Raw genomic sequence first — 54,362 nt, forward strand, 5'->3', positions numbered from 1 at the left:
CGGCGTGACGGCCGAGAGCAGGTTCGGTGCCCGGTCCGTCGGCCGATAGGCGCGGCCGTCCGGCCAGGCCGTCTTCCCACCGGCTTCTTCGAGAAACAGCGCCCCCGCGGCGTGATCGTACGGCATGGTCCGCGCAAACAGGCTGATGTCGTTCGTACCAAGGGCGATTCGCGGATATTGCTCGCCCGCACAACGTGGAATGGTCGCGATCTGCAGTTTTCCATCGGCGCGCATTTCGATGTCGCGGCGCTGTTCTTCCTCCATGAAATAGACTCCGATCGCGGCACTCGGCAGGCTGCGCAGGCTCGTCTGCGTCACGATCCGGTCGCCGTTGATATAGGCGCCGCGGTCGCGTGCCGCGTAGCAGGTACGCGATTGGATCGGGTCGAAGATCCAGCCTGCCTGCACCTCGCCACCGTCTATCAACGCAATCATGATCGCAAAGGGCGAGATTCCTTCGCTGAAGTTCTTCGTCCCGTCGAGCGGATCGATCAGCCAGACCATGCCGTCTCCCAGCGTATCGAGCAGCCGTGGATCGTCCGCGGCGCCTTCTTCGCCGACGATGCGAGCTTCCGGCAACAGCTGCGTCAGCCCTTCGGCCAGCACCGCTTCGCTTTCGCGATCGACGATCGTGACGATGTCTCCCGGCGCCTTTTCGGCGATCTGATGATCGGCAAGCTTGCGAAATCGCGGAAGGATGATCTCGCTCGCCACCTTGCGCATCAACATCGCGACCTGCTCGCTCAGGATCGGGCTCATGAACGATAATCGGCGTTGATCGAGATATAGCCGTGCGTCAGATCGCAGGTCCAGACGGTCGCCCGGCCCTCGCCGAGCCCGAGATCGATCTGAATGGCGACCTCTTCGCCCTTCAGGTGCGCGGCGACGGGCGCTTCGTCATAATCGGCAAGCGGCTGACCGTTGCGCGCGGCCCAGATGCCGCCGAAGCCGATCGAGAGCCGGTCGCGATCCGCTGGCTCGCCAGCCTTGCCGACGGCCATCACGACCCGGCCCCAATTGGCGTCCTCACCTGCGATCGCGGTTTTCACGAGCGGCGAGTTGGCGACTGCGAGGCCGATGCGGCGCGCGCTTACATCGTCGACCGCGCCGGATATTTCGACGGAGATGAATTTCGTGGCGCCTTCGCCGTCGCGAACGACAAGTTGCGCCAGTTCGCGGCATAGCTCGCCAAGCGCGGCGGCGAAGGCGTCGGCACCCGGATCGTCAAAGGACGAGAGAGGCGCATTCCCTGCTCGTCCGGTTGCGAATGCCAGGACGGTGTCGCTCGTCGAAGTGTCGGAATCGACAGTAATGCAGGAGAAACTCTCCTCATTCGCCGCCGATAGCATTTGTTGCAGAAAGCCCGGCTCGATCGCCGCATCGGTGAAGATATAGCCGAGCATCGTCGCCATGTCGGGGGCGATCATGCCGGACCCCTTGATAATCGCCGCGAGCGTGACCGTTTTGTCGCCCACGACCGCCTGTGCCGTTGCTCCCTTGGCGAAGGTGTCGGTCGTGCCGATGGTCTGGGCGGCCTCCTCCCACGAACAGGGATCGCTGCCCAGAACGGCCTCGATACCTGCCCTGGCACGACCCTTCGGCAGCGGCACGCCGATGACGCCGGTCGAGGATACGAACACCTGTTCGCGTGGGCATCCGAGATGAGCGGCGACCTGATCCATGATCGCCTCAACGGCCTCGCGGCCGCGATAGCCGGTAAAGGCGTTCGAATTGCCCGCGTTGACGATGAGCGCGCGAGCCCGTCCCTGCACGATGTTTTCACGGCCCAGCTCGACCTCGAACGAGCAGCAGACGTTGCGCGTGAAAACGCCCGCGACGGCGGTTCCCTCGGCCAGTTCGACATAGGTCAGGTCGCATCGATCCCAGTCCTTGTAGTGCGCGCGCGCGATGCGCGGCGTTGCGCCTCCGATTTCGGGCATGTCGGGAAAGGGCCGGGCCAGAGGCGAAGGTTCAAGCTCCATGCGGTGCGATTAGCCCATCGCCCGGCGAGTGCAAGGGACGGCCGGTGCTTCCAGGCCGTACAATTGGCAAGCGCCACGCATGGCGATAAAGTCCGTGCACGGGTCGGCAAGGATTGGGGGAACGACATGATTCTCACATCGACCGCGCTTGCCGCGATCCTGTTCGCACAGCAGCGCATGAGCGATCCGTCGACATGGTGGAGCGCGGACGCCTATCCGGCGGCGGCCGTCGCGGCTGGCGAAAGCGGCAGCGTGACAGTCGTTTTCGACATCGGCCATGACGGCCGGGCGCGCGATTGCGAGGTCGTCATGTCGCCGAGTGATCGCTTGGGCGATGCGACGTGCGACCTGGTCGAGGAACATGCGCGCTATGCGCCGATTGCGCTGGGCGAGGTCCCGGGCGATAGGCCTGGCCGGGGTAGGGGGCGCGGCCGTGGACGGGGCCAGGACCGTCAAGGCCCCGTTTCACAATCTACCGCAATCCTACGTGACCGGATCACCGCCGACTGGACGCTCGACAGCACAAGGCCGGATGTATCCTTCGATACCGATTATGGCGGGGCGATGCCGGTCAATTCGCCGCGCGGCTGGGTCGTTGCCGGCGAATTGCCGCCCGACGAGGTCGACAGAACGTCGCCGGGCCGCGTTGCCGTGGCGTTCCGCATCGGCAGCGACGGCAGGGCTTTCGCGTGCCGTGCCAGCACCCCCAGCGGCAGCAGGACGATCGATCGGCAAATCTGCTCGCAGATCGAGCAAAGGGCGCGGTTTCAGGCACCGGTGGACAGGACCGGCCAGCGCTTCGGCACAGAAGGGCGAACGACGGTGACCTGGTGTTCGACGCAGGGCGATAGCTGTTGATCCGTCGCCCGCGCGATAATTGACTATTCCCATCGCCGCACCTACATCGCGCGCCTAGGATTTTCGGGGCTTTTCGCGCCGCATACGGCAGGGCCGCCCCACCCATATTACGTCAGGAAAGCGCATGTTCGGCGGTGTCGCCAAGGCCATATTCGGATCGAGCAACGACCGGTATCTGAAGAAACTCGACAAGATCGTGGCGCAGGTCAATGCGCTGGAGCCGGACATCCAGGCATTGTCGGATGACGCGCTCAGCGATCAGACCGCGAAACTGAAGGGCCGGCTGACCGAAGGCGAGACGCTCGACGACATTCTGCCCGAAGCCTTTGCGACCGTGCGCGAAGCCGCCGTTCGCACGCTCGGGATGCGCCATTTCGATGTGCAGATCATCGGCGGTATCGTCCTGCATCGCGGCGAGATCGCGGAAATGCGGACCGGCGAGGGCAAGACGCTCGTCGCGACGCTGGCGGTCTATCTGAATGCGCTCGACGAAAAGGGCGTCCACGTCATCACCGTGAACGACTATCTCGCCCGGCGCGACGCGGAATGGATGGGGCAGGTTTACGAATTTCTGGGTCTCGACGTCGGCGTAATCGTGCCGAACCTGCCCGAGGCCGACCGGCGTGCCGCCTATGCCGCCGATATCACCTATGGCACCAACAACGAATTCGGCTTCGATTATCTTCGCGACAATATGAAATATTCGCGCGAGCAGATGGTCCAGCGGCCGTTCAATTTCGCGATCGTCGACGAGGTCGACTCGATCCTGATCGACGAAGCGCGCACGCCGCTCATTATTTCCGGCCCGACCGAGGACAAGTCCGAGCTCTATATCGGCGTCGATGCGGTCGTGAAGCAGTTCGAAGAGGACGATTACGAGCTCGACGAGAAGCAGCGTTCGGTGACGCTGACCGAGGACGGCACCGAAAAGGCCGAACGGATGCTCGAGGCTGCCGGGCTACTCGAGGGTGAGAATCTCTACGATTTCGAGAACACGCAGGTCGTTCACCATCTGCAGCAGGCGCTGCGCGCGAACATCCTGCAGAAGCGCGACAAGGATTATCTCGTCAAGAATGACGAGGTCGTGATCATCGACGAATTTACCGGGCGCATGATGGAGGGCCGCCGCTGGTCCGACGGCCTGCACCAGGCGGTCGAGGCCAAGGAAGGCGTGCCTATCAAGCCGGAGAACCAGACGCTCGCGTCGATCACCTTCCAGAACTATTTCCGCATGTATCCGAAGCTGTCGGGCATGACGGGCACGGCGCTCACCGAAGCGCCCGAATTTTTCGACATCTACAAGATGAACGTGACGACGATCCCGACCAACGTGCCGGTGCAACGGATCGACGAGGTCGATCAGTTCTACAAGAACGAACAGGACAAGTTCGGCGCCATCACAACCGCGATTCGCGAGGCGCGCGACAAGGGGCAGCCTGTGCTTGTCGGCACGGTTTCGATCGAGAAATCGGAGATGCTGTCCGAATTCCTGAAAAAGGAGAAAGTCGCGCACGAGGTTCTGAACGCGCGGCATCACGAACGCGAGGCCGGGATCGTGGCCCAGGCCGGGCGGCTCGGTGCCGTCACCATCGCAACGAACATGGCGGGCCGCGGCACGGACATTCAGCTGGGCGGCAATGTCGACTTTCGCGTCGCGGACGAGTTGGCCGACATGGCCGAAGGGCCCGAGCGCGATGCCGCCGTTCAGAAGATCAAGGACGAGGTCGCATCCGAGCGCGAAAAGGTTCTCGAGGCAGGTGGCCTTTTCGTGCTGGCTACCGAACGGCATGAAAGCCGCCGCATCGACAACCAGTTGCGCGGCCGTTCGGGCCGTCAGGGCGATCCGGGGCTCTCCCGTTTCTACCTCTCGCTCGACGACGATCTGCTCCGCATTTTCGGACCGCAGACCATGTTCGCGAAGATGGTCCGCAGCAATCTCGAAGAGGGCGAGGCGATCGTCAGCCCCTGGGTCGCGAAGGCCATCGAAACGGCTCAGAAAAAGGTCGAAGCGCGCAACTACGACATCCGCAAACAGGTCGTCGAATATGACGACGTCATGAATGATCAGCGGAAGGTGATCTACGAACAGCGCGGCGACATCATGGATGCCGAGGATATCGGTGACGTCGTGATCGACATGCGCGAGGAAACGGTGAACGGGATCGTCGCCGATCATTGTCCGCACGGCACCTTCCCCGAGCAATGGGATATCGAGGGGCTCAAGGAGCGTGTCGACGAGATATTGGGGCAGAATCCTGATCTCGATGCCTGGCTTCAGGAAGAGGAAATCAGCCCCGAAATCATCGAGGAACGACTGCTCGAGCGCGCCAACGCGCAGGTCGCGGAAAAATCGAAGGACATCCCGGAAAAAGACTGGAAATCCATCGAAAAGAGCATTTTGCTGCAAGTTCTTGATGTGCAGTGGAAAGAGCATCTCTCGACGCTCGATTCGCTGCGATCGATCATTCACCTTCGCTCCTACGCGCAGAAAAAGCCGATCGACGAATATAAGCGCGAAGCCTTTGCGATGTTCCAGCGGCTGCTGACGACCGTGCGCGAGGAAGTGACGCGAACGCTCGCCTTTGCACGCTTCCAGCAGACACAGGCCCCGCCGCCGCTGCCCGAACTGCCCGATTTCATCACCACGCATATCGATCCGCTGACCGGCGAGGACGATACGAACGATCTCGATGCCGGGCAGCTCGGTGTGCTGGCCGACACATTGCCGAAGCGCCAATCGATCGGCGCGGCCGAACTGGGCGACAATCCGGAAGATTGGCAGGGTAAGGTCAGCCGGAACGCGCCATGCCCGTGCGGCTCCGGACGCAAGTTCAAGCATTGCCACGGTGCGTTGGGCTGAGGCGTGATCCCGGGGGAAGGCCTTGAGTGAGCAGTCCCCCGAAGACGCCCTGACGCGCGCAAACGACGCGCTGCAACGCGGCGATTTTCTTGCCGCCTATGATGCGGCGATGTCGGCGCGCGGCGAAGGAATCACCGATCGGCGACTCGATTATGCGGCGGTCCTGGCGCTCGCGCGGATGGGTGATGCCGAACTTGCACTCGAACTCTATGAGAAAACCGGGCTGGCCGTTGCCGACGATGTCGACATGCTCTCGCTTGAAGGCCGGCTGAAGAAGGACCTTGCCGAACAGGCGGCCGAAGCAGAACGGCCGCGGCTATTTGCCGAAGCCAGCGAGGCCTATCTCGGTGTCTACACGATCAAGGGCGGCTACTTCCCGGCGATCAACGCGGCGACTACCGCGATGCTGGCGGGCAAGACCGAGCAGGCGCATCGTCTGGCCCGGGAAATCCTGAACGATCCGGAAATTGTCGATCCGATCGGCTATTACGCGACCGCGACCAAGGCCGAGGCCCATCTGCTGCTCGGCGATGCCGACGCGTCGTTCGATACCATGAAGCAGGCGGCGGCTTGTGCCGATGCCGGGGTGGGGCCCAAGGCTTCCACCTGTAACCAGATGATTCTGATTGCCAGCATCCTACCCGACCGCGCCGAAGCCGTGGCGCCGCTGGTTGAGTTGCTGCGCCCCGCGCCGGTTGTCTTTTACACCGGCCATATGTTCGCGGAGGATACAGCGAGCGAAGCGGTCTTGCGCGAGCGTATCGATGCAGAACTCGACGATATCGAGCCGTCCGCCGGCTATGGCGCGCTCGCTTGCGGCTCGGATATCCTTGTGGCCGAAGCATTGATCGAGCGGGGCTGCGAGCTTCACGTCGTGCTGCCTTTCGACCAAGGCGATTTCGTCGCGCAATCGGTCGAGCCGGGCGGGCCAGGCTGGGTCAAGCGCTTCACCTACTGTCTCGACGCGGCACATACGGTGAGCTTCGCGACCGACATGACCTTTATCGGCGATCCGCAGCTGTTCACCTATGGTTCGAGCGTGGCCATGGGGCTGGCCCTTATGCGCGCACGGCACTTGCACACCCATGCAATCCAGCTTGCGATCCTCGAGAGCGAAGACGGTATCAAGCCGGCCGGGACCGCGAAGGATGTGGCGCTCTGGAGAGAACTCGACAACGAGACCCGCCTCATCGATCCGGGCGCGATTGATCGCAATTTCAAGCGGCCGCCGTCCATCGCCATGCCGAAGGGCGTGAGCCGCGTTGCCCATTCCATGATATTCGCCGATTTCGAAGGCTTCTCGAAACTCGACGAGCCCGTGCTCCCGGTCTTCGTATCGGAAATCCTGGGGACGATCGGCACCGTGCTCGATCGCCATGACCACAATGTCCTGTATCGCAACAGCTGGGGCGATGCGCTTTACGCCGTGGTCAGCGATCCTGTCGATGCCGCCGAAATTGTGCTCGAACTTCAGGCTGCGCTGAGCGACATTCCGCAACAGCTGAGCGATTGCGCGGGCGAATGCGGGATGCGGATCAGCGTGCATCACGGCCCGATCTATACGGCGCATGACGGGGTGATGGGGCGGATGTCCTTCTTCGGCACCGAAGTGACGCGGACGGCGCGGATCGAGCCGGTCACGCCCAAGGGGGAAGTCTACACGACCGAAGCCTTCGCCGCGATGCTGGCGCTGCAGAATGAGCGGCGCTACGGCACCCACTATGTCGGGCGGATCGATCTGGCGAAGAACTACGGCCAGCTCGCGATGTACAAGCTGAGCCGACAGGGCGATTGAATCGCGCTCAGGCGCCTAGATCTATTGGGATTTTCAAGGAGAAGATGGCTCCCCGGGTCTGATTCGAACAGACGACCGAGCGGTTAACAGCCGCTTGCTCTACCACTGAGCTACCGGGGAACGCCGCCTTGCGGAAGCGGGCCTATAGCAACGGCTTTACCGCCCCGCAAGCGCCTCAGACCATGAATTGTTCCATCGCGATCCGCTCGTCGAGGGCGTGCTCCGGATCGAACATCAGCGTCAGGGTGAGCGAGGTATCGAGACACACTTCGACCGTCGCAACGTCGCGCACTTCGCGCTGGTCGGCCACCGCACTGACCGGCCTTTTGACCGGTTCCAGCACGCGAAAACCGATGCGGGTCTGATCGGGCAGAATCGCACCGCCCCACCGCCTAGGCCGGAACGGACTGATCGGTGTCAGCGCAAGCATTTGCGAATCGAGCGGCAGGATCGGCCCATTTGCCGACAGATTATAGGCCGTCGATCCCGCGGGTGTGGCAACGAGGACGCCGTCGCAAAACAGTTCCTCGATAACGACATTGCCGCCCGCCGACACTTCGAGCTTTGCCGTCTGCCGCGTTTCGCGCAGCAGCGAGACTTCGTTGATCGCAGGGCTCGAAATAACCTCGCCCTCGACGGTCGTTGCATCCATGCGGATCGGCGTCACGTCGAAGCTCTTCGCCCGGTTCAGCCGCTCGCGTAGCCCGTCCGGGCGCCATTCGTTCATGAGGAAGCCGACAGTGCCGCGGTTCATGCCGAACACCGGGCAGATCCGGTTGACCTCGAGCATGTGATGCAGCGTCTGCAGCATGAAGCCGTCGCCGCCAAGCGCGATGACGCGATCGGCTTCCTCCAACGGCACGAAACTGTATTTTTCGCGCAGCTCCGCCTCGGCCTCCTGCGCGGCTTCTGCCGGCGAGGCCAGCAGCGCGTAATTCTCGTCGGCAATCATCCGCCCGTGACACTCATATGGCGTTCGACAGCAGGCTCGCCCGCACCGGGAGCGATCCTGAAATCATGGGCTTCGGGCTTCTGGAACATCGCCTTGTTCAGAAGGACGCTCGCGGCATCGACACCGCCCTCCCGCAGCGCGGATTTGAGGTCGAGATGATCGTCATGGCCAAGGCACATATAGATCCTGCCGGTCGCGGTCAGCCGGACACGATTGCAGCCTGCACAGAAATTGTTCGTGAGCGGCGTGATCATGCCGAGCTTCAATCCGAGTTCGGCGACCTGCCAATAGCGGGCCGGACCGCCGGTGCGCTCGGCCATGGGAAGAAGCGTGAAATCGCGCTCCAGTCTTTCGCGCACGCCGTCCAGGGGAAGGTAGCGGTCGGTCCGATCCTCGTCGATATGCCCGAGCGGCATGGTTTCGATCAATGTGAGGTCATGGCCCTGTTCCGCGCACCATCGCATCATCGGAACGATCTCGTCGTCGTTCAAGCCCTTGAGCGCGACCATGTTGATCTTGATCGCCAGTCCGGCGCGCTTTCCCGCTTCGATACCGCGCAGGGTCCGGTCGATATCGCCCCATCGGGTAATGTAGCGGAAGCAATCGGGATCGCGCGTATCCAGACTGACATTGATCCGCTCTATCCCCGCATCTTTCAGTTCGCGGGCGGAATCGGCGAGGCGGGTGGCATTGGTCGTCATCGTCAATTCGTCGAGGCCATCGTCCAGGCGCCGGCCCAGTCTCTTGGCGAGATCGGGAACGCCGGAGCGCACCAATGGCTCGCCCCCGGTCAGACGGATCTTGCGAACGCCCCGGGCGATGAAGAGATCGCAAAGCGCCTCGATCTCCTCGAAGCTCAGCACGTCGCGGCGCGGCACGAACTGCATCTTCTCCGCCATGCAATAGCGGCAGCGCAGATCGCAGCGATCGGTAACCGAAAGACGCAGATATTCGATCCGGCGGCCGAACCGGTCCGCCAGCAAGCGATCTCCGGCATGTGCGTTCATCGTCATGACGCTTCGGTAGAGGTGCGTCCGGTGCGCGGCAAGCCTGTGCACGCGCCGATTGGCGGGGCGGTGCGCGCTGGTTAAGAGGATCGCTTCATTGGGAAGACGAGAGCATGTCGGCCGAAACCGAAGATCAACATCGCCGCCCGCCGCTGTTCCTCGTCTCGTTTCGCCAGCGCGACGAACTCGCTTTGCTGGTCGAACGGGCAGGCTGGGCCGCTGTCTCCGCGCGCCGGATCGAGAAACTCGAACACCGATTTCTGCTGTCCGAAGCCCGCATCGCGCTGGTCGATGCACGGGGTGCTTTCGACGAGGGGATCGAAGCGCTACGAATTCTCTCCCAACCGGCAGAGGCCAATCTGGCCGCGCTTCTGGTCCTCGTCTCGCGCACCGATGCGGATCGGATCGGCGAATGCATGTCCGTCGGCGCGACGCATTTTCTCGCCAGTCCGTTCGGCGATGCTGAACTGGTTCAGGCGTTGCGCTTCGCCGATCGCTATGTGACGCGGCTCAGCGGTCATGGGCGGGAGCGCATCGGCAGCCATCGGCCGAAACAGCTTGGATGGACGCTCGGACCGGATGATCGCGTAACACTGTCCGCCGATTTGGCTGAAATGCTCCAGCCCAGTGGCGACACCCTTTCGCTAAGGGAATTCCTGGAATTGATCGGCGATGAGGACGATGCCGGCCAGGCGGCTGTTGCCAAGATGCGCCGCGGGGCTGAACTGGCTGTGTTCGCACACGCATTGCCGGAAAATAAGCGCGAACGTCTCATCCATACATTGACGGCTGACGGGGACGACATCGTCGCACGGATCGAGCGGCCGGATCGCCCGTTCGTCGCACGGGATCGCGTCCGCCGGGACGGTCTGACGGGACTGGCGGATTCCCACGGCGCGCTGGATTGGCTCGGCTCGGAAGCAGCCGGTGAGAACAGTGCCGCCTTGATCGTCATGGCCATCGAACGGTTCGAGCTCATCAACAAGGGCTTCGGGGAGCGCGCCGGCGACACGGTATTACGCACCATAGCGCGGCGGATAGAGAGGTTTGTCGGCGAAACAGGCCGCCGGAACCGGCTCATCGCCCGCATTGCCGGGGCCGAGTTCGCGATCGGCCTCGCGTCTTCCTCGAAACTGGACGAGGCGGCGGCGGTAGCGCGCGAATTGGTCGGCGTCCTTGAGAAACCCATCATCGTCGACGAACAGACCATCCGCGTGCGCGTGCGTGCAGGCGTCAGCCGGGCGGATGCGGCGATCGGGAACGCGGCGGCGATTCTGCGGCGTGCCCATACAGCGCTGGCCGAAGCCCGCGAAGCCGAAAACGGTGCAATCTATGTCATGGACGACGATGCCGTCGATCGCGCGTCGGACAGCACACGGCTGGAGGCCGATCTGTTGCCGGCGATGGAGGGCGACGAGATCGAAATCCTCTTCCAGCCTCAGGTCTCGGTCACGACCGGAGCGATCATCGGCGTCGAGGCGCTGTCGCGCTGGCGGCATCCGGTTTTCGGCGAAATGGGCGCGATGGCCCTGTTCGCCGCGGCCGACCGCGCGGATCGTGTGACCGATCTTTCGCGGCATGTGCTTGCAAAGGCTTTGGAACAGGCATCGAAATGGCCGGAGGAACTCGATGGCCTGCGGATCGCAGTCAACATTACCGCGGATGACATGGCGCAACCCGATTTTCTAACGGCGATCGAATCGCTGGTAGGAAAAGGCCGGATCACGCCGGACCGAATGACGCTGGAAATCACCGAAGGCGAATTGATTCGCGATCTTTCGGGCGCAGCGGCCGAGCTGGCCGAACTGCGCCAAGCCGGGTTCCGGATCGCGATCGACGATTTCGGCACGGGCTATTCGAGCCTCGCCTATCTCAAATCCCTCCCTCTCGACTATCTCAAGATCGATAGTGCACTGAGCCGCGACATCATGGGGGAGCGCCGGGACCGCATCGTTGTGCGCGGGATCATCGAAATGGCATTGTCGCTGGGTATGACGGTGATCGCGGAAGGCGTCGAATCCGAAGAGCAACTGGCCGCGCTCGCGCGAGAGGGATGTACGATCTATCAGGGTTTTCTGTGCGCGCCGCCCTTGCCATCGGATCGCCTGGCCGAGCTGATTGCAGCGCAGCCACACCGGCGCAAATAGCTTCGACCCTATAATCCCATTGCCGCAAATTGGCGGCGACGGGGATCGCTTCGGGACGGAATCTCGAGGCGGAGTGCGCGGTTACCGAAGTCGATGGATACGCGATCAAAGGCGCGCAACGCGTTCATGCCCAAGAGCATTGCCGGACGGTCGTCCAGTTCCAGTTGGTGGAAAAGTTCGGAATCGGCGAAGGCGATCGGCAATGCGTTGAGAACAACGCGCCCGATCCGAACGCGCTCGGCTATCGTATATTCCACGTCCATCGAAGTCCCGGTCACCGCTGTAACGTTTACGCGCTGATCCGCTTCCATCCTGCCGCGACGAACCAGGCGGTCGCGCAAGGCATAGTTGCCGATTGAGAAACTCGACCCGGTGTCGACGATGGCGGTGATGTTCGTGCCATCGATCTGCACATCGGCGAGAACAAGACGACCGAGACGCGTTCGGGCGCGAACGATGATGATATTCTGGCCGGAGGGATTCCGGTCACGAAAGCGCGAGGGCGTCAGCGTCATTTCGCGACGATCGAAATCGAGCACGACCTGATGGTCTTCCAGCGCATCGATCCCCAGCATGCCCGCAGCGCCGATATTGCGCCTCTCGAGCGCGGGCGCCTGAACGCCCTCCATTGTACGTTCGCCAAAGCCCATTTCGGGAATCAGAACCGTCGGCACACGCTGCACGTCCAGGACGGTCGAAAGGACGACATCGTCGCTCGCGTCCAGAAAAAGCATTTCGGCCAGCTCGCGCGATATGACCGTCCGCTCCGACCCGGTATCGATGATGAAGCGATAAGCGCCGATACCGCCGATACTGACGGGTACGGTCATGCGATCGTCATGCAATCGATCATAGTCGAGCGAATGGGATTCAGACTGATCCTGCGCGGCTTCGTCCCGCGCCTGCTCCGGCACGCCGCCCGACATGGTGAGCGACGCAATCGTTCCGATGATCCATCCGATGTCCATTGTGCCTCTCCAGCAATGGTGCCCGGGAGTTTACATCATTCGGCCTTTTGCGGGAGAATTTTCGACCAAGGTCAGCCTGCGGCCTTCGAAAGGCCTTTGGAAAGCTGCAAAATGCCGTTCAACCGCGCCTGTGGATCGCCCCAGTTTCGCGTGATGACCAGCTTGTGATCTGGCCGCAGGCGCGCGGTTTTTCCTATTCGCTCGACATAGGCGATCAGACCGGCGGGATCGGGAACGCGATCCTGGAAGAATGTCACGAGCGCACCGCGCGGGCCGGCATCGATCTTCGCCACATTCGCTTTTTTGGCGTTGAGTTTCGCCTCGATCACGCGAAGCAGGTTCTCGGTCGGCAGCGGCAACTTGCCGAACCGGTCGATCAGCTCGGCGGCGAACGCCTCGACCTCCTGACGATCCTCAAGGCCATTCATGCGGCGGTAAAGAGCCATGCGGAGGTCGAGATCGGGGACATAGTCTTCGGGGATCAGGATCGGCGCATCGACCGAAATCTGCGGCGACAGGTCGCGACTGCTTGCCTCAATCCCCGCATCCCCCGCCTTGGCGGCGACGATCGCGTCCTCGAGCATGGACTGATAGAGCTCGAAACCGACCTCCTTGATATGGCCCGACTGTTCATCGCCGAGCAGATTGCCGGCGCCGCGCTGATCGAGATCGTGGCTCGCGAGCTGAAAGCCCGCGCCCAGTGTTTCGAGATCGGAGAGGACGGACAGGCGCTTCTGCGCCGCCTCAGTCACCACGCGGTTGGCCGGCGTCGTCATATAGGCATAGGCGCGTTCCTTGGAGCGCCCGACGCGTCCGCGCAACTGGTAGAGCTGGGCGAGACCGAACATGTCGGCGCGGTGGATGATCAGCGTGTTGGCCGACGGAATATCGAGTCCGCTCTCGACGATCGTCGTTGACAGCAGCACATCGTATTTTCTGTCGTAAAAGGCGCTCATCCGCTCTTCGACCTGCGTCGGCGGCATCTGGCCATGGGCGATGACGAAGCTGATCTCGGGAACGTGTTCACGCAGGAACTCCTCGATCTCGGGCAGGTCGGCAATGCGCGGCGCGACGAAGAAGCTCTGGCCGCCGCGATAATGTTCGCGCAGCAGCGCCTCGCGCAGCACGACCGGGTCCCAGGGCATGACGTAGGTGCGCACCGCGAGCCGGTCGATCGGCGGCGTCTGGATGACGGAGAGTTCGCGCAGTCCGCTCATCGCCATTTGCAGCGTGCGCGGGATCGGCGTGGCGGTCAGCGTCAGCACATGCACGTCCGCCTTGAGCGCCTTGAGACGCTCCTTGTGGGTGACGCCGAAATGCTGCTCCTCGTCGACAATCACGAGGCCGAGCCGCTTGAAGTCGACCGACTTGGCAAGGATCGCATGTGTGCCGATGACGATATCGACATTGCCGCTGGCGAGTCCTTCGCGCGTCGCCTTGGCCTCGGCGGCAGGTACGAGGCGCGACAGGCGGCCGATCTCGACCGGGAAGCCCGCGAAGCGCTCGGTGACATTGGTGTACTGCTGGCGCGCGAGCAGGGTGGTCGGACACACGATGGCGACCTGCATCCCGCTCATCGCCGCGACATAGGCGGCACGCAACGCGACCTCGGTCTTGCCGAAGCCCACATCGCCGCACACCAACCGGTCCATCGGCTTGCCCTTGCCGAGATCGGCAACGACATCGCCGATCGCGCGTTCCTGATCGTCGGTTTCGGCATAGGGGAAGCGGTCGACGAACTGGGCGTAGTCGGAGTCGGGGAGTGCGCTCTCGGCTTCGCGCAGCGCACGCTTGGCGGCGGTGGCGATGAGTTCGCCCGCAATCTCGTGGATGCGATCCTTCATCTTCGCCTTGCGCCGTTGCCAGCCTTCGCCGCCCAGCCTGTCGAGCGACACCATACCTTCCGACGCGCCATAGCGTGACAGCACATCGAGATTTTCGACAGGAACGTAGAGCTTGTCGCCGCCCGCATATTCGAGCGCGACGCAATCGTGCGGTGCATCGCCGACGGGAATTGAAATCAGTCCCTCATAGCGGCCGATACCGTGCTCGGTGTGAACGACGAAATCGCCGGGCGAGAGCGTCGCCAGTTCGTTGAGGAAGGCGTCGGCATCCTTTTTTCGGCGCGTCCGGCGCCGCAGGCGATCGCCGAGCATGTCCTGTTCGGTGAGGACGGCGATGTCCCCGGCGGTGAAACCGTGATCGAGTGGAACGATGGCGTGGCTGAGATCGTGCGATTGCGCGTCGGACCAGCTGTCGGCGCTGTGCTCCACCTGCAGGCCGTGCTCGGCCATCAGTCCCGAAAAGCGGTTGCGCGCGCCTTCGGAATAGCTGCCCAGGACGACCTTCTTGCCCGATTGGCGGAGTTCGGCGACGTGATCGGCAATGGCGCGATAGACATTGGCGTCGCCCTTGCGCTCGGGCGCGAAGTCTCGCGCCGCCTGAGCGCCGAAATCGACGACGTGGTCGTTGTCAGGCTCGCGAAAGGGGCTGGCGATGTGGAGAGGGCGCCGTTCGATCCGCGTCGCCCAGTCATCGGCCGGGAGGTAGAGCGTTTCGGGATCGATCGGGCGATAACTTCCAGGATCGCCGCCAAGCGCCGCCTTGCGATTGCCGAAATAGTCCTCGATCGCGCCGAACCGCGCTTCCGCAGCCGCGGGCGTGCCATGGTCGCGCACGGTGACGGCGTCGTCGCCGAGATGATCGAACAGCGTGTCGAGCCGTTCCTCGAACAAAGGCAGCCAGTGTTCCATGCCTGCCAAGCGGCGGCCTTCGCTGATCGCCTGATAAAGCGGGTCGCCGGTTGCCGTGGCGCCGAACAACTCGCGATAGCCGGTCCGGAAACGGCGGATCGTGTCTTCCTCGAGTAGCGCTTCGGACGCCGGGAGCAGATCGAATCGCTCGACATTGCCGGTCGTGCGCTGATCGGTCGGATCGAACCGCCGCACTGTTTCGATCTCGTCACCGAAGAAATCGAGGCGGAGACCTTCTTCTTCGCCCGAAGGGAAAAGGTCGATGATGCTGCCTCGCACCGCAAATTCGCCCGCATCGGCGACGGTGTTGGTGCGGACATAGCCCTGACCCTGCAGCAGCATGATCAGCTTGTCGAATTCGATCCGTTCGCCGGGCGCAAGCGTGGCGGCGAGTTGGCGCAGCCTGAAGGGCGTAAGCGTGCGCTGGGTTGCGGCATTGACCGTGGTGACCAGCAGTTGCGGCCGTTCCGGCTCCGTGCCGAGGGCATGGAGCGCGGCGAGCCGTTCGGCCATGATGCGTAGGCTGGGGCTGGCGCGGTCATAGGGGAGGCAGTCCCAGGCCGGAAAGGCAACGATATCGATGTCGGGCGCGAACCAGCGCGCGGCATCGGCGAGCGCACGCATCGCATTGTCATCGGACGCGACATAGACTGCGCGCGCACCTCTTCCGGCAGCCAGCCGGGCGAGGTCGCTCATCAACAGCGGCAGGAAGCCCTGCGGCGCGCTCGCCAGCGTCATCGGCGCGGCGGCGGAAAGAAGAGGGGAGAGATCGGTCACAATGCCCTCCCCCTAGATGGGGGAGGGTTGGGTGGGGGTGACATCTCCGCAAGCGCCATCGCCCGAAGGTGCCTCACCCCACCCCAACCCCTCCCCATCAAGGGGAGGGGCTTTCCATCGCTGGACCAGCTTAAACGCGTCACTTCGACACCGGCACGAAATCCAGCCGCTGCATCCGCTCCATCATGTCGCCAGCAAATCTATCGGGCACCGGCTCGGTCTGCATCGCCCAGGCCATGATGTGCACATCGTCGAGATCGAGCAGCGATTCGAACCAGGCGATCTCTTCCTCGCTCCATCCGGCGGCATAATGGTCGTAATAGCCACCGATCAGCAGGTCGGCTTCCTTGGTGCCGCGGTGCCAGGCGCGGAACTTCAATCGTTTCAATCGGGTCTCGCGATCCATGCCGGCTCCACAACAAAAGGCCGGCAGGCGCTTTGAGGCCTGTCGGCGAACGGCTATCCATGTAGCCATGCGGCCCGACATTCTCAATCCGCTCTTCGCCGAGGTGCAGACGCTGAAAGGCGTGGGCAGCAAGCTTGCCAAGCCTTTGGCGCGGCTGAAGATCGAAACGGTGGGCGACCTGCTGTTCCACCTGCCGACCGGCTGGATCGACCGCAAACGCGTCGAAACGCTCGATATGGAGGATGCGGGCGGAACGATCGCGACAGTGGTGACGCCGGTCGATTATCGTCAGTCAGGCCCGCGCAGCCCCATGAAGGTGCACGCGACCGACAAGGACGGCAACTATGTCAGCCTCGTCTATTTCAACAATCCGGGCTGGGCGAAAAAGCAACTGCCGCTGGGTGAGCCCAAGGCCGTGTCGGGGCGGCTCGATCTTTACGGGCAGGAATTGCAGATCGTCCATCCCGAGATCGTCCTGCCGCCAGAGGAGCTGGACACGATCCCGAAGCGCGAGCCGGTCTATCCGCTCGCCGAGGGACTGACGAACAACCGGCTGCGGCAGCTGATCGAACAGGCCGAGGAGCGGGTGCCCGACCTCTCCGAATGGATCGAACCGAGCGTTCTCACGCGGGAAGGCTGGCCGGCATGGAAGGCGGCGCTCGAGACGGTCCACCGCGAACCGGCGAACGAGGCCGTGCAGCGACGGCTTGCCTATGATGAAATCTTCGCCAACCAGCTGGCGCTGAGCCTCGTGCGCGCGGCCTCTCGGCGGCGGCGCGGCACGCCGCTGATCGGCGACGGGCGGCTGCGCGACAGTCTCGACCTTCCCTATACGCCGACCGGCGCGCAGCGGCGTTCGGTTCAGGAAGTGTCAGACGACATGGCACAGGATCGGCCGATGCTGCGGCTCCTTCAGGGCGATGTCGGCGCGGGCAAGACGCTGGTCGCAGTGATGGCGTTGCTGATCGCGGTCGAAGCAGGGGCGCAGGGAGCGCTTCTTGCGCCGACCGAGATCCTCGCGCGCCAGCATTATGAAAGCGTGCGCGAAATGCTGCGGGGCTTGCCGGTCGAGGTCGCAATTCTCACGGGCCGCGACAAGGGCAAGGCGCGCGAAGCGACGCTGATGGGGCTCGCCGACGGGTCGATCGACATCCTGATCGGTACGCACGCCATCTTTCAGGAGGCGGTGAAATACCGCAATCTTGGCCTGGCCGTGATTGACGAACAGCATCGCTTCGGTGTCGCCCAGCGGATGATGCTCGCGGAAAAGGCAGAACGGCCGCCGCATCTTCTGGTGATGACCGCAACGCCGATTCCGCGCACGCTGACGCTCACCCATTATGGCGAGATGGACGTGTCGCGGCTCGACGAGATGCCGCCGGGGCGCCAGCCGATCGAAACGCGGGTGATGAATGCGAACCGGCTCGACGAGATCGTCGACGCGCTCGGTCGCCATGTCTCGGGCGGGGGGCAGGCCTATTGGGTCTGTCCGCTGGTCGAGGAAAGCGAGAAGGTCGACCAGGCGGCGGCCGAGGATCGGGCGAAGGTGCTTCAGGCGCGCTTCGGCCAGGAGCGGGTCGGTCTCGTCCATGGCCGGTTGAAGGGCGAGGAGAAGGACGCCATCATGGCACGTTTCCAGTCGGGCGAGCTGGCGGTCCTTGTAGCGACGACGGTGATCGAGGTTGGCGTCGATGTTCCCAATGCGACTTTGATGATCGTCGAGGGGGCCGATCGGTTCGGACTGGCGCAGCTCCATCAGCTGCGGGGCAGGGTCGGTCGCGGCGATCAGCGGTCGGTGTGCCTTTTGTTGCGCGGAGATGCGCTGAGCGAGACGGCAAGGGCCCGGCTCGCTTTGCTCCGCGAAACCAATGACGGCTTCCGGATTGCGGAGGAGGATCTCCGGCTACGCGGCGCCGGCGAAATCCTTGGCACGCGGCAATCGGGTGACGTCGGCTTCCGGATCGCGACGCCCGAACAGGTCGCCGATCTCGCGCCGATGGCAACGGACGATGCACGGCTGCTGATCGAGCGCGAAGGGGGGCTCGAAAGCGAACGCGGACAGGCTGCCCGCACCGCCCTTTATCTGTTCAAGCGCGATGCGGCGGTGCCTCTCCTGCGATCCGGCTAATCTGCGGCGCGCTAACCGTTGGCCCGGCGCGGCGCGGCGTCGAGCAATTCGCGATAGCCGCGCACGTCGAAAGGCCGGATGAACTCGGCGCCGATCCGATCGCTGAGCGACCAGACGATGCGGGCGTTCACTTCGCCGATCATTGGCAGTTGCAGGCGGACCAGCGTGCCTTCGCGATAACCTACGGGAGAGATCGCCATGAAGCCGAAAGGCGAGAGATTGCCGATCAGGACTTCATGCGCTTCTTCATTCGGCTCGTGCAGTTCCGCCTTGATCGAAACGGCATCGCGTTCGGCACGACGCTTTTCGACGTCGAAAATGTGCTGGGCGAGGGGCTGTGCTCCCATGGCGAAAACTCCAATATGCGACTCTTGGAGCATCATCATGCACAACCACACTTAAGCGGTTGGAAAACGGCGGCGTTAACACCGTATTGAGCATGGCCGTTCACGCCGTTCCGGCCCGGAATTTCGCGGCGGAGAGCGGTTTTACGCCGAAACGATTACACCATGTTTTTTCTTGCCTGCGGAAAGGCGAACGGGCTCATTTCCCGCAGAAACCGTAGCGTTTTCATCTCCGACCTTCTCGCCGTCTATGCGCGCGCCGCCGCCGCGGATCAGCCGCCGTGCTTCGCCCTTTGAAGCCACGAGCCCGAGTTCGACCATCGCGTCCAGCACGCCGATTTCGCCTGCCACCGCAAGCGTCGGCAGGTCATCGCCTGTTCCGCCCTGTTCGAAGGTTTCGCGCGCCGTGGCCTCCGCATCGCGCGCGGCCTGTTCGCCGCGGCACATGGCGGTGACTTCGTTCGCCAGACGCACCTTGGCGTCATTGATTTCGGCGCCCTCGAGCGCTTCGAGCCGGCGCACCTCGTCCAGTGGCATATCGGTAAACAGCCGCAGAAAGCGGCCAACATCGCGATCGTCGGTGTTTCGCCAATATTGCCAGAAGTCATAGGCGGGCAGTTGCTCCTCGTTGAGCCACACGGCGCCCGAGACCGACTTGCCCATCTTCTTCCCGTCCGCCGTCGTGATCAGCGGCGCGGTGACGCCGTAAAGCTCTGCGCCGTCGATCCGGCGGGCAAGCTCGATGCCGTTGACGATATTGCCCCATTGATCGCTGCCGCCGAGCTGCAGCTTGCAGCCGTAATCGCGCGAAAGTTTCAGAAAGTCGTAGGCCTGCAGGATCATGTAATTGAATTCGAGGAAGGTCAGCGGCTGTTCGCGGTCGAGGCGGAGCTTGACCGAATCGAAGGTCAGCATCCGGTTGATCGTGAAATGCTTCCCGACATCGCGGAGGAGATCGATATAGCTGAGCTCCGACAGCCACTCGTCATTGTTGATGAGAATGGCCCCGGTCTTGCTGTCGTTGAAGCGAAGAATGCGGGCAAAGCTGTCGTGAATCGAGGCGATATTGGCTTTGAGCACCTCGTCGGTCAGTAGCTTGCGGACATCGTCCTTGCCCGAGGGATCACCCACCTTTGCCGTGCCGCCACCCATGATGACGATCGGCCGATGGCCGGCCTGCTGAACGCGGCGGAGAAGCATGATCGAGGCAAGGTTGCCGACATGGAGCGAGGGCGCCGTCGGATCGAAGCCGACATAACCCGTAATCGTCTCCTTTGTGGCCAATGCGTCCAGCGCCCCGGCGTCCGTAAGCTGGTGGATGTGGCCGCGTTCCTCCAGGAGGCGCAGGAGATCGGATTGGAAATCGCTCATGATGCGCGGGCGGTTAGCATGGGGAAACCTGCATCGCTACCATTACCGATCGCCCTGAGCTTGTCGAAGGGCCGTCCTATCTTCTAGGTCGAAACAGTAAGTGCAACCCTTCGACAAGCTCAGGGTAATCGGGTTCTATGCGGTTTAATCTCTCACCCCATCCCACGACGCCCAGCGAAATCGTGAAGGGTATCGAAGTTCAGCACGAATGGAAGGAGCGCGACACGCTCTGGCTGCGCTATGTCGTCGATTGCCCGGTCGACAACCTGACTCTGCCCGATCCCGCAAATCGCGAACGGTGCGACAATCTCTGGCAAGCGACCTGTTTCGAACTGTTCCTGCGCGAACCCGGGGCTGTGCCCTATGACGAGTATAACTTTTCACCATCGAGCCAATGGGCGGCATACGCGTTCAACGATTTCCGCGAAGGCGCCCGCGATCTGAATCTCCCTGAACCGCCGCAGATCGAGCTTGACGCCGGGGACAGTTTCTTTGCGCTTGAAGTCGATCTGACGTTGCCGCCCGATCGCATATATCAGATCATTCGCGCCGCGATCTCGGCGATTATTGTCGATACGGACGGCAACAAAACCTATTGGGGCTACCATCATCCGCCTGGCGATCCCGAATTCCATCATGCCGATTGCTTTGCTGCCGAATTGACGCCACCGGGTGCCGCATGAAATTCGGTATCGATCATCTTCTCGCCGACCCTGAGCTGCGTAAGCCGCTGGAGGGTCGACGCGTTGCCTTGCTGGCCCATCCGGCCTCGGTGACGGAAGACCTGACCCACAGCCTCGACGCGCTGATCGCGGCGGGCGTCAACGTCACCGCCGCCTTCGGCCCGCAGCACGGGATCAAGGGCGACAAGCAGGACAATATGGTCGAGACCGAGGATGCGACCGATCCGGTCTATGGCATCCCGGTGTTCAGCCTTTACGGCGAGGTGCGGCGGCCGACCGGCCAGTCTATGCATACCTTCGATACCGTGCTGATCGACCTGCAGGACCTGGGTTGCCGAATCTACACCTTCATCACGACGCTGCTTTATATGGTCGAAGCCGCCGCCGGGAGCGGCAAGGCGGTTTGGGTGCTCGACCGGCCCAATCCGGCGGGCCGGCCTGTCGAAGGGCTGACGCTACGCCAAGGCTGGGAAAGTTTCGTTGGCGCCGGACCGATGCCGATGCGGCACGGGATGACGATGGGCGAACTCGGTTACTGGTTTGTCGACCATTTCAACCTTGACGTCGATTATCGGGTGATCGAGATGGAAGGCTGGCGCCCCGATGATTCGTCCGGTTTCGGTTGGCCGCTCGACGAGCGCATCTGGATCAATCCGAGCCCCAACGCCGCGAACCTCAACATGGCGCGCGCCTATGCCGGGACGGTGATGCTCGAAGGCGCGACGCTGAGCGAGGGCCGGGGAACGACGCGGCCGCTCGAAATCTTCGGCGCCCCCGGTATCAATGCCCGCGCCGTGCTGGCGAAGATGGAGCGCCTCGCGCCGGACTGGCTCGCAGGCTGCACCTTGCGCGAAATCTGGTTCCAACCGACCTTTCACAAACATGTCGGCGAACTGTGCCATGGCGTCCATATCCATGCCGAAGGGGCGGGATACGATCACAAGGCGTTCAAGCCGTGGCGGCTCCAGGCACTGGCTTTCAAGGCGATCCGAAAACTGTATCCGGACTATTCGATTTGGCGCGGCACCGATTTCAAATACGAATATACCAATGACATGCTAGCGATCGACGTTATCAATGGCGGACCCGCGCTGCGCGAATGGGTGGACGATGCGGGAGCCGAACCGGGCGATCTGGATGCCATGGCGCACGCCGACGAAGAGGCATGGCGCGTTGAGCGAGCGCCGCACCTCCTCTACTGACCGCGCCATGACCGAGAGCATCGCCGATCTCGCCGACCGCGCCATGGCGCATCTCAACGCCGGGCGTTTCGCGGAGGCGGCGACAGAATTGGAAGCGCTGCTTTCGCAAAAGCCGGATCTGCCTGACATGTGGTACAATCTCGGCTACGCGCAACGCCGGCTGCACCGGTTTGAAGAAGCGCTCGCCTCCTATGCGCAGGCGCTCGATCGCGGCGTCGCCGACCCGCAGGAGGTGCATCTCAATCGGGCGGTGGTTCTGACCGGCGATCTCTCTCGCCCCGACGAAGCAAAGGAGGAGCTGGGAAAGGCGCTGGCTATCGCTCCGCGCTATTTCCCGGCGCTGCTCAACCTTGGCGGGCTGCACGAAGATCGCGGTGATCGCGAAGCGGCGCGGGAGGCATATGCCAAGGCGCTGGAAATAGAGCCGGGCGATGCATTGGTGCTGACGCGGTTGGCGGTGCTTTCGGATATCGAGAGCGCCGATGACACATTGGTCAAAAGGATCGAGGCGCGGATCGGCGCCCCCTCAAGCACCGCCGACGACCGCGCCGATCTGGGTTTCGCACTCGGTCAGATTCTCGACCGGTTGGGCGACTACGACGCCGCCTTCGCCGCCTACCGCGCCGCCAACCAGGCAAGTGCGCAGGTGAAAACGGTCAACAGCTTCGCCTATAATCGCGCCGCCGAGAGCGCCCATACCGATCGCCTTATCGCCGCCTTCGATACGCCGGATACGCCGGATACGCCGGGAGGCGAGGAGAAGCCGCTCTTTATCTGCGGCATGTACCGTTCGGGCTCGACGCTTGCCGAGCAGATCCTGTCGCGACACAGCCGGGTAACCATGGGAGGCGAACTCGATCTCGTACCCACAGAATTGATCGCGGCGTTCGATCGCTATCCCGAGGATGCCGCGACAGCTGGCCGGCCGAAACTTGCCGAACTGCGCGCCGCCTATCTCGCAGAACTCGAAAAGCGATTTCCCGGAAGCGATATCGTCACCGACAAACGCCCTGCCAATTTCCGGCATATCGGTCTCATCAAACACGTCTTCCCCGGCGCGAAAATCGTCGATACGCTGCGCGATCCGATCGACAACGGCCTGTCGATCTACTTCGCCCACCTCGGTGCCAGCGCGCCCTATGCGCGGGACCTGGATGACATCGTCCATTTCTACCGCGAATACCGGCGGCTGATGGCGCATTGGCAGAGCCTCTGGCCCGACGACATTCTCGGGCTCGATTACGACGCGCTCGTTTCCGATCCCGAGCCGCATATCCGCCGCCTCCTCGACTTCGCCGGCCTCGATTTCGAGGAAGCGTGTCTCGAGCCGCACAAGGGCGAGGGAACGGTGCGAACGCTCAGCGCCTGGCAGGTGCGCCAGCCGCTCTACAAGAAATCATCGGGGCGCTGGCGCAACTATGAGAGCCATATCGCCCCCCTTATCGAGGCGTTCGACAAGCCGAACTAACCCTGCTTCCGCGTCAGCTCCCGCATCGCATCGTCCAGGCCACCTAGCGTCAGCGGGTACATGCGGTCGTTCATCAATTCGCGGATCACCTTTGTGCTCTGCGAATAGCCCCATTGCTGTTCGGGAACCGGGTTGAGCCACGCGGCGGCGGGGTAGGTGTTGGTCAGCCGCTGCATCCACACCGCGCCCGCTTCCTCGTTGAAATGTTCGACCGAGCCGCCGGGATGGGTGATCTCGTACGGGCTCATCGATGCATCGCCGACGAAGATCAGCTTATAGTCGTGGCCGAATTTGTGGAGCACGTCCCAGGTGGGCGTCCGCTCTGAAAACCGCCGCCGATTATCCTTCCACAGGCCCTCATAGGGACAGTTGTGGAAGTAGAAGAATTCCAGATTCTTGAACTCGCTCGATGCCGCCGAAAACAGTTCCTCGCAGACCTTCACATGCGGATCCATCGACCCGCCGATGTCGAGACACAGCAGCACCTTGATCGCATTGCGGCGTTCGGCGCGCATATGGATGTCGAGCCAGCCCTTCTTCGCCGTGCCGTCGATCGTCGACTTGATGTCGAGCTCGTCCTGCGCCCCGTCGCGCGCGAATTTGCGCAGCCGGCGCAGCGCGACCTTGATGTTGCGCGTGCCCAGCTCCTTGGTCGAATCGAGATTGCGGAATTCGCGCTTCTCCCAGACCTTCACGGCTTTCTTGTGCTTGCTCTCGCCGCCGATGCGAACGCCTTCGGGGTTATAGCCCGAATGGCCGTAGGGCGAGGTGCCGCCAGTGCCGATCCACTTGTTGCCGCCCTCGTGTCGCTCCTTCTGCTCCTCGAGCCGCTTCTTGAGCGTGTCCATGATCTCGTCCCAGGACCCGAGCTTCTCGATCTCGGCCATTTCCTCCTCGGTGAGATATTTCTCGGCGACGGCGCGCAGCCATTCCTCGGGAATTTCGGCCTCTTCGGTGCCATAGCTCGTCTCGATGCCCTTGAAGACCTTGGCGAACACCTGGTCGAACCGGTCGAGCAGCCCCTCATCCTTCACGAAGGTCGCGCGGGCGAGATAATAGAAATCCTGCGGGCTGCGCTCGATCACGTCCTTGTCGAGCGCGTCGAGCAGCGTGAGATGTTCCTTCATGCTGGCCTGAATGCCCGCCTCGCGGAGTTCGTCGACGAAGGAAAAGAACATTGGCTATCCCATATTTTTGCGCCGCCAGCCGGTCAGGTTGACAGTCGCTTGACAGTCGCTTGACACCCTACGGGGTTAGAAGCTCCGGCCTTGCTTTCCGTTAGCGTGAACTATGACAGATGCGGCGCTGGTAGGAAAGTATGGACATACGGCGACATATCGAGAGGATATACCTGCGATTGCAAGAATCCGGGGCGGTCTGGACGCTGCGCTACGGCGCTGTGTTGTTGATTTGGCGGGGGGCGCTTTGCTCGGTTCGATTGCCCGACCAGACCAGCACGAAGCTGATGATCATCAGCAGATACCAGCTGCCGAGCTTGGCGAGACCCACCATCTGCCAGCCCGCCGATTGGTCGGGATAGGTCCAGGCGCGCGCGAAGGTGCCGAGATTCTCAGCGAACCAGATGAACAGCGCCACGAGCAGCCAACCGACGAGCAGCGGCATCCAGCGCGGCGTCTTCCATGGCGTGAACCAGATGCGCGTGTGCCAGAAGAGGAGGGCGGTGGCGGCGAAGAGCGCCCAGCGGATATCGGGCAGCCAGTGATGCGCGAAAAAATTGACGTAGATCGCCGCCGCGAGAACGCCGGCGGCCCAAAGCGGCGGGGCGCCGGTCAGGTGCATGTCGAAAATCCGCCAGATGCGTGCGATGTAGGAACCGACGGCGGCATACATGAACCCTGATAAGAGCGGCACATCGCCAATTCTGATCAGGCTCGGTTCGGGATAGATCCAGCTGCCATTCGCCGTCTTGAACAGCTCCATGATCGTACCGACGATGTGAAAGACAAGGATGACCTTGGCCTCGGCCCATGTTTCGAGGCAAAGAACGAGCATCGCGACTTGGATAGAAAGTGCAGCCAGCGTCAGGAAATCGTATCGGGCGAGGGCGGCATCATCTGGATAGAAAACGTGCGTGCCCACCAGAAGCGCCAGCATCAGCCCGCCGAACAGGCAGGCCCAGGCCTGTTTGAAACCGAAGAGCAGAAATTCGTACAGCGTGCGCTGCCACGGATGGCGAAATTCGAGACGTTCCAAATTTGCGCGAATTTGCGCGAAACGGGTTGGCGCGCTGCTCAAGCTCGGGAACTCAGCGCGAGACTAATCTGGGGTGTCTGAGAATATCCTAATCTCGGAATTACCTTCACTACCCACGGCCACCTCCGCTACCGGCGACCCTGCCCATTCCATTGAGCCTTCGCCGCCAAGCGAGCGCATCTGTTCAATATTAGGCACACCGTCGAAAGGTCCGAAGATCCAAGCCTGATCTCCACGATAGAGTGCAATGAAAGGACGGGATTCTAGCTCGTCAATGCGCGGAAGTACCTCCATTCCGTGGCCACTGTCGCCAAACAAGACGATCTGCGGTTCACCGTTTCGCGCCGCATCACCCAGAACCAGCCAGATTCCGTCCTCGTTTACATCGCCGTCAACTATGCATGGGTTTTCGAGCGGCCTTCGCAAAAAAAGGTTGCCATCATCTTCGATATCCGAGTCCGACCGTCCGGCCACAAGGGTGCTGCTGACCAGTGCGCCTTCCAATCCAGAACCCGGCACGAGGGCGGCAGGTGGCGTTACGATGGTAGGGCAGGGCGCCGGATCGTAAATGGATGTTGGCTGGATAGGTATTCCTTCCGGCAACTCGATACCCCTAAGCAATGCATAGGCTGCACCGACAATGTCGTCCCTGCGCGATTGCGGTCCCGTGACGCGCACTTTGATCATCCATAGCCCCGCCCGAGCGAAGCCTGCCGCGGTCGACGCGGTCGCCCCGCGAACGGAGGCATTCTCGTAAACCGTCATCCGCGCCGCATCTGGTATGTCGTCCAGCTGCGTCGTTTCATTGCGGGTCTGTACGGGTTCTCCATAAAGCCCTTCGATAATTTGCAGGGTTGCCAATGCGACGATCCCGGGATCGGAGAGACCGGTGCGATATATGTAAATCGTACCGACTGTGTCGCCGCTCTCGCTGCCATATTGGGCGTAATTGTCCGTGCCGGTGTCAGCGCTGAATTCACCAACCCGGCTTAGCTGCAAGATTCCCGCAGATTCGGGGACGGCGATCTCGGCAAGCCTTGGGCGGGGCGGCCCATCGACCGGGTCGACCCAGCTAGGCGATACGATCTGATAATCCTGAGCCTGGGCGATAGCTGGTAAAAGCAAAATACCAAGAAGAAAGGCTCCCACTTGAACCCAATGATTGACCGAGCTCGTCATTCCGGCTGCCCCTTTTTGCTACTGCCCCTGCCGCCGGCTCATAAACGCCAGCCGTTCGAACAGCATCACGTCCTGCTCGTTCTTGAGCAGCGCGCCGTGGAGCGGCGGGATGAGTTTTTTCGGATCGCGCTCGTTCAGCGTTTCGAGGGGCATGTCTTCGTGCAGGAGGAGCTTGAGCCAGTCGAGCAGTTCGCTGGTGCTCGGCTTCTTCTTGAGGCCGGGGACGTCGCGGACTTCGTAGAAGATGTCCATCGCCTTGTTGACGAGCATCTTCTGGATGCCGGGGAAGTGGACGTCGATGATCTCCTGCATCGTCTCGCGATCGGGGAATTTGATATAATGGAAGAAACAGCGGCGGAGGAACGCGTCGGGCAGCTCCTTCTCGTTGTTCGAGGTGATGACGACGATCGGGCGCTCCTTGGCCTCGATCTCCTCCTTGGTCTCGTAGACGTAGAAGCGCATCCGATCGAGTTCCTGCAACAGGTCGTTCGGGAATTCGATGTCGGCCTTGTCGATCTCGTCGATCAACAGAACGGGGAGTTCGGGCGAGGTAAACGCTTCCCAGAGCTTGCCGCGCTTGATGTAGTTCGAAATGTCGTGGACGCGCTCATCGCCGAGCTGCCCGTCGCGCAGGCGCGCGACCGCGTCGTACTCGTAAAGCCCCTGCTGCGCCTTGGTGGTCGACTTGATGTTCCACTCGATCAGCGGCGCGCCCATCGCCTTGGCGACTTCATGCGCGAGGACGGTCTTGCCGGTGCCGGGCTCACCCTTGACGAGAAGCGGGCGGCGCAGCGTCGCGGCCGCGTTGACGGCGACGCGCAGGTCTTCGGTCGCGATATAGTCCTTGGTTCCTTCAAAGCGCACTTGGGATCCTTTCTGTCGAACGGCTCTTTTGCTCTTTCCGTTTACGTCAATCGAGACGGATAGGGGGAAGAGGGAAGGCACGCAACAGCAGAAAACCGTCATTCCCGTGAAGGCGGGAATCCTGCTCTCTTCCGCTCCCGAAGGATCGCTGTTTCTTAAACGGACATAGGTAGCGGGATTCCCGCTTTTGCGGGAATGACGGAAATGTGGCACTTTGCTCGGCCTCCCGAACGGTTTAGCCTGTATCGGATGATCCGAGCCGCTATCCTCTCGCTCGCACTCATCCTTGCCGGGTGCACCAGCGTCCGGGGCTACGGGCCGCAGGGCTATGCCATTCCGGCGGATCGGGACATGCGGATCGTCGTCATGCGGCCCGATGTCGAGGTCGGGCTGCTCAACGCAGGTGGCGTGATCGAGCCGCGCGTCGACTGGACCGAAGAGGCGCAGACGAACCTGCTGTCCGGGCTCGCCGCCAATCTGTCCGAACGCGGCGCATCGATGGTATTGCTCCCCGACCAACAGGGCGACGCGGCACGCCTTGTCGCCGATTACGAGCGGCTGCACATGGCCGTCGCCATGTCGATCGCCGAGTTCCGCTATGGTAGCGAAAGGCTGCCGACCAAGGGCGAAGAGGGGTTCGATTGGACGCTGGGGCCGGGCGCGGCGCGGATCGGCGAGTTGGGGGGCGGCAATTACGCGCTGTTCCTGACGGCGCGCGACAGCTTTTCCTCCGACGAGCGCGTGGCGCTGCAGGTGCTGGGATGGGCGGGATGTCTGATCGGGCTGTGCTTCGCGCCGTCGGGCGGGCAGCGTTTCGCCTATGTCAGCCTCGTCGAGCTCGAGACCGGCGACATCGTCTGGTTCAACATACTCTCCTCCTCGGTCGGCGACATTCGCAGCCCCGAAGGCGCGCGTTCGACGGTGGACAGCCTGTTGCGGGAGATGCCCACAAGGGCGGGGGAGGCGGACGCGTCGTGATCCGGCAGGCGATCGGAGCGGCCGTTGCGCTGGCGCTGCTGGCCACGCCGGCCGGCGCGCAAACGGTCAGCGGCTACCAGCCCCAGGACGAGGACGAGCGCGGCCTGTGGATGGTAATGGACGAATATGAGCGGCAGTTGCAGCGATCGAACTTCGTCATGCGCGATCCCGGCCTCAACGCCTATGTGAACGAGGTCTTCTGCCGGATCGCCGGCGACCAGTGCGAGGACATCCGCATCTACATCGTCCGCACGCCCTATTTCAACGCGTCGATGGCGCCCAATGGCGTGATGGAAATATGGTCCGGTCTTTTCCTGCGCGTGCGCAACGAGGCGCAGTTAGCCGCCGTCCTAGGGCATGAATTCACCCATTATCGCAACCGCCATTCGCTGCAGATGTTTCGCACCGTGCGAGACCGCACGAACGTGATGAGCTTTCTCGGCATCGAATTGTTCGTCGCCGGGGGCGGATTGCTGGCTACGGCAGGACAGCTCGCGATGATCAGCTCGCTCTTTTCCTATACCCGCGAGATGGAGCGCGAGGCGGACACCGAATCGGTGCGCCTGCTGGTCGACGCCGGATATGATCCGATGGCGGCCTCGCGCATCTGGGCGCAGATCCGCGACGAGCGCGACGCCCGGGCGGAGGATCGCGGCCATGACGGGCGCGGCGAGGACGCGATTTTCGGCACACATCCGCTGTCCGAGGACCGGATGGTCGACCTGCGCATGCTCGCCGAGGCGGCGGGCGAGGGCGGCGAACGCTATCGCGACCGCTACACGCTCATGCTCGCGCCGCACTGGCAGGCGATCGTCGACGACCAGATCAACCTCAACGACTATGGTGCCACCCGGCATTTGCTCGACGCGCTGGCCGCCGATGGGTGGACGGCGGAGCTGCGCTATGCCGAGGCCGAACTGATGCGGCGGCGCGGCGAAACCGGCGATTTCAACGCGGCGACGCGGTCCTATGAGGCGGCGCTCCTGATGCGGCCCGATATGGCCGAGGCGTGGCGCGGCCTCGGCTATGCGCTGCTGCGGCTCGACCGGCAGGAGGAAGGACGGACGGCGCTCCGGCAGTATCTGGCATTGCGGCCCGATGCCGAGGACGCGGCAATGGTCGCGATGCTCGCCGGGGTGACGTCATGACGGCGCGCACCGGCCTGCTTTGCCTCTTGCTGCTGCTGGCCTCCTGCGCAGTGGGGTATCGGATCGCGCCGGCTGGCGAACCGCTTCAGGTCGGCAATTCGAACCTGGTCGTGACCGCGCCGAACGCCTGAAACCGCGCCGGAACACTCACCGGCCCCGGCAAGAACGCCGAACTGTGGACGCTCGACGGGCCACGACTCAACGAGATCACCTTTTATGGCGGGATCGCCGACGGCGAGACGCTGTTCCGCGAGACCGACCGTCGGGAACGACCCCTGCCGCGCTTCCGCGCCGCCATGCTTCCCCCGGAGATCGCGGCGCTGTTCGAAAGCAGCTATCGCGTCGCCTCCGGCACCGCGCTGTTCGTAATGGGCGCGATGGCTCCCGCCGATTTCGCCGGCCAGCAGGGCTTCCGCTTCGATTACGACTATACGCTGCGCGGCGAGGAAATCCGGCGTGAGGGTAGGGCGACCGGGGCCGTCATCGATGGCCGCCTCTACATGATCACTTTCGAAGCGCCCGAAATCCATTATTTCGAAAACGGCCTCGCCGATTACGAGGCGATCGTCACAAGCGCTCGCATCGCACCGGATAGCTAGGCGCAGGGACCGCGCGTCCAGACCAGCTGCGCTTCCATCGCGAGCAGGGTCAGCCGGTCGGCATCGATCGACACCGCGCGCATCGGCGGAAAGGCGTCGAAGGCGGGGATGATCGTGAGGCCGCGCCTGCCGATCTCGTAACTGCCCTCCTGGTCGATCGGACCGCCGCTTTCCGCCTGATACATCAAACCGCCATCGGCATCGAAACGATAGCCGATCTGTTCCTGTTCGACCTGACCATCGGCTTCATAGTGATCGTAGCACCATTCGCCTTCGAGATAGGCCTTGGACAGGATGCCGGACTCGACGGCCTGGCTCACGGCATCGGTTTCGCCGCCGCCGGAATCTCCGCCACAAGCGGAAAGGCTGGTGGCCGCAGCAACCGCGACCAAAGAGAGAATGCATTGCTTCATCCCGCAATCGCTATCGTTTTGCCCCGATGCCGTAAAGCTCCCGGCTTGCCCTTGCGCGCGTTACTGCTATATCGCGCGCCGACCGGCGGTCCTCTTGCGGGCGTGGCGGAACTGGTAGACGCGCTTGGTTTAGGTCCAAGTATCGAAAGATGTGGGGGTTCGAGTCCCTTCGCCCGCACCAGCTTTGCCGCATATCCCATGCAAAGAACCGCTCCGAAACTCCTCATAAAGAAGGCATTTTGATAGACCGATGCAGACCGTGGAAACGCTCAACGAAGGCCTGAAGCGCGAATATACGCTGACCATCCCGTTCTCGGAGATCGAAGCGCGCGTCGACAAGCAGCTCAAGGAAATCGCGCCGCAGGTGCGGATGCCCGGTTTCCGCCCCGGCAAGGTGCCGACCAATCTCGTCCGCAAGATGCACGGCGAGGCGATGGAGCAGGAGCAGGTCAACAAGGCGATCCAGGAAGGCATCCAGTCCGCGATCAGCGAAAACGAACTGCGCCCGGCGATGCAGCCCGAAATCGACATGCCGGACGACTGGGAGAGCGGGAAAGATATCAAGCTCTCGATGAAGGTCGAGGTTCTACCCGAGATTCCCGAAGCGAAGATCGACGGCATCAAGCTGGAACGGCTGACCGTCGAGGCCGGCGACAAGGCCGTCGAAGACGCGATCGCCCGCATGGCCGAAGACCAGAAGAGCTACGAAGCCGCCGCCAAGACGTACAAGGCGAAGGAAGGCGATCAGGTTATCATCGATTTCGTCGGCAAGGTTGACGACGAGCCGTTCGAAGGCGGTACCGGTGAAGGCATGCCCGTCACCATCGGTTCGGGCCAGCTCATCCCAGGCTTCGAGGACCAGCTCGTCGGCGTGAAGGCCAATGACGAAAAGCAGGTCAAGGTTACCTTTCCGGACGAATATAATGTCGACTATCTGAAGGGTAAGGACGCGGTTTTCGACGTCACCGTCGGCGAAGTCCGCAAGCCCGTCGACGCCAAGCCCGATGATGAGTTCGCCAAGTCGCTCGGTCTCGAGGGCATCGACCAGCTTCGCGAACTGATGAAGGGCCAGGTCGAGCAGGAACTGAACGGCCTCACCCGCACGCACATGAAGCGCAAGCTGCTCGACAAGCTGGCCGGCGACCATGACTTCCCGGTGCCGCCGTCGATGGTCGAGGCGGAATTCGGCCAGATCTGGCAGCAGCTGGAACAGGAATCGGCGCAGGAGGAAGACCCCGAGGCCGCCAGGAAGGAAATGGAAGCCGAAAAGGACGATTACAAGAAGATTGCCGAACGCCGCGTGCGGCTCGGGCTGCTTCTCTCCGAAATCGGCCAGAAGAACGGCGTCCAGATCAACCAGAACGAGATGAATCAGCTTCTCGCGCAGGCCGCGCAGCGTTATCCGGCGGAACAGCGCGAGCAGTTCATCGAATATATCCGGCAGGATCCGATGGCCGCCGCGCAGCTTCGCGCGCCTCTCTATGAGGACAAGGTCGTCGACTGGCTGTTCGACAAGGCCGAAATCACCGACCGCACCGTGACCCGCGAGGAGCTGGAAGCGGCAATCGAGGCCGAGGAAGAAGAAACGCCCAAGCCGGCGGCGAAGAAGGCGCCCGCCAAAAAGGCTCCGGCCAAGAAAACCGCCGCGAAATCGACTTCGACCGCCAAGAAGGCACCGGCCAAAAAGCCGGCCGCCAAGACGACTGCGGCAAAGAAGCCCGCTGCGAAGAAAGCCCCGGCTAAAAAGGCTCCCGCCAAGAAGGCTCCGGCCAAGAAAGCCGCTGCAGCGAAGGATGAAAGCGAGAGCTAAGCCCTTCCGGCGCGATTACCTAGTAGCCGTCATCGGACTTCTGGGCTTTGGTTGTTCGCTGCCTTTGCGCGCCGATCCCAACGCTTAGTTAACCATTCCGGCCCTAAAACTGCGCCTGTCGTTATGGCGCAGCAAGGGGTGCCCGGTGCAGCAGTTCAAGGAATTCATCGCCGATCGCTCGATCGCGCCGATTGCAGGGCGTCAGCCTTCCATCGCGGTCATTCTGCCATGCTATAACGAAGAAGCAGCGATTGCGCGCACGGTCGCCGATTTCCGCGCCGCGCTGCCCACGGCCACCATCTATGTCTACGACAATAACAGCTCGGACCGGACCGCCGCCGTGGCCGACGCTGCCGGTGCGATCGTCCGCCGCGAGCGGATGCAGGGCAAGGGCCATGTCGTCCGCCGCATGTTCGCCGACGTCGATGCCGATATCTACGTCATGGCAGATGGCGACGAGACCTATGATGCCGGCGCCGCACCCGAACTGGTTCAGAAACTGATCGATGAGCAGCTCGACATGGTCGTCGGCGCCCGGCGCACCGAAGTCGACGCCGCCTATCGTTCGGGCCACAAGCTGGGCAACAAAGTGCTGACCGGCATCCTCGCCAAGCTGTTCGGCCGCAGTTTCAACGATATCCTCTCCGGCTATCGCGTTTTCTCGCGCCGCTTCGTGAAGAGCTTCCCGGTGCTGAGCCAGGGTTTCGAGATCGAGACCGAAATCTCCGTGCACGCGCTCGAACTGAAGATGCCAGTTGCCGAGATCGTGACCGACTATGGCGCGCGGCCCGAAGGTTCGACGTCGAAGCTTTCGACCTATCGCGACGGCTGGCGCATCCTCAATACGATGATGACGCTGTTCCGGATGGAGCGGCCCGTGTCGTTCTTCGGCGTGATTGCGGCGCTGCTCACCGCCATTTCGATCATTCTCGCCGTGCCGCTCGCGATCACCTATGCCGAAACGGGCCTCGTTCCGCGCATGCCGACCGCCATTCTCTGCACGGGGCTGGTCATCCTGGCCACGCTGAGCTTCTTTGCCGGCCTGATCCTCGACACGGTCGTGCGCGGGCGCCGAGAGCTGCGCAGGCTGGCCTATCTGACTTTTCCCGCACCGGGTGAATAACGGGTCTTGAAGCGGCGGATCAGAGTCGCGATGTTGGCGCGTGAAGATTTCCCTGAAAGGCACGACATGAACGACCCCATCTCCAATGCGCTCATCCCGATGGTCATCGAGCAATCGAACCGCGGCGAGCGCAGCTTCGACATTTTCTCGCGCCTGCTGCGCGACCGGATCATCTTCCTGACGGGCCAGGTCGAAGACAATATGGCGTCGGTCATCACCGCGCAGCTGCTGTTCCTCGAATCGGAAAATCCGAAAAAGGACGTGTTCATGTACATCAACTCGCCGGGCGGTTCGGTCACGGCGGGCATGGCGATCCATGACACGATGCAATATATCCGCCCGCGCGTCGGCACCGTCTGTGTCGGCTTTGCCGCGTCGATGGGGTCGTTCCTGCTGGCGGCAGGCGAACCCGGCATGCGCGTCGCGCTCGCCAATTCGAAGGTCATGATCCACCAGCCGAGTTCGGGCATGCAGGGCACGGCCGCGGATGTCGAAATTCACGCGCAGGAACTGCTGAAAACGCGGCACCGGATGAACGAGCTCTACTCCAAATATACCGGCAAGCCGATCGAAGAGATCGAGGATGCCATGGAGCGCGACAAGTTCTTCTCGGCCGATGAAGCAAAAGCGTTCGGGCTGGTCGACGAGGTCTATGAAAAGCGCCCCGCAGCCGCCGACGCGGACAAGAGCGGGGACTGATCGCCGAGCAGTTAAGGCGTTGGCGACATCTATGTGCAATAAACCATTGTCCCGTCTGCCTCTGGCGGGTTAGAAAGTGTGCGGCCATGGCGGGATGGCCGAAAGGATTGGGTTATGACGAAATTGAGCGGCGGGGATTCGAAGAGCACGCTATATTGCTCGTTCTGCGGCAAGTCCCAGCACGAGGTGCGCAAGCTGATCGCGGGGCCGACGGTCTTCATCTGCGACGAATGCGTCGAACTTTGCAACGACATCATACGCGAAGAGACCAAGGGCGCGATTTCGGCCAAGAAGGGCGATGGCGGCGTTCCGGCGCCGGCGGAAATCTGCGAAGTACTCGACGATTATGTCATCGGGCAGGGGCAGGCGAAGCGCGTTCTCTCGGTCGCCGTCCACAACCATTACAAGCGGCTCAACCACGGTGCGAAAGGCGCCGATGTCGAGCTGGCGAAATCGAACATCATGCTGATCGGGCCGACGGGCTGCGGCAAGACGCTGCTCGCCCAGACGCTGGCCCGGATCCTCGATGTGCCGTTCACAATGGCCGACGCGACGACGCTGACCGAAGCCGGTTATGTGGGCGAGGACGTCGAGAATATCATCCTCAAGCTGCTCCAGGCGTCGGACTATAATGTCGAGCGCGCCCAGCGCGGGATCGTCTATATCGACGAGATCGACAAGATCAGCCGCAAGTCGGACAATCCCTCGATTACGCGCGACGTATCGGGCGAGGGTGTCCAGCAGGCGTTGCTGAAAATGATGGAAGGCACGGTCGCCAGCGTTCCGCCGCAGGGCGGCCGCAAGCATCCGCAGCAGGAATTCCTGCAGGTCGACACGACCAACATCCTGTTCATCTGCGGCGGCGCCTATTCGGGCCTCGAAAAGATCATCTCGGACCGCATGCAGGGCAAGTCGATGGGCTTTGGCGCTATCGTCGAAGCGCCCGACGAGCGCCGTGTCGGCGAAGTGCTTCGCCATGTCGAACCGGAAGATCTGCTCAAATTCGGCCTGATTCCCGAATTCGTCGGACGCCTCCCGGTGCTCGCCACGCTCAACGATCTCGACGAAGATGCGCTGATCAAGATCCTCAGCGAACCGAAGAACGCGCTGGTCAAGCAATATGCCAAGCTGTTCGAGATGGAGGACGTGAATCTCGAATTCACCGAGGACGCGCTGTCGTCGATCGCGAAAAAGGCGATCGATCGGAAGACCGGTGCGCGCGGCCTGCGATCGATCATGGAAGGTATCCTGCTCGATTCGATGTACGACCTGCCGTCGATGGAGGGTGTCAACGAAATCGTCATCGACAAGGACGTGGTGGAGGGCCGCAAGGAACCCGTTCGCGTCTTTGCAGAAGCCGACAAGAAAACCGCGGACGACGCCGCCTAGCCACGGCAAAAGACCTGCCATCCCCGCTCGAAGCACCCCGACCCGTTGAACGGGGTGGGGAGGGGCTCCATATTGTGGTCAAACGGGCCTCGCGCCCCCGCATTTCGGAGTTACCATGAGTCAGCAATCGCTTCCCGCCCTGCCGCTACGCGACATCGTCGTGTTTCCGCATATGATCGTGCCGCTGTTCGTCGGGCGCGACAAATCGGTCGTGTCGCTCGAACGCGCGATGGCGGCGGACAAGACGATCTTTCTGGTTGCCCAACTCGATCCGGGCGAGGACGATCCCGATCGCGAGGCACTGTACGATATCGGCGTGACCGCGACGGTGCTGCAATTGCTGAAGCTGCCCGACGGCACCGTGCGCGTGCTTGTCGAGGGACAGCAGCGCGCCAATCTCGACGAACTGCATTATCGCGACGAACACCTCATTGCCGATGTCACGATCCTCGAGGACGAAAAGGCCGAGGGGCCGGAGACCGAGGCGCTGATGCGCTCGACGGTCGAACAGTTCGGCAACTATGCCAAGCTCAACAAGAAAATTCCCGAAGAAACCGCCGTCCAGCTGACGGAAATCGACGAGCCGTCGCGCCTGTCCGATGCGGTCGCCGCCAATATCGGCGCCAAGGTTTCCGACAAGCAGTCGATGCTCGTCGAACGCAACCCGGCGAAGCGGCTGGAGATGGCGTTCGCCTTCATGGAGGGTGAGCTCGGCGTGCTACAGGTCGAGAAGAAGATTCGCGGCCGTGTGAAGCGCCAGATGGAGAAGACCCAGCGCGAATATTATCTCAACGAGCAGATGAAGGCGATCCAGCGCGAGCTGGGTGACGGAGAGGGCGAAGAGGGCGACGAGATCGCCGAGCTCGGCAAGAAGATCAAGGAAACCAAGCTCTCCAAGGAAGCGCGGTCCAAAGCCGAGGCCGAATTCAAGAAGCTGAAATCGATGCAGCCGATGAGCGCCGAGGCGACGGTCGTCCGCAACTATCTCGACACGCTGCTCGGCCTGCCCTGGGGCAAGAAATCGAAGCTGAAAAAGGATATCGGCGAAGCCCAGACCGTGCTCGACGAGGATCATTATGCACTGGAAAAGGTCAAGGACCGGATCGTCGAATATCTCGCGGTGCAGGCGCGCACCAATAAACTCAAAGGCCCGATCCTGTGCCTCGTCGGCCCGCCCGGTGTCGGCAAGACGTCGCTCGGCAAATCGATCGCGCGCGCGACGGGGCGCGAATTCGTTCGCCAGTCGCTGGGCGGCGTACGCGACGAGGCCGAGATTCGCGGCCATCGGCGCACCTATATCGGCTCGCTCCCCGGCAAGATCGCGACGAACCTGAAAAAGGCCGGCAGCTGGAACCCGTTGTTTCTGCTCGACGAGATCGACAAGCTGGGCCAGGATTTCCGGGGCGATCCGGCATCGGCGCTGCTCGAGGTGCTCGATCCCGAACAGAACGACAAGTTCCAGGATCATTATCTCGAGATCGACCTCGACCTTTCGGACATCATGTTCGTGACGACGGCGAACACGCTGAACCTGCCGCAGCCGCTGCTCGACCGGATGGAGATCATCCGGCTGCCCGGCTACACCGAGGACGAGAAGGTCGAGATCGCCAAGCGCCACCTGATCCCGAAACAGATCGAGCAACACGGGCTGAAGGACGGCGAGTTCACGCTGACCGATGCCGGTCTGCGAGCAATGATCCGGCTTTACACGCGTGAAGCCGGCGTCCGCACGCTCGAGCGCGAGATCGCCAAGCTCGCGCGCAAGGCGCTACGCAAAATTCTCGAAAAGGACGCCGAAACCGTCGAAGTCACGCCTGACAATCTGGCCGATTTCCTGGGCGTACAGAAATTCCGCTACGGTGTGTCGGAGGACGAAGACCAGGTCGGTGCCGTGACGGGTCTGGCATGGACCGAGGTCGGCGGCGAATTGCTGACGATCGAGGCGGTCACCGTGCCCGGCAAGGGCCAGATCAAGACGACCGGCAAGCTCGGCGATGTCATGCAGGAATCGATTCAGGCGGCGATGAGCTTCGTCAAGGCGCGCGCGCCGAGCTATGGCATCAAGCCCAGCCTGTTTCAGCGCAAGGACATCCATGTCCATCTGCCCGAAGGCGCGACGCCGAAGGACGGTCCGTCCGCCGGCGTCGGAATGGTCACGGCGATGATCTCGACGCTGACCGGTGTTCCGGTCGATCGCGAAATCGCCATGACGGGCGAAGTGACGCTGCGCGGACGCGTGTTGCCGATCGGCGGATTGAAGGAAAAGCTGCTTGCGGCCTTGCGGGGCAACATCAAGACGGTGCTGATCCCCGAAGAGAACGAGAAAGACCTCGCGGAAATTCCGGACAACATCAAGGATGGCCTCGAGATCGTACCGGTCGCCCATGTCGACGAGGTGCTCGCCAAGGCGTTGACGGCGCCGCTCGCAGCCATCGAATGGACCGAAGCGGATGATCTTGCGACCGATCCGAATCCTTCGATGCCGCCCTCTGTCGGCGGTGAAAGCGAGCCTTCCATTCGTCATTGACCGAAAATTATCCAATCAATTTGGAAAAAAGCGCCGTTTTGCGGGTGTTTTTCGGTATTTGGGCTTTACATGCCCCCGCCAAATGGACTTAGATGCCCGTCGTCCAAAACACCGTGAGACTCGCGTATTAAGAGCTCACTACAATCAAGGGGTGCGGAGAGCATGAATAAACAGGAACTGATTTCGTCTGTTGCCGATTCGGCGGGCCTGAGCAAAGCGGACGCCGGCAAGGCGTGCGAAGCCGTTTTCGATACGATTTCGGGCGCGCTCGGCAAAGGCGAAGAAGTCCGCCTCGTCGGGTTCGGCACGTTTTCGACCTCGCATCGCAAAGCCTCGACGGGCCGCAACCCGCGCACGGGTGAGCCGATGCAGATTGCCGCCTCGACCCAGCCGAAGTTCAAGGCGGGCAAGGCACTCAAGGACGCCGTCAACTAAAGACGCGTTTTTCTGTCCGGCCAAGGATGGACGGGGCTGCGGCAAGGCCTTATTTGCCGATGGAAAGGGCGGACACCTGTTCAGGGCGTCCGCCCCTTTTCTTCCGGAAGCGTCAACCGGCCTCCGGATTTCGGGCGCGTAGCTCAGCGGGAGAGCACTGCCTTCACACGGCAGGGGTCGCTGGTTCAATCCCAGCCGCGCCCACCAGCCTTCGCTGCTTACGCAGCTCCGGCTGGCTTCTTTGATTGAGCCTCGAACGCCGGGCGGCTGCATCCGCAGCCTTGGCTTTCGCGCCAACAAGGCGCGGCGGCCGTTTGGCCTTGCGAACCCTGACGGGTTCGATTCGCGCCATCGAACAGGCTAGAAACCCCGCGCAACTATGTTTCAAATGCGTTGACCTGACCGGGCCGTAGGGACTATGTGCGCGACCGGCCGGAACGGCCTTCGCGGCGACCGTAGCTCAATCGGTTAGAGCACTGGCTTGTGATGCCAGGGGTTGCGGGTTCAAGTCCCGTCGGTCGCCCCATTTTCCGCGGGTTTTCTCCGCACCGCAGCTAGACGAGTATAACATGGCCGCCCCCTGGGATCTCCCCGATTACGACGACCATGAGGGCGTCCATCTGTTTCACGATCCGGACAGCGGGATGCGCGCGATCATCGCCATCCATTCTACGCATCTGGGCAATGCCGCGGGCGGTATGCGCTTCTGGCACTATCCCGACTCCGCGATGGCGATCACCGACGCGCTGCGCCTGTCTCGCGGTATGAGCTACAAGAACGCGATGGCCGGTCTCCCCATGGGTGGCGGCAAGGCCGTTTTGCTGGCCGATGAAACGCGCACGAAAACGCCCGAAATGCTCCGCGCCTTCGGTCGTGCGGTCGATACGCTCGGCGGCCGCTATGTGACGGCAGAGGATGTCGGCATCACCGACGACGACATGGTCGTGATCAAGGGCGAGACCGACTATGTGTCGGGCCTGCCGGTCGAAAAGGGTGAGGCAGGCGGCGATCCCGGGCCGTCGACGGCGCTTGGCGTGTTCCTCGGCGTCAAGGCGGCGGTGAACCGCGCGCTCGATCAGGACAGCCTCGAAGGCGTTCACGTTGCGATCCAGGGCGTCGGGAGTGTCGGCGGCGGACTTGCGCGGCTGCTCGCCGAGCAGGGCGCCCGGCTCACGCTCGCCGATACGGTCGACGCGCGCGTTGCGGCGCTGGCGGAGGAACTGGGTGCCGACACGGTTTCGGTCGACGAGATTCTGTTCGTCGACGCCGATGTCGTCAGCCCGTGCGCGCTCGGCGCCGTGCTCGATGCCGACAGCATCGCGCGGCTGCAATGCAAGGCGGTCGCTGGCGGCGCCAACAATCAGCTTGCGACGCGTGAGGACGGCGGCCGGATTTTCGAACGCGGAATCCTCTATGCGCCCGATTACGTGATCAACGCTGGCGGCATTATCAATGTCGGGCTCGAATATCTCGGTCAGGGCGACCGCGCCGAGGTCGAGGCGCGGATCGGCAAGATCCCGGAGCGGCTCGAGCAGGTCTGGCAGGAAAGCGCCGCGACGGGCGACCCGGCTTCCACCGTGGCCGATCGGATCGCCAAGCAGCTGATCGGCCGCTGATCAGCCCTCCGGCACGCGAACGATGCGCGACGACCGGCGTTCACGGATCAGCACATAGAGCCCGCTGGCGACGATGATCGCCGCGCCGGTCCAGGTCGTTGCCGGCGGCAGATCGCCGAACATGATCCAGCCCAGCGTAACCGCCCAGACCAGCTGCGTGTAATCGAACGGCGCGACGACCGGCACCGGCGCCACGCTCAGCGATGCGGTCAGCAGCATCTGTGCCGTACCGCCGAACAGCGCGATGCAGACGATCAGCAGCCATTCGCCCGCGGTATGCGGTTCGGCGACGAACGGCATCACGCAGCCGAGGCAGAGCGCCGAAATCGTCGTGAACCAGAGCACGGTTGTCTCGGGCGGGTCGTAGCGGGAGATCTGGCGGATCGTGATGTTTACACAGGCGACCAGAAAGGCTGCGACAACAGCGACCGCGAGCCCCTTGGCCGGCAATGCGCTGTGCTGCGGCTGCATGACGAAGAGGACACCGGCAAAGCCGAGCACGATGGCGCTCCAGCGGTGCCACCCGACCCGATCCGCGAGCAGCAGCGCCGCGAGAATGGTTGCGAAAAGCGGCGCGGCGAAGCTGAGCGCCGTCGCTTCGGCAAGCGGCAACAGCATCAGCGACCAATAGGCGAACCCCATCGTCACCATGCCGAGCACACCGCGCCAGACATGGGCGAGCTTGTGACCGGTGCGGAACAGGCCCAGCCCGCCCGGCCGCGTCGCCACGAACAGCATCGTCAGCGGCAGCGCGAAGATGAAGCGCCATCCGAGCATCTCGACGGGATGCAGGCCGTATGACGTGGCGCCGAGCTTCACCGTTGCCGCCATCAGCGCCATTGCCGAAGCCGCACCGATGCGCAGCCCGATCCCGGCCATCGCGTTTTGCGGTGCGGAAGCGTTGGGCGGAGTCACTTGGAGGTAAAAACTTTCGATGCGGTTTGGCGATTTCCGTTCTGCCTAAGCTTTTCTCCGCGGGGATGCTACGCTAAGCGGTCCGCAACATGCATGGTTTCGCCAATCCGACGCGGTTTCTCAATATCGCCAGACCGTTGACGCCCTGGTTTCTCGTCCTGGGGCTGGCAACGATCGCGTTCGCGTTGGGCGCGGGCCTGTTCTACACGCCGCCCGACTATCTTCAGGGCGACAGCGTCCGCATCATGTACGTCCATGTCCCGACGATCTGGCTCGGCATGGCGGGATGGGCGGGAATCCTCGTCGCCGGGGTGATGCAGCTTGTCTGGAAGCATCCGCTTGCCGGGATTGCCGGCCGCGCCATTGCTGTTCCAGGCGCGATGTTCACCGCGCTGGGCCTGATCACCGGTTCGATCTGGGGGCGGCCGACTTGGGGCACCTGGTGGGTCTGGGACGGGCGGCTGACATCGGCTCTCGTGCTGTTCTTCCTCTATCTCGGCTATATCGCGCTTGCTTCGGCCAGCGAGGAGCAGGGCGGGACGAGCAAGATGGCTGCGATCTTCGGCATCGTCGGCGCGATCAACCTGCCGATCATTCATTATTCGGTGACATGGTGGAATTCGATCCATCAGGTGCAGAGCATCACGCTGCAGGGATCGACGATTGACATGGCGATCCTCTGGCCGATGCTCGTTTCGATGGCTGGCTTTACCTTACTCTTCGCGGCGATCGTCCTCATGCGGATGCGAACGATCATTGCGGGCGTGCGGATCGAAGCGCGCCTGCGGCGGATGGCCGAGGGATAGGCGGGCAGGGGGATGGATCATTGGCCTTTCATCGTCGCCGCCTATGGCATCACGATCGGCGCGACGCTCGCGCTTCTGGGCTGGAGTATGGCCGTGATGCGTGCGCGTGAAAACAAGGCGGATGCGCTGCGGAAGGAGCACAGGCGATGAAGGCCAAGCATCAGCGGCTAACTCTTGCCGTCATTGCGGTGGTGGCCGTAATCGGCGCGGGCTTTCTCGCGCTGGCAGGCCTGCGCGACAATGCCGCCCTGTTCCGCACACCCGCGGAGATCGCCGTCGAACCGGTGCCCCCGGGCCAATCGATCCGGCTCGGCGGGATGGTAGCCGAGGGCTCGATCGAACATCTGCCCGATGGTGTGACCATCACGTTCATCGTCGAGGATGGCGAGGCGACGGTCCCGGTGCGCTTCTCCGGGATCACGCCCGACCTGTTCCAGGAGAATAGCGGTGTCGTCGCGGAAGGCGCATTCGACGCGAACGGCGTGTTCATAGCGGACAACATCCTCGCCAAGCATGACGAGAATTACATGCCGCCGCCGATGGAAGACATGGCGAGCGAGGCGACGGCTTCGTGATAGCGGAAACCGGACTAGCGGCCCTCTGGCTGGCCACGGCGCTGTGTGCGCTGCAGCTCGTTTTCGGCATCATGGCCGTGCGCGGTCGCGACGATCTCGCCGCCGCCGTGCGGCCGGTGGCGGTCGTGCAGGGGCTGCTCGCCGCAATCTCCTTCCTGATGCTGATCTGGCTGTTCCTGCGCACCGACCTGTCGGTCGAACTCGTGGTGCGGAACAGCCATTCGGAAAAACCCTGGCTCTACAAATTTGCCGGTGCCTGGGGGAATCACGAAGGCTCGATGCTGCTCTGGGTGACGGTGCTCAGCGTGGCGGGCAGCCTTGTCGCGTTCTTCGAGAGGCGGCTGCGCGAGAACACGCTGATCGCCACGCTGGCGGCGCAGGCGGCGATCGGCCTCGGCTTCTACGCCTTTCTGCTCTTCGCCTCCAACCCGTTCGCGCGGTCGACCCCGGCGCCCGAGGAGGGCATGGGCCTCAACCCGCTGCTGCAGGACCCAGGCTTGGCCTTCCATCCGCCGACGCTCTATTTCGGCTATGTCGGGCTTTCGGTCGCCTTCTCCTTCGCGGTCGGCGCGCTGATGACTCGCGATGTCGGCGCCGATTTCGCCCGGGCGATGCGTCCCTGGGTGCTCGGCAGCTGGATATTCCTGACGCTCGGCATCACGGCGGGCAGTTATTGGGCCTATTATGAGCTCGGCTGGGGCGGCTGGTGGTTCTGGGATCCGGTGGAGAACGCCTCGCTGATGCCCTGGCTCGCGGCGACAGCGCTGCTCCATTCGGTTACGGTTCTGGCGACGCGCGACAGTTTGCGGGCGTGGACGGTGATGCTGGCGGTCGTTGCTTTCTCGATGTCGATGATCGGGACGTTTCTGGTGCGCTCGGGCATCCTGACCAGCGTCCACGCCTTCGCCGTCGATCCGCGCCGGGGATCATTTATCCTGGCGCTCCTCGTCCTCTATATCGGCGGCGCACTGCTGCTCTACGGGCTACGGGTCGGAACCGTTCGCGAGGGCAAGAAATTCCAGGCCGTCAGCCGGGAAGGGGCGCTTGTCGCTAACAACCTGTTGCTCACCGCGATCCTTGGGATCGTGCTGATCGGCACGCTCTATCCGCTGTTCGTCGAAACGCTGACGGGCGAACAGCTCTCTGTCGGCCCGCCCTATTTCAACAGCACGGCGGGGCCGCTCGCGCTGATCCTGATCGCGATCATGGCGCTCGGGCCGCTGCTGCGCTGGCGCAAGGACGATTGGCGCGACCTGATCAACCGCATTTCCTTTCCGATACTGTTTTCCGCGCTCGCCTTTGCCGGACTGATGTTCTTCGTTTCGCCGATCGGTATCCTGCCGACACTCGGCATCGTCCTTGCCGTCGGCGTCGGGGCCGCCAGCGTCGCGCCGCTTTGGAAGCGCAACCTGCGCCGGACGCCGATGTTCACCTATGGAATGGTGATCGCGCATCTCGGCATTGCCGTGGCGCTTGCCGGCATGGCGTCGGAAAGCGCCTTTACCGAGGAAGTTCTCGTCGCGACGACGCCGGGGCAGGAGCATGAGGTCGGCCCCTATACGGTGCGGTTCGTCGGTGTCGATCCGGTAGCTGGGCCGAACTGGACGGCGATCGAGGGGCAGCTCGCGGTAACGCGCGGAGATGGCGAACCCTTCGGCTTGATGCCGCAGGCCCGCATGTTCGCCTCGCCGCCGACCGAAACGAACGAAGCCGCCATCGCGACCTCGTGGGACGGACAGCTCTATACCGTGCTCGGCAACAGCGATGCGCAGGGCCGCTGGCAGCTGCGCCTGTGGTGGAAGCCGTTCGTGACGCTGATATGGCTCGGCGGCGGTATGATCGCATTTGGCGGGCTGCTCTCCCTTGTCGGCCGCGTCCGGCGCGAACGCCGCTCTGCGCTGCGGGAGGCGCACGGATGACAAGCGAATCGAACCGCCTGATCCTCTGGGTGCCGCTCGGTATCGCCGGTATCTTCATCCTTTTCTTCGGCTATGCGCTGTTCTTCGGCAACGCGAACCCGCAGCAGAAGACGATCGAATCGCGGATGGTGGGGCAGCCGGTTCCCGAATTCGCGCTCGATCCTGCCGTTTCCAATCATCCGGGCCTGACCAGCGCGAACCTGGCGACCGGCGAACCGCGCCTCGTCAACGTCTTCGCCAGCTGGTGCCTGCCGTGCATCACCGAAGCGCCGCAGCTCACGGCCTTGCAGCAACGCGGCGTGAGCATAGACGCCATCGCCATCCGCGACCGGCCGCAAGATATCTCCAACTTCCTGATGCGCTACGGCGATCCCTATCAGCGGATCGGCGCCGATGTGGATAGCCGGGTGCAGCTTGCATTTGGATCGTCGGGCGTGCCGGAAACCTTCGTCGTCGATGGCGAAGGTGTGATCCGGCACCAGCATATCGGCGAAATCCGGCCCGAGGACGTGCCCGTGATCATGCAGGCACTGGAGGATGCGCGGTGATCCGGTTGCTTGCCATCATGCTGTGCCTGATGCTTGCATCATATGCCGGGCCGGCCAACGCCCAATCGCGCCTTCCCGATGCGCAATGGGCGAACGAGCAGCTCCCCGATCCCGCGCAGGAGGCCGAGGCACGCGAGTTGATGGAGTCGCTCCGCTGTCTCGTCTGCCAGGGCCAGTCGATCGCCGATAGCGATGCCGATATGGCGCAGGACATGCGCGCACTGGTTCGGCGGCGGATCGCGGCGGGTGAGGAGCCGGAAGCGATCCGGCAATGGCTTGTCGACCGCTACGGCCGCTGGGTGACTTATGAACCGCCCTTCGATGCCGTGACATGGCCGCTCTGGCTTCTGCCGCTGCTGCTGCTCGGCACCGGCCTTTGGCTGGCGCGGGGACGCTTCCGCAAGAACAGGGGCGATCGCTGATGGGCTGGTTCGCCATCGTCCTCCTGATCGGGCTGATCCTGTTCTGGCTCGTCCGGCTCGCCTCGTTTCGCGGGACGCGGCTCGAGTGGCTCGGCGCCGCGCTGATGGTCGGCCTTGCCGGCTATGCCTGGCAGGGAAGCCCGATGCTCGAGGGACGGCCAACGGTGGCGGCGCGCGATATTCCTGCCGAAGGCACGGCCGATCTCGACGAGAATCTCACTGATCCGGGCATGGGAACCGCCGGACACTGGCTGGTGATGGCCGAAGCGCTCAACCGGCGCGGCGATCATGAATCGGCAGCGCATGCGGTATGGAACGGAATCGAGACCGACCCGGAAAATGCCGATCTGTGGGTCGGATACGGCAACGCGCTGCTTCTCCATGGCGATGGGCAAATGAACCCCGCGGCGCAGCTTGCGTTCGAGCGCGCCGCTCAGCTCGACCCCGAACATCCGGGCCCGCCCTTCTTCATCGGCCTCGCGCTGGCGCAGGCGGGGCAATATGAGGATGCGGCACAAGTGTGGCGCGCGTTGCTTGAACGCACGCCCGAGGATGCACCCTATCGCGCCGATCTCGAAAACCGGTTGCTCGGCATTTCGCGCGCGCTTGGCCGTCCCGTCATGCCCGAAGGCGAAGACGAAACGGCCGAGGGCGGCGAAGCCCCTAGTTCATAGGCAGACCAAAAGCATCGGCGACCGCCTGATGCCGGATTTTGCCGTCTGAGACGTTCAGGCCGGCTGCGAGATGGACATTGTCCGCCATCGCCTTGTCGGGCCCCTTGCTCGCCAACTGGATGACATAGGGCAGGGTGGCGTTGTTCAGCGCGAAGGTCGATGTCCGCGCCACGGCCCCGGGCATATTGGCGACGCAATAGTGGATGACGCCCTCTTCTTCATAGACCGGATCGTCATGCGTCGTCGGGCGCGAGGTTTCGAAACACCCACCCTGATCGATGGCGATGTCGACGATGACCGAGCCGCGTTTCATGGTTTTGAGCATGTCGCGCGTCACCAGCTTGGGCGCCGCGCCGCCCGGCACCAGCACCGCACCGATCACGAGATGCGCGGTCTGAACGGCCTTTTCGATCGCTGCCTGCGAAGCGTAGCCGGTCTTGATCTGATTGCCGAAATGGGTGTCGAGTTCAGCGAGCCGATCGTTCGAGATGTCGTAGATCGTCACATCGGCGCGCAGGCCGACCGCCATCTGCGCGGCATTGAGACCTGAAACCCCGCCGCCGATGATGACCACCTTGGCGGGCTGCACGCCGGGTACGCCGCCAAGCAGGATACCGCGACCGCCTTGCTCCTTTTCGAGATAATGCGCGCCGGCCTGGATCGACATTCGCCCCGCCACCTCGCTCATCGGCTTCAATAGCGGCAGCGAGCGATTGGGGCTCGTGACGGTCTCATAGGCGATGCAGGTGGCGCCCGACTTCATCAGCCCCTCCGTCTGCGGCAGATCGGCTGCCAGATGGAGATAGGTGAACAGGATATGCCGCTCCTCGAGCATGGCGATTTCCTGTGCCTGCGGCTCCTTCACCTTCACGATCATGTCCGATTCGGCGAACACGTCCGCAGCCGTATCGACGATGCGCGCGCCGACGGCGCGATAGTCGTCATCGTCGAAATCGATGCCGGTGCCGGCCTTGGTTTCGACGATCACCTCGTGGCCAGCCTGGATGACATCATGGGCCGATGCCGGGGTCAAACCGACGCGATATTCGTGATTCTTGATTTCCTTGGGAACTCCGACGCGCATTCACGCCTCCTGAAATGATTGGATGCGCGGCATATAGCGGGACGTGGGGGAATTGTCGCGCATTGCCGCACATCGATTCAAGTGATAGGGCGCGCGCTTTGGCGCGGAATCGACAGGGAAGTCGAGCTTTTCCGCGCCCGGCACAGTGTCGAGGGTCCGCGACAGGCATTATGAGCGAGTCCAATCCCGAATTTTCGGAGGACGGGTCGCATCGCGACAGAAATATCGCCAAGCTCGCGCTCGGCGCGATCGGCGTCGTCTATGGCGATATCGGCACCAGTCCGCTCTATGCGTTTCGCGAAACCTTCGCGGGGCACCACCCGCTGTCGCTCGACCGCATCCATATCATGGGCGTGCTGTCGCTGATCTTCTGGTCGATGATGCTGGTCGTCACGATCAAATACATCATCATCCTGACCCGCGCGGACAATAACGGTGAAGGCGGCAGCCTGGCGCTGCTGGCGCTCATATCGCGCAGGGCCCGGAGCAATATGCCGTGGACGCGGGGGATCGTGCTGCTCGGCGTCTTCGCCTGCGCGCTATTCTACGGCGACAGCATGATTACGCCTGCGATCTCGGTCCTTTCGGCCGTCGAGGGACTGGCTGTCGTCGAGGGATCGCTGGCGCCGCTGGTTATCCCGATCGCGATCTTCATCCTGATCGGCCTGTTCGCGATCCAGCGTTTCGGCACGGCGCGCGTCGGTGCACTCTTCGGACCGATCATCCTCGTCTATTTCACCATTCTTGCCGTGCTCGGAACGTTGAGCATCATGCAAGACCCGGGCATCCTTCTTGCGCTCAATCCCTGGTATGCGTTCAACTTCTTCATGATCGATGGCTGGGCGGCATTTCTCGCGCTCGGTTCGGTCGTGCTCGCCGTGACGGGTGCCGAGGCACTTTACGCCGATATGGGGCATTTCGGCCGCAAGCCGATCGGCCTTTCCTGGATGGCGATCGTGCTTCCCGCGCTGATGCTCAACTATCTGGGGCAGGGGGCGCTGCTCGCTTCCGACCCGTCGGCGATCTCCAGCCCCTTCTACATGCTCGCGCCCGAATGGTTTCGCCTGCCGATGGTCTTCGTGGCGACGATGGCGACGATTATCGCCAGCCAGGCGGTGATTTCCGGCGCCTTCTCGGTCACGCAACAGGCAATCCAGCTCGGCTTCATCCCGCGCCTCAAGATCACGCATACTAGCGCCTCGTCGATGGGCCAGATCTACATTCCGGTGATCAACTGGGCGCTGCTGTCCATGGTCATTCTGCTCGTCCTGATCTTCGAGAATTCGAGCAATCTGGCCGCCGCCTACGGTATTGCGGTGACCGGCGCGATGTTGATCGACACCTGCCTGCTCGCGGTCGTTCTGTTCGGGCTTTGGAAGTGGAAGCCGTGGCTCGCGATTCCGCTGCTCGCCGTCTTCTTCGTCGTCGATATCGCCTATTTCGCCGCGAACCTCACCAAGGTCCCCTATGGCGGCTGGTTCCCGCTGCTGATTGGCGTGATCGCCTTCACGCTGCTCACAACATGGGCGAAGGGCCGGACACTGTTACGGGGCCGGATGCGCGAAGCTGCCATGCCGGTGCAGGTCTTCGTCAAATCTGCCGCCGGTTCGGCAACCCGCGTACCTGGCACCGCCGTGTTCATGACGACGGCGCCGGAAGGCGTGCCGCATGCGCTGCTCCACAACCTGAAACACAATAAGGTGCTCCATGAGCGCATCGTCCTCCTGACGGTGATGATCCTCGACCAACCTTTCGTTCCCGATTCGCAGCGCAGTGCCGTCGAGGATCTGGGCTCGGGATTTTATCGCGTCATCCTTCGCTACGGGTTCATGCAGGACAGCGACGTACCGCTCGCGCTCGAAAAGCTGACCGTGTGCGGCCCCCCGTTCCGTATGATCGAAACGAGCTTCTTCCTTGCGCGGCAGACTCTGCTGACGTCGAAAACACCCGGCATGGCGCCCTGGCGGGAGAAGATTTTCGCCTGGATGCTCCGCAACGCGGAAAGTGCGATGCAGTTCTTCCGCTTGCCGACGAACCGCGTCGTCGAGCTGGGGAGCCAGGTCGAAATCTGACCGCGATGCGCGCGGCTATCGTCCTTGCGGCTGGCCGATCCCGGCGTTTCGGAGCTCGGGACAAGCTGGTCGTCCGATATCGGGGCCGTCTGCTCGCGGAACATGCGATACGGACCGCGCTCCGATCGGATTGCGCGCGAGTGCTGGTGGTGATGCGCACCATGTCGCCGTTGAAACGGCTGCCACTGCTCAAAAGTCCGCGCATTTCGACGGTTGAGGTTCCGCCGGAAAACGCATCGCGGCGTCAGAGCCTGGCGGCGGCATTGCGCGCGCTGAGGCCGCTGGAGAGATCGGCGCTCGTTCTGCTCGGCGACATGCCTGCACTCGACATCGGCCAGGTGCGCAAGGTCGCGCGTTCATCGCCGCGTAGCGATGCGCGCGCCATATATCGTGGGCAACCGGGGCATCCCGTATTGATTCGCAACCCGCGCGCCGCGCTGGCGCGCCTGACGGACGGGAAACCGGCATTGGCCGTGGATCGGCTTCAAAACCTGCCCACCGGGCGGGGTGCGATCGCCGATATCGACCGGCCACCGGCTCTCAGGCCGGTTCCCGTCCGATGAGCGATGCCCCGATTATCGTCACCGCCTTGCTGGGGAAGGAAGATTTTGCCTGGCTCAATACGTTGCGGCAACGCCATTTCCCGCCCGAACGCAATTTTCTGCCCGTCCATGTGACGCTCTTCCACCATCTGCCGCCGAGCGTTGCACCGGAATTGAAGCAGCGGCTTGCGGCCCTCACACGCGAATATCCGGCTCCGACGGCGCAGCTTCGCGACGTCATGAAGCTCGGCAAAGGCGTCGCCTATCGAATTGAGTCGGAGAAACTGGCGGCGTTGCGCGACGAACTCGCATCGGCTTTTGCCGGACTTCTCACGCCGCAGGATCAGGCGGACTGGCGCCCGCACATCACGGTTCAGAACAAGGTTACGCCAGACGCCGCACGGGCTCTCCATGAAGAACTGTCAGAAGGCTTCTCTCCACGACCGCTTGCAATCGCGGGTCTCGCAAGCTGGTATTATCGCGGCGGCCCGTGGGAGCCACTGTCCGAGCACCGATTTTCCGGCTGATCAGTCGAGCTGACCGATACCCTCACAGCTCATACCGAAAGCCGCGAGTCCGGCTTCGAGATAAGCGGCGAGCATCGGCATATCCATCAGCTGGTCTGCCGCATCGTTGCGTTCACCGTCGCTCGCTTCGGCCAGCGCGTCCTCCCAATCCTCCGGTTCGAAAGTGCCACGGCCGATCCAAGCCAGCGCAAGCACTTCCGCCGTCTCGTCGTCCGCCAAATCATCGAGCAATGCCTGAATTTCCGTCTCGACGGCTTCGTTTTTCTCATCGAGCATGACGTCATATTGATCGTCGGTGGACACCGGATCGTCCCGATCGTCCTCTTCATCGTTTTCGGGGACCTGCGAGTCCCACTCGCGTGCCCGCACGATCAACCGGCAAATCGTATCCAATGGTGTTTCGAGTTCCATGGCGGCGCTCCATCAGTTCCGTTTCGCCCAGACCAACGCGCTCTGGCGGCGCCCGGTTCCGTTCGATCCATCGCGCGTGTTGACCGGCTCGCACGCCCTCACTATAGGCCGCGCAGCCGTTTCGCGGCGCCTTCCGTGGCGGAGTAGCTCAGGTGGTTAGAGCAGCGGAATCATAATCCGCGTGTCGGGGGTTCGAGTCCCTCCTCCGCTACCAAGTTGAAACTTCTCATGCGTCACATGCGCCGAAGAACTCGTCGATCTCCGTATCGCTGCTATGGGAGGGGATGGTGATCGTTTCGTCGCCATAAGATACGCTCCTTCGCTATAGGCTTTCATTACGGGGCCCTGCGGGGCCGTGGTTACTTCTACCGCCATTCCAAGCTGGGTCTCGCGTGACTTAATCGAGAGTTGCTGGTCGAGGTTTCCGGCTTTGAGCGTCACCGTGTCTAGTCGTTGCGAGACGACTTCCGGCGGGCGATTGAATGACACCAAAACTGTCTCGCCCATGGCCCGGGGGCCAAGGCTCTCAGGTTACAGGCTAATTCCGCCTGGCTTGGTTCAGAAACGATAGCTTACGCCAGCGCTCAATACCCACGGGTCGAGCTTGTGCTCGGTTTCGATCGCCAGCGTATCACCGGCATACCAGCGCGCGGTCGTGTCGACGAAGTAGCGCTTTGCGTCGATCGTCAGGCCGAGACCGCTGTCGCCAAGCGCGATATCGGTACCTGCCTGCAGCACGAGGCCGAATTCGTCCGACAGCGTGGTGCGCGTCACACCGAGCGGAATGGTGTCCGCACCCGGTTCGACATCGACCCACCAAAAGTAAGTGGCCCCGGCACCGAGATAGGGTTTCACGCCGCCGAGATCGAAATGGTACTTCGCGGTGAAGGTCGCGGGGATGACCTTGGCGTCTGACACCAGTTCGGCACCCGGCAGCCCGGCCACCGCATCGACATCATGCTGTGTCACGCAGCAGATCGTCTCGATCGAGAAATTCGGCGACGCGAAATACTCGATTGCCAGCGTGGGTACGAAATTGTCGCTCGCCTCGGTCTGCGTCGCGGCGGGAAGGCCCACGATATCCGTGTTGATATCGGTGATTTTGCCATCGGGTGCGACAAGGGTGCCGAGCAGCTTTACCTGCAGCTTGCCATCGTTGTCCGCAGCCTGGGCAGGTGCGGCGAACATTGCCGTACCGGCCAGCGCAGCTACCAGAAACTTCTTCATTCGATCGTCCTCGAGCGCGGCAGTGGCCGCCCCATGCGGCCCAGGGATGTTGCAGCGCTCAGACGCCTGTGGCGCGGAAAATTTCTGCGGGCATTGATCTGGGTCAAGGAAGCGCCGGCCTATCGGGGCGAGGGCGGCTTCATGATTACACCAGCCGAACCCTTCCAGCGATTTGCCAACCGGATACTTCCCGCAAATCTGTCGGATACCGTATACTTCCGGTTCCAGGCGCTCGCCCGGCCAGGCCAGCTCGCCAAGGCGCATTCACTGGATTTCGCGGGCGCGGGCCAGCAGATCGTCTTCGTGGTCGACGGGGCCACCAAGCTGGTGGCGCACGCGTCAGAGTCGCGCGACCAGATCGTCGCTTTCCAGTTCGCCGGCGAGGTCTTCACTGTCCCCGGTCCCGACAACTATTCCTACTCCGTCAGCGCGCTCAAGGACTGCGACATCCTGGCTTTCGACTCGGACGAATTCCTCCGGTTGGCATCGAGCGAAGCGGGGGTCCTTCACCATTTGCTGGAAAACACCACGCTTTCGCTGCGCCGGTGCCGCGAGAAGACGATCGCGCTCGGCCGCAAGACGGCGGGCGAACGCATCGCCGTGTTCCTGATCGGGATGGCCGAGCGGATCGGGGTCGAGCAGGACGGCCGGCTGGTGCTCGAATTGCCGATGTCCCGCCGTGATATCTCGGACAGTCTCGGGCTCACAATCGAGACCGTCAGCCGTCAGCTATCGAAGCTCAGGGACGACGGGGTGATCGAGACGGTGGGCCGTTCAGGCGTGATTTTGAATGCCGTGGAGAGCCTCCGTGACCGGGCGGGCTTCCTGCGCGAGGCCGCGTGAAATCTTTTCCGAATTTGATCTGGGTCAATGATCTTCGTGGGCGGTCCGCTTAACCCCCTGCAAAAGGACGGAGAATTCTATGCAAGCGGAAACGGCGCTGGGCCGGGTGGGCCTGTGGTTCCTGGTCATGCTGGCTGCGATGGCGGCGGCGCTGGGCGCGGCGGACAGCGGTTTCGCGGCGCACGCCTGGATTATCGCGGCTCTCGGTTTCGTGATGGTCTGGGTCAGTGCATCGCGGTTCGATCCGCTGGGAAAGGCGCGGGGCTTCTTCAAGCTTCCCGACGGTCCTTCGCGGTATGACGACGATCCCATTCGCTGGGGTGTCATCGCCACGATGTTCTGGGGACTTGCGGGCCTTCTGGCGGGTGTTTTCATCGCCGCTCAGCTGGCGTTCCCGCAGCTCAATTTCGAACCCTATCTCAACTTCGGTCGACTGCGCCCGCTGCACACGAGCGCTGTGATATTCGCTTTTGGCGGCAACGCGCTGCTGGCGACCAGCTTCTACGTCGTGCAGCGCACCTGCCGTACGCAGCTGGCGTTTCCCAATCTCGCGCGGTTCGTCTTCTGGGGCTATCAGCTGTTCATCGTCATGGCCGCCACCGGCTACCTTCTGGGCATCACCCAGGGCCGCGAATATGCCGAGCCGGAATGGTATGTCGATCTCTGGCTGACGGTCGTCTGGGTCGCCTACCTGATCGTGTTCATGGGCACGATCTTCAAGCGCAAGGAGCCGCATATCTATGTGGCGAACTGGTTCTATCTCGCCTTCATCGTGACGATTGCGGTCCTGCATCTGGTCAACAATCTGTCGATCCCCGTCGATCCGTTCGGCTCGTTCAGCTACCGCGTCTTTTCCGGTGTGCAGAATGCGCTGACGCAATGGTGGTATGGCCATAATGCGGTGGGCTTCTTCCTGACCGCGGGCTTCCTCGGGATCATGTATTATTTCATCCCCAAACGGGTGGAGCGGCCGGTCTATTCCTACCGTCTCTCCATCGTCCACTTCTGGACGCTGATCTTCATCTATATCTGGGCGGGACCCCACCATTTGCACTATACGGCGCTGCCGGAATGGGCGCAGACGCTGGGCATGACCTTCTCG

49 protein-coding genes and 5 tRNA genes are annotated in these 54,362 nt (G+C 62.7%); 35 read left to right on the forward strand and 19 right to left on the reverse strand.

Annotated features, from left to right (window positions below):
* Both Q0139_RS02120 and argJ read right to left on the reverse strand, forming a co-directional pair.
* A partial coding sequence (locus tag Q0139_RS02120; RefSeq protein ID WP_298016604.1) for an inositol monophosphatase family protein occupies positions 1-759 on the reverse strand: 759 nt, incomplete at its 3' end.
* Entirely contained in the window at positions 756-1,982 is a 1,227-nt protein-coding gene (gene argJ, locus Q0139_RS02125) for a bifunctional glutamate N-acetyltransferase/amino-acid acetyltransferase ArgJ (protein WP_298016606.1), read from the reverse strand. The genes argJ and Q0139_RS02120, both read right to left, overlap by 4 nt.
* A gap of 126 nt (positions 1,983-2,108) precedes the next feature.
* Between argJ and Q0139_RS02130 the strand changes: the two genes are divergently transcribed.
* The 3 genes from Q0139_RS02130 (at position 2,109) to Q0139_RS02140 (ending at position 7,495) form a co-directional block, all read left to right on the forward strand.
* Positions 2,109-2,840: a TonB family protein gene (locus Q0139_RS02130; RefSeq protein WP_298016609.1), complete on the forward strand. Its 732-nt coding sequence runs from the start codon at positions 2,109-2,111 to the stop codon at positions 2,838-2,840.
* A gap of 124 nt (positions 2,841-2,964) precedes the next feature.
* Entirely contained in the window at positions 2,965-5,700 is a 2,736-nt protein-coding gene (gene secA / locus Q0139_RS02135) for a preprotein translocase subunit SecA (RefSeq protein WP_298016612.1), read from the forward strand.
* 22 nt (positions 5,701-5,722) lie between these two features.
* Positions 5,723-7,495, forward strand: coding sequence for an adenylate/guanylate cyclase domain-containing protein (locus tag Q0139_RS02140; protein WP_298016615.1), 1,773 nt, complete (start codon positions 5,723-5,725; stop codon positions 7,493-7,495).
* 45 nt (positions 7,496-7,540) lie between these two features.
* Here Q0139_RS02140 and Q0139_RS02145 read toward each other — a convergent pair.
* The 3 genes from Q0139_RS02145 to moaA all read right to left on the reverse strand — a co-directional run bounded on the left by Q0139_RS02145 (position 7,541) and on the right by moaA (position 9,454).
* A tRNA-Asn gene (locus Q0139_RS02145) sits at positions 7,541-7,615 on the reverse strand.
* A 55-nt stretch (positions 7,616-7,670) separates the two neighbouring features.
* Complete coding sequence (locus Q0139_RS02150) at positions 7,671-8,447, reverse strand: NAD kinase (RefSeq protein WP_298016618.1); 777 nt, start codon at positions 8,445-8,447, stop codon at positions 7,671-7,673.
* Positions 8,444-9,454, reverse strand: coding sequence for a GTP 3',8-cyclase MoaA (moaA, locus tag Q0139_RS02155; protein WP_298016760.1), 1,011 nt, complete (start codon positions 9,452-9,454; stop codon positions 8,444-8,446). The genes Q0139_RS02150 and moaA overlap by 4 nt, the downstream gene beginning before the upstream one ends.
* Positions 9,455-9,567: 113 nt before the next feature.
* Between moaA and Q0139_RS02160 the strand changes: the two genes are divergently transcribed.
* Entirely contained in the window at positions 9,568-11,601 is a 2,034-nt protein-coding gene (locus Q0139_RS02160; protein ID WP_298016621.1) for a bifunctional diguanylate cyclase/phosphodiesterase, read from the forward strand.
* Between the two features lie 8 nt (positions 11,602-11,609).
* On the opposite strand, the gene Q0139_RS02165 is transcribed toward Q0139_RS02160, so the two are convergent.
* The 3 genes from Q0139_RS02165 to Q0139_RS02175 all read right to left on the reverse strand — a co-directional run bounded on the left by Q0139_RS02165 (position 11,610) and on the right by Q0139_RS02175 (position 16,505).
* Positions 11,610-12,569 carry a retroviral-like aspartic protease family protein gene (locus Q0139_RS02165; protein ID WP_298016624.1) on the reverse strand — a complete coding sequence of 320 codons (960 nt, stop codon included), beginning with the start codon at positions 12,567-12,569 and terminating at the stop codon, positions 11,610-11,612.
* A 71-nt stretch (positions 12,570-12,640) separates the two neighbouring features.
* Complete coding sequence (gene mfd, locus Q0139_RS02170) at positions 12,641-16,099, reverse strand: transcription-repair coupling factor (protein WP_298016627.1); 3,459 nt, start codon at positions 16,097-16,099, stop codon at positions 12,641-12,643.
* A gap of 139 nt (positions 16,100-16,238) precedes the next feature.
* Positions 16,239-16,505 carry a succinate dehydrogenase assembly factor 2 gene (locus tag Q0139_RS02175; protein WP_298016630.1) on the reverse strand — a complete coding sequence of 89 codons (267 nt, stop codon included), beginning with the start codon at positions 16,503-16,505 and terminating at the stop codon, positions 16,239-16,241.
* 67 nt (positions 16,506-16,572) lie between these two features.
* On the opposite strand from Q0139_RS02175, the gene recG reads away from it, so the two are divergent.
* Positions 16,573-18,633 (forward strand): ATP-dependent DNA helicase RecG, encoded by a 2,061-nt coding sequence (recG, locus tag Q0139_RS02180; protein ID WP_298016633.1) that lies wholly within the window; start codon positions 16,573-16,575, stop codon positions 18,631-18,633.
* An 11-nt stretch (positions 18,634-18,644) separates the two neighbouring features.
* On the opposite strand, the gene Q0139_RS02185 is transcribed toward recG, so the two are convergent.
* Positions 18,645-18,980 (reverse strand): PilZ domain-containing protein, encoded by a 336-nt coding sequence (locus Q0139_RS02185; RefSeq protein ID WP_298016636.1) that lies wholly within the window; start codon positions 18,978-18,980, stop codon positions 18,645-18,647.
* A gap of 141 nt (positions 18,981-19,121) precedes the next feature.
* A complete protein-coding gene (tyrS, locus tag Q0139_RS02190) occupies positions 19,122-20,348 on the reverse strand; it encodes a tyrosine--tRNA ligase (RefSeq protein WP_298016639.1) in 1,227 nt (408 codons plus the stop codon).
* 182 nt (positions 20,349-20,530) lie between these two features.
* On the opposite strand from tyrS, the gene Q0139_RS02195 reads away from it, so the two are divergent.
* From Q0139_RS02195 to Q0139_RS02205, 3 genes are read left to right on the forward strand one after another with little or no spacing between them, the layout of a single operon-like run.
* Positions 20,531-21,031: a hypothetical protein gene (locus Q0139_RS02195; protein WP_298016642.1), complete on the forward strand. Its 501-nt coding sequence runs from the start codon at positions 20,531-20,533 to the stop codon at positions 21,029-21,031.
* Positions 21,028-22,233, forward strand: a complete 1,206-nt coding sequence (locus tag Q0139_RS02200; protein WP_298016644.1) for a DUF1343 domain-containing protein — start codon at positions 21,028-21,030, stop codon at positions 22,231-22,233. The genes Q0139_RS02195 and Q0139_RS02200 overlap by 4 nt, the downstream gene beginning before the upstream one ends.
* Positions 22,169-23,701 (forward strand): sulfotransferase, encoded by a 1,533-nt coding sequence (locus Q0139_RS02205; RefSeq protein WP_367180715.1) that lies wholly within the window; start codon positions 22,169-22,171, stop codon positions 23,699-23,701. The genes Q0139_RS02200 and Q0139_RS02205 overlap by 65 nt, the downstream gene beginning before the upstream one ends.
* Here the strand turns inward: Q0139_RS02205 and Q0139_RS02210 are convergent.
* The 4 genes from Q0139_RS02210 to Q0139_RS02225 form a co-directional block, all read right to left on the reverse strand.
* Entirely contained in the window at positions 23,698-24,879 is a 1,182-nt protein-coding gene (locus Q0139_RS02210; protein ID WP_298016648.1) for a VWA domain-containing protein, read from the reverse strand. The two genes, Q0139_RS02205 and Q0139_RS02210, sit on opposite strands and share 4 nt — an antisense overlap.
* Positions 24,880-25,090: 211 nt before the next feature.
* Positions 25,091-25,915 (reverse strand): DUF817 domain-containing protein, encoded by an 825-nt coding sequence (locus tag Q0139_RS02215; RefSeq protein WP_350141296.1) that lies wholly within the window; start codon positions 25,913-25,915, stop codon positions 25,091-25,093.
* Between the two features lie 63 nt (positions 25,916-25,978).
* A complete protein-coding gene (locus tag Q0139_RS02220) occupies positions 25,979-27,094 on the reverse strand; it encodes a hypothetical protein (RefSeq protein WP_298016650.1) in 1,116 nt (371 codons plus the stop codon).
* 18 nt (positions 27,095-27,112) lie between these two features.
* Positions 27,113-27,958 carry a MoxR family ATPase gene (locus tag Q0139_RS02225; protein ID WP_298016652.1) on the reverse strand — a complete coding sequence of 282 codons (846 nt, stop codon included), beginning with the start codon at positions 27,956-27,958 and terminating at the stop codon, positions 27,113-27,115.
* 249 nt (positions 27,959-28,207) lie between these two features.
* Between Q0139_RS02225 and Q0139_RS02230 the strand changes: the two genes are divergently transcribed.
* The 4 genes from Q0139_RS02230 (at position 28,208) to Q0139_RS02245 (ending at position 30,683) form a co-directional block, all read left to right on the forward strand.
* Entirely contained in the window at positions 28,208-28,936 is a 729-nt protein-coding gene (locus Q0139_RS02230; RefSeq protein ID WP_298016653.1) for a hypothetical protein, read from the forward strand.
* A complete protein-coding gene (locus Q0139_RS02235) occupies positions 28,933-30,084 on the forward strand; it encodes a M48 family metallopeptidase (protein ID WP_298016655.1) in 1,152 nt (383 codons plus the stop codon). The genes Q0139_RS02230 and Q0139_RS02235 overlap by 4 nt, the downstream gene beginning before the upstream one ends.
* On the forward strand, positions 30,081-30,215 hold the full coding sequence (locus Q0139_RS02240; protein WP_298016657.1) for a hypothetical protein: 135 nt from the start codon (positions 30,081-30,083) through the stop codon (positions 30,213-30,215). Before Q0139_RS02235 ends, Q0139_RS02240 begins: the two co-directional genes overlap by 4 nt.
* Before the next feature lie 165 nt (positions 30,216-30,380).
* Positions 30,381-30,683, forward strand: coding sequence for a hypothetical protein (locus Q0139_RS02245; RefSeq protein WP_298016659.1), 303 nt, complete (start codon positions 30,381-30,383; stop codon positions 30,681-30,683).
* Here the strand turns inward: Q0139_RS02245 and Q0139_RS02250 are convergent.
* Positions 30,680-31,096 carry a hypothetical protein gene (locus Q0139_RS02250; RefSeq protein WP_298016661.1) on the reverse strand — a complete coding sequence of 139 codons (417 nt, stop codon included), beginning with the start codon at positions 31,094-31,096 and terminating at the stop codon, positions 30,680-30,682. The two genes, Q0139_RS02245 and Q0139_RS02250, sit on opposite strands and share 4 nt — an antisense overlap.
* A 96-nt stretch (positions 31,097-31,192) precedes the next feature.
* Between Q0139_RS02250 and Q0139_RS02255 the strand changes: the two genes are divergently transcribed.
* The 10 genes from Q0139_RS02255 to Q0139_RS02300 all read left to right on the forward strand — a co-directional run bounded on the left by Q0139_RS02255 (position 31,193) and on the right by Q0139_RS02300 (position 40,695).
* Positions 31,193-31,277 (forward strand) — tRNA-Leu (locus tag Q0139_RS02255).
* Positions 31,278-31,346: 69 nt separating this feature from the next.
* Complete coding sequence (tig, locus tag Q0139_RS02260) at positions 31,347-32,906, forward strand: trigger factor (protein WP_298016663.1); 1,560 nt, start codon at positions 31,347-31,349, stop codon at positions 32,904-32,906.
* Between the two features lie 211 nt (positions 32,907-33,117).
* On the forward strand, positions 33,118-34,029 hold the full coding sequence (locus Q0139_RS02265) for a glycosyltransferase family 2 protein (RefSeq protein WP_298016764.1): 912 nt from the start codon (positions 33,118-33,120) through the stop codon (positions 34,027-34,029).
* Positions 34,030-34,095: 66 nt separating this feature from the next.
* Entirely contained in the window at positions 34,096-34,728 is a 633-nt protein-coding gene (locus Q0139_RS02270) for an ATP-dependent Clp protease proteolytic subunit (protein WP_298016666.1), read from the forward strand.
* 114 nt (positions 34,729-34,842) lie between these two features.
* Complete coding sequence (clpX, locus tag Q0139_RS02275; RefSeq protein ID WP_298016674.1) at positions 34,843-36,117, forward strand: ATP-dependent Clp protease ATP-binding subunit ClpX; 1,275 nt, start codon at positions 34,843-34,845, stop codon at positions 36,115-36,117.
* 115 nt (positions 36,118-36,232) lie between these two features.
* Positions 36,233-38,644, forward strand: a complete 2,412-nt coding sequence (lon, locus tag Q0139_RS02280) for an endopeptidase La (RefSeq protein ID WP_298016681.1) — start codon at positions 36,233-36,235, stop codon at positions 38,642-38,644.
* A 162-nt stretch (positions 38,645-38,806) separates the two neighbouring features.
* Positions 38,807-39,079, forward strand: coding sequence for an HU family DNA-binding protein (locus Q0139_RS02285; RefSeq protein WP_298016707.1), 273 nt, complete (start codon positions 38,807-38,809; stop codon positions 39,077-39,079).
* A gap of 132 nt (positions 39,080-39,211) precedes the next feature.
* Positions 39,212-39,286, forward strand: a tRNA-Val gene (locus tag Q0139_RS02290).
* Between the two features lie 242 nt (positions 39,287-39,528).
* Positions 39,529-39,605 (forward strand) — tRNA-His (locus tag Q0139_RS02295).
* A 43-nt stretch (positions 39,606-39,648) separates the two neighbouring features.
* On the forward strand, positions 39,649-40,695 hold the full coding sequence (locus tag Q0139_RS02300) for a Glu/Leu/Phe/Val dehydrogenase dimerization domain-containing protein (protein WP_298016712.1): 1,047 nt from the start codon (positions 39,649-39,651) through the stop codon (positions 40,693-40,695).
* Here the strand turns inward: Q0139_RS02300 and Q0139_RS02305 are convergent, their stop codons facing one another.
* Complete coding sequence (locus Q0139_RS02305; RefSeq protein ID WP_298016719.1) at positions 40,696-41,574, reverse strand: DMT family transporter; 879 nt, start codon at positions 41,572-41,574, stop codon at positions 40,696-40,698.
* Between the two features lie 125 nt (positions 41,575-41,699).
* Between Q0139_RS02305 and ccmC the strand changes: the two genes are divergently transcribed.
* The 7 genes from ccmC to Q0139_RS02340 are packed head-to-tail and all read left to right on the forward strand — an operon-like array spanning position 41,700 to position 46,554.
* Positions 41,700-42,416, forward strand: a complete 717-nt coding sequence (gene ccmC, locus Q0139_RS02310) for a heme ABC transporter permease CcmC (protein ID WP_298016728.1) — start codon at positions 41,700-41,702, stop codon at positions 42,414-42,416.
* 12 nt (positions 42,417-42,428) lie between these two features.
* The gene (locus Q0139_RS02315; protein ID WP_298016731.1) at positions 42,429-42,566 is read left to right on the forward strand and encodes a hypothetical protein; all 138 of its coding nucleotides are present in this window, start codon (positions 42,429-42,431) and stop codon (positions 42,564-42,566) included.
* Positions 42,563-42,991, forward strand: a complete 429-nt coding sequence (ccmE, locus tag Q0139_RS02320; RefSeq protein ID WP_298016734.1) for a cytochrome c maturation protein CcmE — start codon at positions 42,563-42,565, stop codon at positions 42,989-42,991. Before Q0139_RS02315 ends, ccmE begins: the two co-directional genes overlap by 4 nt.
* Entirely contained in the window at positions 42,988-44,910 is a 1,923-nt protein-coding gene (locus Q0139_RS02325; protein WP_298016737.1) for a heme lyase CcmF/NrfE family subunit, read from the forward strand. The genes ccmE and Q0139_RS02325 overlap by 4 nt, the downstream gene beginning before the upstream one ends.
* Complete coding sequence (locus tag Q0139_RS02330) at positions 44,907-45,458, forward strand: DsbE family thiol:disulfide interchange protein (protein WP_298016740.1); 552 nt, start codon at positions 44,907-44,909, stop codon at positions 45,456-45,458. Before Q0139_RS02325 ends, Q0139_RS02330 begins: the two co-directional genes overlap by 4 nt.
* Positions 45,458-45,880, forward strand: a complete 423-nt coding sequence (locus tag Q0139_RS02335) for a cytochrome c-type biogenesis protein (protein WP_298016766.1) — start codon at positions 45,458-45,460, stop codon at positions 45,878-45,880. The genes Q0139_RS02330 and Q0139_RS02335 overlap by 1 nt, the downstream gene beginning before the upstream one ends.
* The gene (locus Q0139_RS02340) at positions 45,880-46,554 is read left to right on the forward strand and encodes a tetratricopeptide repeat protein (protein WP_298016743.1); all 675 of its coding nucleotides are present in this window, start codon (positions 45,880-45,882) and stop codon (positions 46,552-46,554) included. The genes Q0139_RS02335 and Q0139_RS02340 overlap by 1 nt, the downstream gene beginning before the upstream one ends.
* Here Q0139_RS02340 and ald read toward each other — a convergent pair.
* The gene (ald, locus tag Q0139_RS02345; protein ID WP_298016746.1) at positions 46,544-47,638 is read right to left on the reverse strand and encodes an alanine dehydrogenase; all 1,095 of its coding nucleotides are present in this window, start codon (positions 47,636-47,638) and stop codon (positions 46,544-46,546) included. The two genes, Q0139_RS02340 and ald, sit on opposite strands and share 11 nt — an antisense overlap.
* Before the next feature lie 170 nt (positions 47,639-47,808).
* Between ald and Q0139_RS02350 the strand changes: the two genes are divergently transcribed.
* From Q0139_RS02350 to Q0139_RS02360, 3 genes are read left to right on the forward strand one after another with little or no spacing between them, the layout of a single operon-like run.
* Positions 47,809-49,710: a potassium transporter Kup gene (locus Q0139_RS02350; protein ID WP_298016747.1), complete on the forward strand. Its 1,902-nt coding sequence runs from the start codon at positions 47,809-47,811 to the stop codon at positions 49,708-49,710.
* Between the two features lie 5 nt (positions 49,711-49,715).
* Positions 49,716-50,273 (forward strand): NTP transferase domain-containing protein, encoded by a 558-nt coding sequence (locus Q0139_RS02355; protein ID WP_298016749.1) that lies wholly within the window; start codon positions 49,716-49,718, stop codon positions 50,271-50,273.
* Positions 50,270-50,779, forward strand: a complete 510-nt coding sequence (locus tag Q0139_RS02360) for a 2'-5' RNA ligase family protein (protein WP_298016751.1) — start codon at positions 50,270-50,272, stop codon at positions 50,777-50,779. Before Q0139_RS02355 ends, Q0139_RS02360 begins: the two co-directional genes overlap by 4 nt.
* Here Q0139_RS02360 and Q0139_RS02365 read toward each other — a convergent pair whose 3' ends face one another.
* The gene (locus Q0139_RS02365; RefSeq protein ID WP_298016753.1) at positions 50,780-51,190 is read right to left on the reverse strand and encodes a DUF3775 domain-containing protein; all 411 of its coding nucleotides are present in this window, start codon (positions 51,188-51,190) and stop codon (positions 50,780-50,782) included.
* A 137-nt stretch (positions 51,191-51,327) separates the two neighbouring features.
* Between Q0139_RS02365 and Q0139_RS02370 the strand changes: the two genes are divergently transcribed.
* Positions 51,328-51,404, forward strand: a tRNA-Met gene (locus tag Q0139_RS02370).
* 344 nt (positions 51,405-51,748) lie between these two features.
* On the opposite strand, the gene Q0139_RS02375 is transcribed toward Q0139_RS02370, so the two are convergent.
* Positions 51,749-52,417: an OmpW family outer membrane protein gene (locus Q0139_RS02375; RefSeq protein ID WP_298016755.1), complete on the reverse strand. Its 669-nt coding sequence runs from the start codon at positions 52,415-52,417 to the stop codon at positions 51,749-51,751.
* Positions 52,418-52,510: 93 nt separating this feature from the next.
* Here Q0139_RS02375 and Q0139_RS02380 point away from each other — a divergent pair, with 93 nt between their 5' ends.
* Both Q0139_RS02380 and Q0139_RS02385 read left to right on the forward strand, forming a co-directional pair.
* The gene (locus tag Q0139_RS02380) at positions 52,511-53,260 is read left to right on the forward strand and encodes a helix-turn-helix domain-containing protein (protein ID WP_298016757.1); all 750 of its coding nucleotides are present in this window, start codon (positions 52,511-52,513) and stop codon (positions 53,258-53,260) included.
* Positions 53,261-53,339: 79 nt separating this feature from the next.
* A partial coding sequence (locus tag Q0139_RS02385; RefSeq protein ID WP_298016759.1) for a cbb3-type cytochrome c oxidase subunit I occupies positions 53,340-54,362 on the forward strand: 1,023 nt, incomplete at its 3' end.

This window comes from uncultured Parasphingopyxis sp., assembly GCF_937129435.1.
Taxonomy (GTDB): domain Bacteria; phylum Pseudomonadota; class Alphaproteobacteria; order Sphingomonadales; family Sphingomonadaceae; genus Parasphingopyxis.

What these genes read in the sequence shown, in the direction of transcription:
- argJ (WP_298016606.1), bottom strand. Translation starts at nt 1,982, where the DNA reads ATGGAGCTTGAACCTTCGCCTCTGGCCCGGCCCTTTCCCGACATGCCC.
- Q0139_RS02130 (WP_298016609.1), top strand. Translation starts at nt 2,109, where the DNA reads ATGATTCTCACATCGACCGCGCTTGCCGCGATCCTGTTCGCACAGCAG.
- secA (WP_298016612.1), top strand. Translation starts at nt 2,965, where the DNA reads ATGTTCGGCGGTGTCGCCAAGGCCATATTCGGATCGAGCAACGACCGG.
- Q0139_RS02150 (WP_298016618.1), bottom strand. Translation starts at nt 8,447, where the DNA reads ATGATTGCCGACGAGAATTACGCGCTGCTGGCCTCGCCGGCAGAAGCC.
- moaA (WP_298016760.1), bottom strand. Translation starts at nt 9,454, where the DNA reads ATGAACGCACATGCCGGAGATCGCTTGCTGGCGGACCGGTTCGGCCGC.
- Q0139_RS02160 (WP_298016621.1), top strand. Translation starts at nt 9,568, where the DNA reads ATGTCGGCCGAAACCGAAGATCAACATCGCCGCCCGCCGCTGTTCCTC.
- Q0139_RS02165 (WP_298016624.1), bottom strand. Translation starts at nt 12,569, where the DNA reads ATGGACATCGGATGGATCATCGGAACGATTGCGTCGCTCACCATGTCG.
- Q0139_RS02175 (WP_298016630.1), bottom strand. Translation starts at nt 16,505, where the DNA reads ATGGATCGCGAGACCCGATTGAAACGATTGAAGTTCCGCGCCTGGCAC.
- recG (WP_298016633.1), top strand. Translation starts at nt 16,573, where the DNA reads ATGCGGCCCGACATTCTCAATCCGCTCTTCGCCGAGGTGCAGACGCTG.
- Q0139_RS02185 (WP_298016636.1), bottom strand. Translation starts at nt 18,980, where the DNA reads ATGGGAGCACAGCCCCTCGCCCAGCACATTTTCGACGTCGAAAAGCGT.
- tyrS (WP_298016639.1), bottom strand. Translation starts at nt 20,348, where the DNA reads ATGAGCGATTTCCAATCCGATCTCCTGCGCCTCCTGGAGGAACGCGGC.
- Q0139_RS02200 (WP_298016644.1), top strand. Translation starts at nt 21,028, where the DNA reads ATGAAATTCGGTATCGATCATCTTCTCGCCGACCCTGAGCTGCGTAAG.
- Q0139_RS02205 (WP_367180715.1), top strand. Translation starts at nt 22,169, where the DNA reads ATGCCATGGCGCACGCCGACGAAGAGGCATGGCGCGTTGAGCGAGCGC.
- Q0139_RS02210 (WP_298016648.1), bottom strand. Translation starts at nt 24,879, where the DNA reads ATGTTCTTTTCCTTCGTCGACGAACTCCGCGAGGCGGGCATTCAGGCC.
- Q0139_RS02220 (WP_298016650.1), bottom strand. Translation starts at nt 27,094, where the DNA reads ATGACGAGCTCGGTCAATCATTGGGTTCAAGTGGGAGCCTTTCTTCTT.
- Q0139_RS02230 (WP_298016653.1), top strand. Translation starts at nt 28,208, where the DNA reads ATGATCCGAGCCGCTATCCTCTCGCTCGCACTCATCCTTGCCGGGTGC.
- Q0139_RS02240 (WP_298016657.1), top strand. Translation starts at nt 30,081, where the DNA reads ATGACGGCGCGCACCGGCCTGCTTTGCCTCTTGCTGCTGCTGGCCTCC.
- Q0139_RS02245 (WP_298016659.1), top strand. Translation starts at nt 30,381, where the DNA reads ATGCTTCCCCCGGAGATCGCGGCGCTGTTCGAAAGCAGCTATCGCGTC.
- Q0139_RS02250 (WP_298016661.1), bottom strand. Translation starts at nt 31,096, where the DNA reads ATGAAGCAATGCATTCTCTCTTTGGTCGCGGTTGCTGCGGCCACCAGC.
- tig (WP_298016663.1), top strand. Translation starts at nt 31,347, where the DNA reads ATGCAGACCGTGGAAACGCTCAACGAAGGCCTGAAGCGCGAATATACG.
- Q0139_RS02270 (WP_298016666.1), top strand. Translation starts at nt 34,096, where the DNA reads ATGAACGACCCCATCTCCAATGCGCTCATCCCGATGGTCATCGAGCAA.
- clpX (WP_298016674.1), top strand. Translation starts at nt 34,843, where the DNA reads ATGACGAAATTGAGCGGCGGGGATTCGAAGAGCACGCTATATTGCTCG.
- lon (WP_298016681.1), top strand. Translation starts at nt 36,233, where the DNA reads ATGAGTCAGCAATCGCTTCCCGCCCTGCCGCTACGCGACATCGTCGTG.
- Q0139_RS02285 (WP_298016707.1), top strand. Translation starts at nt 38,807, where the DNA reads ATGAATAAACAGGAACTGATTTCGTCTGTTGCCGATTCGGCGGGCCTG.
- Q0139_RS02300 (WP_298016712.1), top strand. Translation starts at nt 39,649, where the DNA reads ATGGCCGCCCCCTGGGATCTCCCCGATTACGACGACCATGAGGGCGTC.
- Q0139_RS02305 (WP_298016719.1), bottom strand. Translation starts at nt 41,574, where the DNA reads ATGGCCGGGATCGGGCTGCGCATCGGTGCGGCTTCGGCAATGGCGCTG.
- ccmC (WP_298016728.1), top strand. Translation starts at nt 41,700, where the DNA reads ATGCATGGTTTCGCCAATCCGACGCGGTTTCTCAATATCGCCAGACCG.
- Q0139_RS02315 (WP_298016731.1), top strand. Translation starts at nt 42,429, where the DNA reads ATGGATCATTGGCCTTTCATCGTCGCCGCCTATGGCATCACGATCGGC.
- ccmE (WP_298016734.1), top strand. Translation starts at nt 42,563, where the DNA reads ATGAAGGCCAAGCATCAGCGGCTAACTCTTGCCGTCATTGCGGTGGTG.
- Q0139_RS02330 (WP_298016740.1), top strand. Translation starts at nt 44,907, where the DNA reads ATGACAAGCGAATCGAACCGCCTGATCCTCTGGGTGCCGCTCGGTATC.
- Q0139_RS02340 (WP_298016743.1), top strand. Translation starts at nt 45,880, where the DNA reads ATGGGCTGGTTCGCCATCGTCCTCCTGATCGGGCTGATCCTGTTCTGG.
- ald (WP_298016746.1), bottom strand. Translation starts at nt 47,638, where the DNA reads ATGCGCGTCGGAGTTCCCAAGGAAATCAAGAATCACGAATATCGCGTC.
- Q0139_RS02350 (WP_298016747.1), top strand. Translation starts at nt 47,809, where the DNA reads ATGAGCGAGTCCAATCCCGAATTTTCGGAGGACGGGTCGCATCGCGAC.
- Q0139_RS02355 (WP_298016749.1), top strand. Translation starts at nt 49,716, where the DNA reads ATGCGCGCGGCTATCGTCCTTGCGGCTGGCCGATCCCGGCGTTTCGGA.
- Q0139_RS02360 (WP_298016751.1), top strand. Translation starts at nt 50,270, where the DNA reads ATGAGCGATGCCCCGATTATCGTCACCGCCTTGCTGGGGAAGGAAGAT.
- Q0139_RS02365 (WP_298016753.1), bottom strand. Translation starts at nt 51,190, where the DNA reads ATGGAACTCGAAACACCATTGGATACGATTTGCCGGTTGATCGTGCGG.
- Q0139_RS02375 (WP_298016755.1), bottom strand. Translation starts at nt 52,417, where the DNA reads ATGAAGAAGTTTCTGGTAGCTGCGCTGGCCGGTACGGCAATGTTCGCC.